Below are 56,275 nucleotides of genomic sequence, written 5' to 3' on the forward strand. Positions count from 1 at the left end.
ACCATGTATGGCCTGAGAAACGGCGCCATTATCTGTGTCGCGCCGACTGAGGAGATTGCAGAAGAATTTGCGGCTGCCTGCGCTTATTCCAACCGCGGCACCTGGTCAAACGGAACCCGCGGCGCAATGCAGACGCTGGCAGACATCATGTCTGATGACAATCTGCGCGACCGCTTTATCGCAGAGCAGGATTTCCACAAGGGAATCTTACAAAAGCGCGCTAAGGCATTCCTTGACGAGGCGGACAGAATTGGTTTAAAGCTTTGTAATTATTGTGATGGATTCTTTATCAGCATCCCATGTGAAGATCCAAAGGCTGTCAGCGATCTGCTGATGGAAAAAAATGTATTTATTGTCGCGCTGGCAAAGGGCTTACGTTTTGCACCATGTGCCGTATCCGAAGAAAAATGCCGCAAAGCGCCGCAGCTGATCTTAGACGCTATTAAGCAAGTAGCAGGATGCTAAAAATAAATAAACGGAGGTGTTATTTTGAAAGTAAAAATTGTTGATGTTGCAAAAGAAGCAAACGTATCGGTGGCAACAGTATCGCGTGTTGTAAACAACATTCCCTTGGTCAACGAAGAGACAAAGGAACGCGTGTTGGAAGCCATTAAAAAGACTGGGTACAAGCCCAACGCCATTGCGCGAAGCCTGAAAATCCAGAAGACCAACACTCTGGGAATCATGATCCCGGATATCACCAACCCTTTCTATACAGAAATGGTGCGTGGGGCAGAGGATGTCTGTGGTATTTACAATTACAACATTATCCTGAGTAATACAGACTTTGATCACGAAAAAGAACAGAACTCCCTGGGCGTTCTTGTTGAAAAACAGTGTGACGGGATCATCTATGTCGGCAAGCATCTGACCGATGAACTGAGAGACGACCTGATCGACGCCCCGAGCGAGATTGTTCTGGGCTGTGTGCCGGATGAATCTGGACAGCTGAGCGGCGTCTTGATTGACAATGAAGCCGCGGCCTATGACTTGACCATTGAGTGCCTGAAGATGGGCCACACCAAATTCGCGATTTTCTATGATGAATATAAAGAAGGCTATATTAACCAAAAGCGCCTTCAGGGGATCAAGAAAGCCCTTGGCGAATGGAATGTGGAGCTGGACGAAGACCTCGTCTATTTTGGAAGCCAGAGCACACTGGGCGGCTATCACATGATGGAAGAAGCCCTGGCCAGCGGAAGGGAATTCACCAATGTATTCTGCTTCAATGACCAGATCGCTTTAGGCGCAATGCGTGCAGCTGAGGATAACGGAAAGGTTATTCCGGACGATGTGAGCATCTGCGGCTTTAATAACTTCTGGATCGCAGAGTGGACCAGACCCCAGATCACAACTGTTGGCCAGCCAATGTATGATATTGGAGCGATTGCCACAAGAATGCTGATCAAAATGTGCGAAAAGGAAGAACGGGAAACAAAAACCGTCTTTGTTCCTTACGAAATGCTGATGCGCAATTCTGTTAAAAATCTGAAAAGTGAATAAAAAAAGCTATCGGCTGTCTTGATGGGCAGCCGATCCATGTATTTGAGGATATTAAAAATGATTTTTATTAATAATACTTACAGCACGGACCCGACGTTTAATTTGGCATTTGAAGAATATGTCTTCGAATCCATGGACCAGAATGAAACTTATTTTATGTTATGGCAGAATGACCATGCGATCATTGTCGGCAAGCATCAGAATACGATTGAGGAGATCAATCAGGATTTTGTCAAGGAACAGGGTATCAAGGTGGTTCGCCGTTTAACCGGCGGAGGCGCTGTTTACCATGATCTGGGCAATCTGAACTTTACCTTCATCGTGAACAATGATTCCGGTAAGCCTTTTGATTTCCAGTCCTTTACAAGGCCGGTTGTCAAAGCACTGCAGAGCTTAGGCGTCAACGCCGAGTTTAATGGGCGCAACGACATTACCATTGACGGAAAGAAATTTTCAGGCAATTCCCAGTATGCCAAGCGCGGCAGAGTTCTCCACCACGGAACGGTTCTTTTCAATTCAAAGCTGGATACTGTCCAAAACGCCTTAAAGGTGAAAAAGGATAAAATTGAGTCAAAGGGCGTAAAATCCGTCAAAAGCAGGGTGACCAATATTGCGGACTATCTGGAGCCGGGTTTTACGCTGGAAGATTTCAAGAAAGCCCTTGTCAGCTATATGTTTGAGGACGGCGAGCTTGAAGAGCGCAGTCTCACTGAAGCGGATATCACCGCCATCAAGAAGCTGCAGGAAGAAAAGTACGCCACCTGGGAATGGAATTACGGCCGATCACCGGAATACAACCTGAGAAGAGAAAGAAAATACCCTTGCGGTCTTGTAACTGTTTTAATGACCGTCGATAGGGGTATTATTAAAGATATACACTTCTACGGTGATTTCTTTGGCAATGGCGACATCACAAAGCTTGAAAAACAGCTGGTGGGGTCAAAGCCAGAGGAAGGTGTTCTGCGCCGCCTGCTCAAGGATAATGATCTGTCGGATTACATCAATGGCATGACAGATGATGAGTTTATCGATCTGATGCTTTATTAGGGAGTGGTGGACGATTGGAATCAGAAAATATAACGCGCCTGCAGGTAAATGACAAAGAGATCATTTTGATCGGCACTGCGCATGTATCCCCCACAAGTGTATCCGAGGTAAAGGACCTTATCGAGACGGAATGTCCCGATTCTGTCTGCATCGAGCTGGATGCAGGCAGATATGAGTCTATGAACCAAAAAGAGCAGTGGGCAGATACCGACATTGTAAAAGTAATAAAGGATGGCAAGGCAGGCTTTTTATTTGCCAATATCATCTTGTCAAATTACCAGAGAAAGCTTGCGGAGCAGTTTGACATCCGCTCTGGCCAGGAGATGATGCAGGGGATTGAATCCGCTGAAAAGTGCGGTGCCCAGCTTGTGCTGGCAGACCGCAGCATCCAGGTTACTTTTAACCGTATCTGGAAGGGCTGCAGCCTCTGGGAAAAGATGAAGCTGCTGACCACCATCATCATGAGCATCATTGATGATGAGGAGATTACCGAAGATGAGCTTGAGGAATTGAAAACCGAGGACATGCTGTCAGCCGCGCTGTCCGAGCTTGGAAATTCCTTCAAGGGTGTAAAAAAATATCTGGTCGACGAGCGGGATCAGTACCTGGCGTATAAGATCAAAAACGCTCCGGGTAAAAAGGTGGTCGCGGTGCTGGGGGCGGCGCATGTCCCGGGAATCAGGGAAGAGATTTACAAGGATCAGGATATTACAGAGCTTGAGTCCTTACCGCCAAAGTCAAAGGCTGGTAAGATCATCGGCTGGTCAATCCCGGTTTTGCTGGTTCTTCTGGTATTGGCTACCTTTACGGTCAACCCCGGTTCGGGCTGGGAGCAAACGCGTAACTGGCTTTTGTGGACTGCGTCGCTGGCTGGTGTTGGCGCGCTTTTGGCAGGAGGGCATATCCTGTCAATTCTGACCGCCATTGTTGCGGCTCCGATTTCCGCTTTAAGCCCTGTTTTGGCCGCCGGATGGTTTTCCGGCATCACAGAGGCGCATTTCAGAAAGCCCAAGGTGGAGGATTTTGAATCTCTGCCCAAAGATCTTGGCTCTCTAAAAGGCCTGTGGCATAATAAGGTGACCAAAATACTGTTGGTGGTCATTCTGACCAATGTCGGATGCGCCATTGGAAACATTACGGGCAGCCTCAACATTATCGGTATTTTTATACAAACATTCTCCTGACAATTCCGATATATCGCATAAATAATTGTATAAACATGCAAAAAAATGAAAAAACAAGGTGTTTTTATAAAAAATACTTGTGTATGTATACAATATGCGATATAATGCTTTTAATCAATTTTCGTAAACAAAAGGAGGAAATGATGAAAAAGAAATTTTTGGTGTTGTCTTTGGCATTTATGCTGGTGTTCTCTGTGACATTGGCTGGTTGTAGTGGTAACGGTAAAGGCGATTCTGCCTCAAACGACGATCCGATTGCAGACGGTACTCTTTCTGTTGCTGTTGATGATACCTATCTTCCGATGGAATTCAGGGATGATCAGAACAATCTGGTCGGCTTTGACGTGGATCTCGCAAAAGCTATTGGTGAAGACCTTGGTGTAAAGGTTGACTTTACAACCGTGGCCTGGGATGGTATCTTTAACGGCTTAAACGCAAAGCAGTACGACGCGATTATCTCCAGTACCAGTATTACCCCGGAACGACAGGAAGGTTTCAATCAGACAAATCCTTACGTATCCAACGGTATTGTCATCGTATCGCGCAAGGATGCTACCCCTGTAAAAACCTTTGAAGAGCTCGCCGGTAAAACTGTGGGCGTGCAGCTGGCTACCACCGCTGATAACGGCGCTCAGAAGCTGAAGGAACAGACAGGAACGAATGTACAAATCAAGCAGTATGACGGTATGTTAGACGCGTTCGCCGCTCTTGAAGGAAAACAGATTGATAATGTTATGACCGATGTAGGCGTAGCCATGTACTATGTGGCCCAGAAGCCAGAGCTGTTTGAGGTAACATCTGAAGTTTTAACCAATGAACCAATTGCGGTTACTGTACGTAAAGGTGAAGATGCATTTACCGAAAAATTAAATGAAACATTGAAAAAATTACAAGAAAATGGTACAATGACAGAGATTTCTATGAAATGGTTTGGAGAAGATATGACAGATAATATCAACTCTGAAATCAAAGTCATTGAATAATCCATAGAAAAAAACGGTGATAAGTTCGGCAAACCACTTTGCCGGACTTGTTACTTAAGAAGGAGCGATTAATTTGTTAAACCAAACCCAGTTGTGGGCGATTTTTGACGGAACGATTGTTACCCTTGAGATTGCGATTGTCGCGATTATCTTCGGTGCAATTTTTGGGGTGATCATAGCCCTGGGAAGAATCTCAAAGAATAAGATTCTGAATGGACTTTCATGGTTCTATATCTGGTTCTTCAGAGGAACACCACTCTTACTGCAATTATTCATTATCTTTTACGCGGTACCGATTGTTTATCTGGATATGACCGGCGCGACCTTTGAAATTGATCCGATGATCTGCGCGTTCATTACCTTTTCCCTGAATTCTACAGCTTATCTCGCAGAAATTATCCGTGCGGCCATTGAATCCATTGACCATGGACAAATGGAGGCTGCCAAAGCTTTGGGAATGAGCTATAAACAGGCGATGAGTAAGATCATTATTCCCCAGACTTTTAAACGTCTGGTAGCCCCAGTTGGTAACGAACTGATCATGCTCTTAAAGGATACCTCACTTGTCTCCACAATTGCTCTGTTCGATTTACTTAGGACAGTCAAAACAATGGCCAGTGCCACAGGTAGTTGGGTCTACTATATCTACGCGGCCGTCATTTATCTTTTCCTGACAACCATCCTTCAGGTGGTATTCGACAAATTGGAAAATAAGCTTGGCGTATATGAAAAGAGATAGGTGGTAACAACAATGAGTATGGTAAAATTAGTCAATGTAAAAAAATCCTTTGGCTCCCTTGAGGTTTTAAAGGGAATCGATTTTGAAGTAGCATCCGGTGAGGTAGTCTGTATCATCGGGCCCAGCGGCTCCGGCAAGAGTACAATGCTACGCTGCCTTAACCGCCTGGAACGCATTACAGAAGGCGAAATCTATATTGAAGACGAGCTGATGGAAAAGCGTAAAAACGGAAAAGATTTGGAAAAAATTGACCCTGAAAAACTACAGAATCTTTGCTGTGATTTAGGAATGGTCTTCCAGAACTTTAACTTGTTCCCACATCTATCCGTTTTAGATAATATCACGATTGCCCCCAGGATTGTGCGCAAGGCTGATTCAGCCGAGACACAGAAGCGGGCTTTAGAGCTGTTAGACATGGTTGGGCTTGCCGATAAACGGGATGAATACCCGGTGCGACTGTCCGGCGGACAGCAGCAGCGTGTTGCCATTGCGAGAGCGCTGGCGATGAACCCGAAGATCATGCTGTTTGATGAACCGACCTCAGCCCTTGACCCTGAGCTGGTAGGGGAAGTACTTTCCACCATGCAGGAGCTGGCCAATGATGGAATGACAATGCTCATCGTAACCCACGAAATCGGCTTTGCCCGTGAAGTGGCAGACCGTGTCATTTTTATGGACGAAGGTGTTATCTGTGAACAGGGAACACCCCAGGAAGTTATTCTTAACCCGCAGGAAGAACGTACACAGAGCTTCTTGAATAAGATTCTTTAGTGGTGTAATGTATTTCAAAAAATGCCCTTAGGGGCTTTTTTTTATACATCTTTTTATGCTACAATAATAAAGATGTCGCATTTCAGATATGTTTTCTAAAGGAGGCGCTATGGTACACTCAAATTATCATATTCATTCGAACTATTGTGATGGCAAAAATTCATTGGAAGAGATGGTGCAGGCAGCTATTCAGGCAGGGCTCACCAGTATTGGCTTTACTGGCCATGCGCCGCTGCCCTATGAGAACGACTGGACCATGAAAAAGGAAACCGTCCGCTGTTATATGGACGATGTCCGGACTCTGGCGGAAAAGTATCAGGAAGAAATCGACATTAGTCTGGGCATGGAAATTGACTATTTCATCAGCAATGAGGACATCAGCAGTGATTCAAAGGCGCTTATCCCAGAGCTGGATTTTTTCATTGGCTCGATCCACACCATTGGAAAGATGAAAAATGGCTTGATGGCAGATGTTGATTATACTCCCGAAATCTTTGAAACAGGGATAAAGGACTGTTTTGACGGCTCAGTCCAGGCCTTTGTCCAGCGTTATTATGAAGCACTGGGTAACATGGCCCTCAGGGTTCGGCCCGATATCATCGGTCATATGGATATTATTAAGAAAAACAATGTGGATAACCGTTTTTTTGACGACCGGGAGCCCTGGTACCAGGAAGCCGCAAAGGCATGCCTTGATAAGATTAAAGCTTCAGGCTCAATCATCGAGGTGAACACCGGCGGAATGATACGTTACGGAGACCGCTGCCTCTATCCAGAACAATGGCTGATGGAATCAATCTTAGAAAAGGAGATTCCAATCACGCTAAACGGCGATTCACATACGACAGCGGGAATCAGCTATGCTTATGAGGAAGTTTCAGCGCTGCTCAAAAAAGTCGGCTTTAAAGCCATTATGGTGCGAAAAAATGGCATCTGGGCTCAGGAAAGCATCTGAGCGTCATGGAAAAACATAAGAACCTGAAAAGATGGATATATGTCGGCGCCATGGCGGCAGCTTTGATTGTCTTTGTTCTGTGGCTCTTTTTTCAAGAGGACAGCCGGCAGAAAGCGGTATTAAAAGCCTCGGATACCGAAGCGGTTCAGACCGAAAACAGCCCGGGAGACACCGCGGAGATTTATGTGCATATCACCGGAGCTGTCAATAACCCTGGCGTCATCAGACTGGCCCCAGGATCAAGATTGATCGACGCCATCGAAAAGCTGGGCGGCCTAACAGAAAACGCGGATACCGACAGCGTTAACCTCGCATCAGTACTGGAGGATGAGGATAAAATCCACATTTACACCAGAGAGGAGACAGCAGAGACAGGCGCCGTGAGTGCGTCTGGTACAGGAAGGGTCAACATCAATACAGCCAGTCTGGAGGATTTGAAAACCCTGCCTGGAATCGGTGACGCTATCGGGAAGAGCATCATTGATTACCGCGAGAAAAATGGTGCCTTTAAATCCTTAGAAGATTTAAAGGAGGTTGACCGCATCGGTGACAAAGTTTTTGACAAGCTGAAGGATTCAATCACACTGTAAAATTATTTTTTTACGAGTTTGTGAAAAGGTTGACAAAGTTTTAACAAAATAATAAGATGAAATGACAGAAAAGTATCAGGATTAGTTATTTACTTTTTGGCCATATGTGTTATACTTTATAATATAAAAGTTACATGAATGGTAGGTGGTTGAATGGAGCTATCAGAAAGACAGAATCGAATTGTAGAAATTGTTAAGGCGCGCGAGCCAGTAAAAAGTGTCGAGATTGCAGAGCAGCTTGGGGTCAACCGGGCGACGATCCGGCCTGATTTAAAGGTGCTTACCATGATGGGCATCCTGGAGGCAAAGCGAAAAGTCGGGTATAATTATACGGGGCGTTCGCTGCTGCATGTTATGGGCAGCTACATTAAAACCATCAGTGTCATGGACATCCAGTCTGAGCCAACAATCGTTGAGGAAGACACAACCATTTATGACGGAATAATCACCATGTTTACGAAAGACGCCGGAACGCTCTATGTGGTGAATGGCAAATACCTGTCCGGCATTGTCTCGCGTAAGGATTTTATCAAGTCGATGATTGGCAGAAAGGATGTTGAGACCCTGCCGATTCCGATTATCATGACCCGAATGCCCAACATAGTCTATCTGGAGGAACACGAATCGGTTTATGACGCCGCGGTTAAGACCATGGAATACGAAGTCGAATCGCTGCCCATTGTAAAAAAAGAAATGGATGAAAAGAACAACCTGCGTTTAATCCTGCTCGGGAAGGTTTCCCGGACCAATATTACACGTTATGTTGTGAATTTAGGTAAAGACGATGATACGAATGAATGACAACAAGCCTTTAACTCTGTACGTTGTCTCCGATTCCCTTGGCGAACCGGGTGAAGTATTGGCAAAGGCGGGTAGAGGCCATTTTGAGAACTCGATTGAGGATGTTAGGGTTTTTTCCTTTGTCCATGAAAAGAGAGAGATTGATCAGATTTTAGCTGAGGCGAAGGGCAAAAACGCTCTGATCGTCTGTACGATCACAACGCCGGAGTTATTAAAGTGCGTTAAAGAGAGTGCAAAAGAAAAGAAGGTGCCGGTTTACGACGTGTTGGATCCATTTTTAGATGAACTGAGGATTTTAACAGGCGTTAAACCGAATCTTGACCCTTTCAGCAGAAGCAAGCTGGATGAGGATTATTTTAAAAAGGTGGAAGCCATCGAGTTTGCCGTCAAATATGACGATGGAAAACGCATGGATCATCTTAACAAGGCAGACATTATTCTGCTTGGAGTTTCACGAACCTCAAAGACGCCGATCAGTATTTATCTGGCAAACAATAATTTTAAGGTTGCCAACATACCGGTTATGCCTGAGGTAGAACCGCCAAGAGAACTTTTTGAGATATCTAATCAAAAGATCTTCGGATTGATTTTAAATCCCAATAAGCTTGTCAGCATCAGAGAAGAGCGTTTAAAAACCATGAAGCTTACCGGAGATTCAAATTATGCCAGTTTAAAAAGAGTGGAATATGAGCTTGACAAGGCTCAGGAGCTCTTTGATAAATTAGGGTGTACGGTTATCGACGTTACATCCAAAGCAATTGAAGAAATTGCGAATTTCATACTTGCAACCATTATGAGGAGGTAGTCAATATGGATAAAAAATGGGTTTATTTATTTAGTGATGGCAATGCGGACATGCGGAACCTATTAGGTGGAAAGGGTGCGAATCTGGCGGAAATGACGCGAATCGGCCTGCCAGTGCCACAGGGTTTTACCGTTTCGACTGAAGCGTGTATCGAGTATCTGAAGGAAAACAAGCTGACTTATGAAATGATCGGCCAGATCAACAGCCATATGTCTGTTCTGGAAGATATTACCAAGAAAAAATTCGGCAATAAAGACAATCCTTTGCTGGTATCCGTACGCTCCGGCGCGAGAATCTCAATGCCTGGTATGATGGACACCATCTTAAATCTTGGCCTTAATGATGAAACCGTTGTAGGTCTGGCTGAAAAGACAGCCAATGAACGTTTCGCCTATGACAGTTACCGTCGTTTTATCCAGATGTTCGGCGATGTTGTGCAGGAAATTGACAAAAACAAATTTGAAAACGTTCTGGATGAAATTAAAGAACGTGAAGGTTTCCAGATTGACACACAGCTGACAACCGATCACCTGCAGGAAGTTGTAGGGCGCTATAAAGAAATTGTTTTAGCCGAAACAGGTAAACCTTTTCCGCAGGACCCGAATGTACAGCTGTTGATGGCTGTTGAAGCAGTATTCAGATCCTGGAACAATCCACGCGCATTTGTCTATCGTGACATGAATGATATTCCGCACGATATCGGGACAGCTGTCAACGTGCAGTCAATGGTATTTGGCAACATGGGTGATGACTCAGGTACTGGCGTTGCTTTCACAAGAAATCCGGCAACAGGCGAAAATAAGCTCTTCGGCGAATTCCTGGTAAACGCCCAGGGCGAAGACGTTGTTGCAGGTATCCGTACCCCTCGTGAAATCGATGAACTCAGAAAAATTATGCCTTTAGTTTACAAGCAGTTTCACGATACTGCAGAACTCCTTGAAAAACACTACAAAGACATGCAGGATATGGAATTTACCGTTGAAAAGGGCCAGCTGTACATGCTCCAGACCCGTAATGGTAAAAGAACTGCCCCGGCTGCGCTCAGAATCGCAGTGGAAATGGAAGAAGAAGGCCTCATCACTAAAGAAGAAGCCGTTATGCGCATTGAGCCGTTATCCTTAGACCAGCTGCTCCACCCGACCTTTGACGAAGTCGCGCTGAAAGAAGCCGTCGTTCTGGCAAGCGGCCTGCCAGCCTCACCAGGCGCTGCCACCGGTAAGGTCTACTTTACAGCAGAAGAAGCAAAAGCCGCAGCAGAAAACGGTGAGGAAGTAATCCTGGTCAGAAAGGAAACCTCCCCCGAAGATATCGAAGGCATGTACGCTGCCAACGGCATCCTGACAGCCCGCGGTGGTATGACCTCACACGCGGCGGTTGTTGCGCGCGGCATGGGTAAGTGCTGTGTTGCAGGCTGTGAGGACGCAAAGGTCGATGAGGACGCCAAGCAGTTCCGTGTCGGTACAGAATATATTTACGAAGGCGATTATATCTCTTTAGACGGCTCCGCCGGTAAGGTTTATAAGGGAAGCATCGGAACAAAGGAACCTGAGCTTTCCGGACATTTTGGACAGCTCATGGAATGGGCAGATTCCTGCAGAACCATGAACGTGCGCACAAACGCCGACACCCCGAGAGACGCCGCTGTAGCGGTAGGCTTTGGTGCAGAAGGGATTGGGCTCTGCCGTACAGAGCACATGTTTTTCAACGAAGACAGAATCCCGAGCGTGCGCCGTATGATCCTGTCAAAGACCAAAGAACAGCGCGAAAAATATCTGGCCGAGTTGCTGCCAATGCAGAAGGAAGACTTTATGGGTATCTACAAAGCCATGAAGGATCTGCCGGTAACCGTCCGTCTGCTGGACCCGCCACTGCATGAATTCCTGCCAACTGAACCGGAAGATATCGAAGCTTTAGCGGGAGATATGGATATGAGTATGGATGAAATGATGAGCACGATCCATGGCCTCGAAGAATTTAACCCGATGCTCGGACACCGAGGCTGCCGTCTTGCAGTCACCTTCCCGGAAATTGCGGTGATGCAGACAAGAGCCATTATGGAAGCTGCCATTGAAGTGAAAAAAGAAGATGGCTACAACATCGTTCCAGAAATCATGATTCCGTTGATCGGCATGAAAGAAGAACTGGACTATGTCGAAAATGTTGTCAGAGAAACCGCAGAAAAGATCAAGGTAGAAAAGGGCTCCGACATTGACTATAAAGTAGGAACCATGATGGAAATCCCAAGAGCAACCCTGATCGCGGATGAAATTGCCGAAAGAGCAGAATTCTTCTCCTTTGGTACCAATGACTTAACTCAGATGACCTATGGCTTCTCCAGAGATGACGCAGGCAAATTCATTGGTGAATACAAAGAAAAGGGCATCCTGCCAAACGACCCGTTCCAGAGTATTGACGTTAATGGCGTTGGCAAGCTGGTAGAAATGGGCGTCAAGCTCGGTCGTTCAACAAAACCAGACCTCAAGATCGGTGTCTGCGGCGAACACGGCGGAGATCCCAAGTCCATTCACTTTTTCCAGCGCGCGGGACTTAACTATGTTTCATGCTCACCATACCGTGTGCCCATCGCGCGCTTAGCTGCTGCGCAGGCTGCACTTGAGATTAAAGAAAAATAAAATAACGAATTGATAAAAACGCTGGCCTGCTATTTATAACAGACCAGCGTTTTTAAAGGAGGAACCCATGGCTTATGGAAAACAGACAGAAAAGAATAAACCAACCTTAAAAGACTTTGAAGAACAAACTTCACCCCAGGAAAAAAAGCTGTGGAACGAGTATCTAAAAACTTATCCTGAGCCCTTTAAACGCAGCGCACTGCCGGGCTTTGACGGCTTTCTTTTCTTTTGCCCCTCCGCCAAACTGGTGGTGGAGCTGGAGAAATTTAAGCAGTTTGGGGACACCAGCAGCGGCTCACTGGGGAAAAAGGGCGACGCCCTCAGAGACTTAGGTTTAAAACGCATCGCCTATACCTACCGCGAAATTGATACCGATTTTGAGGGAACCTGCTCCGCCATCGACCGGGCCGTCAAACGGGAGATCAGCCAGATGAGCTTGGTAGAGATCAAAAAGCCTGTGCGCCTTTCCTTGGATGATGATGACGAGCCCGTGAAGAAAGGGTATAAGATTACCGTCTCCGGCGAGGATGACGAGTGATGGATAATCGGTAAGTAGTAGCGTTGGGGATTATTCCCTGAGGCAGAGTGGGTGGCGCGTTATGAAAGCCTTGCGTTTAAAACAAAGGTTTTATAGTTGGGCTTGGCCCATCCGTAGACCTGAAATCCTTCCTGGCTGAGAAGATCAATGATTTCAGATTTATGGTAGATGTGATGGTCACCGGAATTGCTGTGAGCCATAGCGCTGTTTAAAAAGCCAGTCAACACTTTAAAGGGGGCCGTTGGATCGCCCAGTATGAGGGTCCCGTCTTTTTTTAAAACACGCTGCATCTCACAGATGACCGCTTTTGGGTGGGGGTAGTGGTGAAAGGAAGCATTGCAGATAATCACGTCAAACTTATCGGCCACATAAGGCATTTTTTCGGCGTCACCCACCATAAAATGAACATCGTGCAGCCGTTTTTCGGCCTGAGTGATCATGGCCTCTGAAATGTCCAATCCATAATAATCGGCGTTCAGACGCTTTTGAAGGCGGGCAATGATATTGCCATTGCCACAGCCCAGGTCTAAAACTGTTTTTGGCTTTAAATCAAGGACGCGGTTCACGATATCCTCATACATACATTCGACAAATTTTCCATCATGACTTTGGTCATAATCCTTCGCGGTGCTGTTAAAATAGTCTATAGTGGTCTGCTTAGTGTTCTTGGTATTTTTCATAATAATTCCTCCATTGATTTAGATTCATTGACAAATATTCAATGAATGGTTATTTTTTAACCCGCCTGTAAAGGCGGGGTGTGGTTATGGTGCTATTTTAAGATTAAGGTGAGCATCTGCCGTATAAAAAGATTTTTTTCTTTGACAGAGCCGGCGGCATTGTTAGTGACGGCCATCTGACCGCCCCATATAAAGCGCGACAGCATATGTGCGTCCTGTTTTTCGATTTCTCCGCGCGTCATCAGGCTTTTAATATAGGCTTCAAGATGTGGAAAAATCTCTTTTGACATATATACTTCCAGCTGGGCATGAAAGAGTTCATTGCCGTCTTTATCGAAGAAGTCGCGGTATTTATAGTTTTCTGCTTCGTTTTCGGATGTTGTTTCCAGTATTTTGATACACTCAGCTAACGGCAGCCCGGTCTGTTTAAAAACATCTGCAAAGGGCTTGCTGCACGCCTTGGCGTATTGTGTGAGGGCTTCCTGGTACAGCGCATGCTTGTTTTGAAAATAGTGATAGCACAAGCCGGCTACAACACCTGCCTCTTTAGCAATATCCTTCATTGTTGTGGTCTCGTAGCCTTTTTCTGCGAAAACACGCATGGCAACATCCAGAATTTCCTGTTTTCGGATCTCCGGGTCCTTAGATACTCGCATTTCATCACCTCGCATATAGGATAGCACAGTAATTGAATAAGTGTCAATGATTAAAATTTAATAAAAGAGAAGCCTTAAAAATTTGTTGTGTTGACAAAGTGCAGATAATCTCAGAGATGAAGTCTTCGATAGTTTAAAGTGATGCAAAATATCTGAAAATGTATTTTAGATGTGCTTCCGATTAATAGCCGTAACTAATTAATGAACAATAATAGCATAAAATATAATACAAGACCAGTATTCTCTTGGTTTATACAGTATGATTAATTTGAAGGTAAAATAATAATGTGCAAAGGAGAAAAAGTGAATTCGACCTTAAAATCATCAGGAAAAAACTGGTATAAAGAAATATGGGGCCTGGACATCAAAAACCAGTCGTGGGTAGAAAATACCGTCGATGAAGTTGCGTTTATTATAAAAACCTTAAAATTGAATGGGAAAGAAAAAATCCTCGACATGGCCTGTGGCTTTGGAAGACATTCGTTGGAATTTGCCCGAAGAGGGTATGAGGTTGTCGGCGTGGACATCACTAAAGACTATGTAGATGATGCCATAAAAAGCGCTGATCATGAAAAATTGAAAGAGGAAAGCGCGTCGTAAGCACCTTTTCAGATTACTATGGAAAAGCGGCACTGACCGGCCTTAAAATTAATAATGGAACAAACGGAGTCCGGTCATGACCATAGCAATATTGTATTGATCACAGAATTCAATGACCATGTTATCCCGGACCGAGCCGCCGGATTGGCAATGCAGGTGACGCTGCTTTTGCACATGCGTTCAATGTTGTCGCCAAAGGGGAAAAGGCATCACGTCTTCTTAATCTGGTGTCAATGCTTTTGCAGCGGTAACAGGTATGAAAAGTTTTATGGAGATTGACAAAACAAAGCGTGAAAGCTATGATAAAGACAAGTCAGTCATTTTTTAATTTTGAAAATATGGGAAAAGCGGAGTTGCTAAGATGAAAAAATTGATTAATATGACAGTATTCAGCCATGATATGGATCGGTTTGAAGATCGGGGGGCCTTGAAGGATTTTTACAAATCCCGCGGTCTGGACGGCCTGGAGCTTCAGGTATTGTGGAATGAGCGTCTTCCCGAGAAGATACCTCAGGAGGATGTTGTGGGCGTGCATCTGAGAATGTTCCCTTATTGGCTGGATCTATGGCGTAGTGATGAAGATGCCTTGCTGCAGGAGTTTGATAAGCCGGAAAATTGGGAGGTATATTATGAGGGAAAGGATAAATCCAGTATCCTCAACCGCTTAGAAAAGGAACTGGACATAGCGCAGGCACTGAATGCCGAGTATGTGGTGTTCCATGTCTCGGACTGCCGTTTTACAGAAACTTATCACAATGTTTTTCATTATAGTGACGAGACAGTGATTGACGCAAGCTGTGAAGTGATCAACACGCTTTTGGACGGTAAAAATTACACATTTAAATTCCTGGTCGAAAATCTTTGGTGGCCAGGCCTGACCCTTACCCGACCGGAAATGACAGAACGGCTGCTGAGGGGAATACATACCGCTCAAAAGGGGATTATGTTGGATACCGGCCATTTACTGCATACCAATTTAGAGCTGAGGACAGAAAAGGAAGGCATTGACTACATCAATAAAATGCTCGACGCCCACGGACCGCTTTGCGATTATATCTGTGGGATGCACCTCCAGCAATCCCTCTCAGGGGCCTATGTCCAGAAAATTGCCCAGAATCCGCCGGATTTAAAAGAGTCGTTCTGGGATCGTTTTTGTCAGTGTTCAGAGCATATTTTTAATATTGACGCCCATCTGCCCTTCACACACCCAGAAGTAAATGCACTGATACAGAGAATATCGCCCGAATACCTGACGCTGGAGCTTGTGAGCGCCGACTCGGTTGAGCATGGGCAGAAGCTGGATAGGCAGCTCATGGCCTTAAAGTAGCATTCTCTGGCGCTTTTTCTTGACAAAAACGGCAGAAAGCGATATGATAAAGAAAATTTAATCGTGAAACTGTTCTGTGTAATGGGAAAAGGGTGTGACTCCCTTGCTGTAATCGCAGCTGTAATGCAAAATGCCTCTCAAATAACCACTGCCTGTGGGCGGGAAGGGAGAAGGATGATATTGCAGAGCCAGAAGACCGACTCAGAAGCAGGTTCTTAAAGCTCCGATTTAGAGTAATAGGACAAACCACAAGCAGTCTCGTGTCTTTTTACCTTCTCTGAATCAGAGAAGGTTTTTTTGTGGCCAAAGGAGCGGGAAAGGAAAACAATGACAAAATATGATTTAGTCCTCCAGCTTCAAGAGGAAGCCGAAATGTTTGATCTGGAGGTTTTGATGCAGCAGCGCGAGGAGGTACAGAAGATTAAGTATAAGCCGGGGACGCTGGCACACCAGACCATGCTCAATACCATTTACAATGTAACAGCGTTGATCAGCCTGAAGACAGAGGCTCTGGAAAACTGCGCCATAAAAAGCATCAGTGAAAAGCGGTTACTTGCCTTTGAACGCCTGATTGACCAATACCTGGAAGATTATGCCCTTGGAGGAGAGCTGCAGAGAAGCATGATCAAGCTCGCGTGTACTTATTTGGCTTTTATCGAAGAAAAACCTCTCCACCCTGTAGGAAGCCACTTTGACGGACAGTTTCTGGAGCAGCAGTTTGATCAGTATTACTGTCCTCAAAAGGCCAGAGAGCTACGCAATCCGGACGCACTCTGTCATTTCTGCAGTGCTCACTGCAAAGAGACGCCGGAGACTGGGGATTGTGCTACGGCAGAGAATCGCATCAGTGTGTAAAGCCGTTTTAGATTTGAGGTAACAATGGATAATTTGAGAACAGCATTTAATACGAATGAAAAAATCATGAATCATCCGAGTGTGTTTATGCACCCATCACCGCAGGAAATGGGTGTGAACGAATGCGCTTTTTCAACGACCGATCAGCTGCTTTTTTCAGACCAGACGCGGACTCTGTGCGAGCACAACAGCTGCGGACAATTTGACGCGACATGGGCGTGCCCTCCGGCTGTGGGAAGCTATGAAAGCTGTGTGCTGAAATGTCTCTCCTATAAAAATGTGCTGATTTTTTCTACCGTCGCGGATTTGAAAGGGCGCTATAACGCAAGGGGCTGGCAGGATGCCCGTATCAGACACGAGGCAGTCACGGCCAGAGTAGCTCAGCAGTTTCGGACACATCGGCCGAACAGTCTCGTATTGTCGACAGAAGGGTGTCTGGTCTGTGACGCGTGCACCTACCCACACGAGCCTTGCCGGTATCCAGATAAGCTCTTTCCCTCAGTGGAGGGGTATGGGATTATTGTAATGGATATTGTGATCAAAACTGGCCTGCGTTATACCCATGGCCCGGAAACCCTGACGTATTTCAGCTTTATTCTTTTTTAAGACAAGCACAAAATCCTTTTTGTTATCATTTAAGTCTTTATCAATTTAGAAAGATTTGATATAATGAATAACCATAAAAGGAGGTATGAAGCCTTTGGGTTTTATAAAATCGAGTTGACTAAAATACAAATGCGCAAGGACAGCAGGCCCGAAGGATATAAAACATAAATATGACAAAAAAGAAAGTGAAGAAAAAAAGAAGCGCTGTGCGTGTCGTTGGTGACATTGTCATCATTTTGATCATTCTCGCCCTTTTAGGGGCGGCAGGGTGGATGCTTTATAAAGAGTTCTTTCCAAACAACACACCGATTCTTAAAATGCAGGTCATAAACCGCGAGGATAACAGCATCGACTGGGCGGCATTGCGTGAGGTAAACCCGGAAACCGTTGGCTGGCTGAGTATTGAAGGGACAAATATCGATACCCCTGTAGTACAGACAACCGATAATGATAAATATTTGTATACCTCATTCAACGGCGAGTCGGATGAAAGAGGCGTTCCCTTTTTAGATATGAATTACAAGTGGCAGCCCAGAAGCCAGAATTCGCTGATTTATGGGCATAGCACCATGCGCAGCGGCGTGCATGTCATGTTTGACGATTTGCTTTATTACTATAAAGACCCAAATTTTATTACAGAGCACAATAAAATTGTTTACAGAAGACCGCCAGAACTGGGCGGTGACGGCGTTTGGGAGATCTTTGCCGTGCTGGTGGTTGAGCAGGACTATGATTACAGACAGCTGGAATTTGCCGACGATGAAAGTTTTCTGGCCTATTACCAAAACATAAAAAACCAGAGCATTGTCGCGACCGATGTGAATGTACAGCCAGGTGATGAGATCCTTACACTGTCCACCTGTATCTTTAATGTCGGACTGAACGATGGCCGTTTAGCCGTAATTGCCCGTCGTGTTTCATAAAAACAACGCCGGGTCAAAAAATGTTACAAAAGCCGTATCATTGTGAATACGGCTTTTTTTACTTTCTCAGTCCCATTTTTCAAAGGATTTTATCTTTTCGGTCAGGACCTTAATATATTTCTCGCCGATGGCGCTTAAGCTGTGCTCGTTTCTGAGAATATATCCGGCGTGGAGCCGCTGGTCGTTGTCTAAAAAACGGACAGCCCTTACTTCACTCATGTTGGAATGCATACGGTCAGCATCGCTGTTGGTCAGGTCAGGGCCGATGCTGAAGCAGTTTGTGCCGCGGACAAGGGCGATTTTGGAGCATCGGTCAATGACATGAATGTTTTTATCCCAGATTTCATTAAACAAGATTTCCTCAGAAAAATGCAGCATGTTGTCCTCGCCCTGGTCATAGGTTACGAAGGGGTATTCTTTGAGCATATCCAGCGTCAGGGAGGTGTTTCCGCTCAGGGGGTGCTTTTTCCGCAGGAAAACATAAATGGTGAGCTGCCCCAGCTCACAGAAGGTTAAATTACTGGAATCAAGGAGCTTCTGCATGGTGTTGAGATAGTGCTCGTTAATACATAAAATACCAAGCTCACTGCGCCTGGACGCCACATCGTGTATGACCTCATGGGTTGGGCACTCGCGGATGGCGATGTCATAATGCCTGAGTTCAAGGTCCTCGACAATCTGTATGAAGGACATGACCGAGAAGGGAAGGCGTTGAGTGGAAACAGAAAAACGCATGGGCAGGGTTTTTCGGTGCTTGTACCGCCTTTCAAGATATTCGCTCTGCTCCACAATATCCTTGGCGTGGTTTAGAAAGTCTTGTCCCTCAAAGGTGACCTCAATGCCACGGTTATTTCGTCTGAAAATTGAGATGCCAAGCTGCTGCTCCACCTCACGCACCGCTGTTGAAAGCGTTGACTGTGAGACAAAAAGAGACTTGGCGGCAGCGGAGATCGAGTGGTGCTTTGCGATCTCGACAATGTATTTCATGTTTTGCATAGAGATCATATTTATACTATTCCTTTCCTCTGTTTTAATTATACTATCAAAAAATACGATAGCTGGCAATCAAAAATTGAGTTAATTGCAGTGGTTGTGAATTATCAGATATCGTGATATAATATAGCAAAATTACATAGAAGACTTGTTGCATGAAAACCGGTGAGAATCCGGTACGGTGCCGCCACTGTAAGGGGGAGCCGCTGTAAGTTTTATCAACACTGGAGAGCATTCTCTGGGAAGTTGTTACAGCTGGCAATGAACCCAAGTCAGGATATTTCAACATTTCTTGTCTATACCTAACCTAACGGATCATTAGGAGAGGGTGTTGCTTATGTTGAGGAACTCTTCTGATGAATCGGTCAGAAGAGTTTTTTTTATGGGAGAAATTATGGAAAAGAGCAGTAAGAGAATCGCGTTTTATGGAAAGGGCGGTATTGGAAAGTCGACCATTGCGGCCAATGTTTCCGCCGCTTTCGCAAAAATGGGGAAAAGGGTGCTTCACATCGGCTGTGATCCTAAGTCGGATTCAACCCGGTGCCTGATGAGAAAGCGGATTCCCACAGTCATCCAAAAGCTGAATGAAAAAGGAGAACAGGTGACGGTACAGGATATCCTGTTTATGGGAGAGACGGGGGTGGCATGTGTAGAGGCTGGAGGACCGGAGGCAGGCATTGGCTGTGCGGGAATGGGGATCTCTACTACCCTGGAGACCCTTGAAAAGCTGGGAATATTTGAAGAGAGCTGGGATTTAATCCTCTATGATGTTTTAGGCGATGTGGTCTGCGGTGGATTTTCAATGCCTATGAGAAAAAAGTGTGTGGATCAGGTGTATATTGTCACCTCCTCTGAGCTGATGTCGCTTTACGCCGCCAATAATATCATGATGAGCATTGTGCGGTATTCTGCCCGGGCACAGCCCCTGCTTGGCGGACTGATCCATAACCGGGCCAGGCCTGGTACAGACCATCGGGCTGTCGAGCGCTTTGGTGAGCTGACAGGCAGCCTGATTGCGGCCTCTGTCAGCCAAAGTGATACGCTTCGGCTTGCCGACTATCAGAAGACAACTGTTTTTGAGCAGGACGAAGGTGAAGCACTGCAAAAAAGTTTTATGACACTGGCCAGAGCCATAGCCCGTCAGGAGGCCGGGACACTCCCGAAACCCCTTTCTGATGCAGAGATGGACAGTCTGGGCGAAATACTCTATCAGTTTGAGAAGGAGAACCATCATGAGCACAGCAACGGTTGAGAAAGCACAGCCAGGAATGGGAGATGAAGCGCTGTCCAGACTTCTTTTCCAAACTGAAGGTGTGCGCGTTCTGGCAGTGGGGCCGCCGGCCTGTCTCCGAATTCTTTATTTCAGGGCAATGGAGAAAGAAGCCCTCAGCCGCCTGAGACTCTGTCCAGTCTCCAGGCTAGAGTATACACTTGGCAGCTGCGCGCACAGAGTCCGCGGTATGCTCGAGGAGCTTGTTACGACCAGAGGGACAAAGGGGGTGGTGCTCTATGTTTCCTGTCCAGATATTCTTATACAGACCGATTTTGAGACGCTGGTATCAGAAGCGGATAATCCTTATAATGTGCCGGTCGCTGTTTTCAGACGGGGTCCTATGGAAAAACGGAAGAAAAAGTCTGTGGAACGGCTTGAAGAAATCATTCAGGGATTTGGACACGCTCAGGAAAACCACAAAGAAGGAAAAGAGGAGCGCCTCTGTCCGCTGCCGCCTCTGGCAGCAGATTACAGCGGCGCGCTGACTGCTTTTGAAGGGGACCGCTCGATCTGCGCCTGTCTGGTAACAGGCGCGGGCTGTGCCTCCTGTCCACGGTCCATTGATGATTTCAGAGAACAGCCTTTCTGGTATTCAAGAATGAACGACCTCCAGGTGACACTTGGCGCGGCTGAGAGCATCGAGAAGGGCATAGACGCCGTCATGCAGGAAGAAAACAGGCAGTCTGCGTTCATTGTGGGCACACCGCTAACTGTTATGACGGGTCTTGACGACAGCTCTTTTCCTTCGCTTAAGGAAAAAATATTCATCCAGACCAACGGCTTTCAAGACGCCCTTGAGGGAACACAGCAAGCGCTATCCAACGTTTCAAGAAAGCAGATGCGGCGTTGTAAGCGCACCGAAAAGCGAATCAATTTTGTGGGGTATACGCCCTTTGTTTTTGGAAACCAGCGGCAGTTTGCTGCGCTGGTACGTGAGCTTGCCCAACTGGGCTATGCTGTCTGCTGGCTGGGAGGCGGAAAGCTTGCTGAACTTAGAGAAGCGCCCAAAGCGAGTGTCAACTGGGTTATCTCAGAAGTGGGCCTTGAGCTGGCGAAGTGGATGGAAAAACAGTATGGTACGCCGTGGTTTTATCAGATGCCTGTTAGCGTGAGCGGTGTCAGGGCCGCTTATCAATATCTGGAAAGCATAACAGGAGACGCTGCGTTCCGGAGATGCCCCCAGGACACAGTGCCTTTTAAGCGGGAGCAGAGAAATGCAGTGATGATAGGGGATCATGAGCTGAACCGGCAGATGAGTACGGCCCTGAAAAATGAATTTTATGTTGAGTGCGCCATTGTCGAAAAGCTTCCTTCCCAGTGGGGTCTTGCCGGAGAAGTGGATTATGTTGTCGCGGATCCGCTGTATTTTCAGTATCTTCCTGAAAATACAGCGGTTAAGGTTCCCTTGCCCTTCCCAGCCCTCAGTGGAAACCGTTATATAAAGGGGGATTACTGTATTATCGGCCGAGAAGGCTGTCAGTATTTAAAACAGTTTTTTATGTAATTAAAAATAAAGGAGTTTAAAATGAAAAAAACATGGTTAAAAGCAGCAGGCCTGTGTCTGGCTGTCAGTTTGATTTTTGGAGGCTGCGCCAGCAGCGGAAAAACCGCGGAGAGTACCGACAAAGCCGAGGCGCGTGTTATAACCGATGAGGGCGGTAACCAGGTAGAGCTGCCGGAAAAGATTACAAAGGTAGCCATCACCCCGATTCCATGGGCATCGGCTGTGTGGACGGTTGACGGGGGAAGTGACAGGATTGTGTCCATTAACCCCAGCGCGATGGCCCAGTATAAAAAAAGCTTTATGACCAAACTTGCGCCGGAATTTGCAGAGATTTCCACTGGAGAAATCTCCCAGGATTTTTCCATTAATATCGAGGAACTGATGAAGCTTTCGCCAGAGGTGGCGTTTATCTGGAATGACCAGGAGGCCGAGGCCGAAAAGCTGAAAGCGGTTGGTATTACGCCTGTTATGTTAAACTATGCCGAAAACCTTGAGAACCTGAAAAAGGATTTAACACTGGTGGGAAAGGTTCTGGACAAGGAGGATTTTGCCCAGAAGCTCATCGATTACCACAATGATACCGAGACGTATTTTACCAATAAAAAGGATCAGGTTGCCGCGGCAGATCAAAAGAGCGTTCTCTACCTGCAGAATAAGAAACTGAGCGTAGCGGGGTCAAAAAACATTAATAACTATCTGCTTGAGCTGACAGGCGGCCGGAATGTTGCCGCTGGTTTAGAGAAAAAGTGGGCAGAGGTAAATATGGAGCAGATTATGGAATGGAACCCTGAGATTATCTACCTTTCAAATTTTGACGATACCATGCCAGAGGATTTGTATGAAAATAAAATCGAAGGACAGGACTGGAGCAATATCGACGCGGTCAAAAACCACCGCGTTTACAAAACACCAGTAGGGATTCTGCGCTGGGATGCCCCCTGTGTGGAGACGCCGCTGATGCTCAAGTGGATGGGTAGCATCCAGCAGCCGGAAATCTTTTCAGATTATGATATCCGGAGTGACATTAAGGATTTTTACAAAAAGTTTTTTGATTACAATTTAGCCGATGAAGAGATTGACGCCATTTATAATGTGAAAGTAAACCAGTAAAATTTGAAGGGGAGAGAATATGAATACAGCGGGACTTAAAAAGAAAATCAACCAGAAATACTATGCTGTTTTCGCTGGACTGATCCTCGTTTTGGTTTTATCCGGAATTCTGGCTTTGTGCTTGGGCCGTTACTGGATACCCTTTTTAGATGTGGTTAAGGTGATTCTGTCCAGGGTTTTTCCGATTTCAGGGAGCTGGGACGCCAACACAGAAAGTGTGGTTATGACCCTTCGGCTGCCGCGTGTAGCGGCAGCTGTCCTGGTCGGCGGCTCTCTGGCTCTTTCCGGTGCAGTTTATCAAGGTGTTTTTCAAAACCCTCTGGTGGCGCCGGATCTGCTGGGTGTATCCTCCGGGGCCTGCATTGGGGCGGCCCTCGCCATTCTTTTTAGCGTTGGCACCTTTGGTGTGCAGGTTGGCGCTTTTATCGGCGGCATTATCGCAGTCATGATCACAACTGCTATTCCCAAGGTTATCAAAAATAACTCCAATATGATGCTGGTGCTGGCAGGCATCATTGTCACAGGGCTTATGAACTCCATTATGGGGATCATTAAGTACATCGCCGACCCCGAGACACAGCTGGCGGAAATCACCTACTGGCAGATGGGCAGCATTGCAAAGGTGCTGCCAAACAGCCTTCTGATGATCTGTCCCGCGGTGCTTATCTCCACAGTGGTATTGATGGCCATGCGATGGCGAATTAACGTGCTGTCCCTCGGAGAGACAGAGGCAAAAAGCCTGGGGATCACCATCAAAACTACAAGGATGATCGTGATTGTCTGCGCGACACTGCTGACAGCCTGCTCTGTCTGTATCTGTGGGACCATTGGCTGGGTTGGGCTGGTTGTGCCGCATCTCGGCAGGCTTTTGGTGGGGCCGGATAACATGAAACTGCTGCCAGTCTCCTTTGTGGTCGGGGGGATCTTTTTGCTGGTGGTGGATACCATCGCCCGAACACTCACAAGCGCCGAGCTGCCCTTGAGCATCTTAACCGGACTGATTGGTGCGCCCTTCTATTTTTATCTGCTTAAAAAACAAAGGATGAACCTCTCATGAAGCTGGAAGTCAATAATCTTAGTTTTAAATATTTAAACAGCTGTGTTATTTTTGAACAAGTGAATTTTGAGCTTGAAAAAGGTCAGATACTGTCAATTTTAGGGCCGAACGGCGCAGGAAAATCGACATTGTTGAATTGTATTGGAAATTTGATCACGCCGCAGGAGGGGAAGATAAGGTTGAATGGGGAAGAGGTCGATAAAATGTCCCCCAAAAAGGTAGCTCAGAGAATTGGCTATGTGCCGCAGATTCATGTTCCCACCTACGAGTATACAGTCAGAGAGTTTGTGGTCATGGGGCGCACTCCCTATCTTGGAAAAATGCGTTCCCCGGGTGACGCCGATTATGAGCAGGTAGAGCGGGCGCTGGATATGGTCGGCATAAAGCATCTTGTTGAAAAGCCCTACACGCAGATCAGCGGTGGTGAAAGACAGCTGGTAACCATTGCCAGAGCCATCGTTCAGGAGCCGGACTTTATCCTTTTGGATGAGCCGACAGCTCACCTGGACTTTGGCAACCAGATTAAGACCATGCGCCTTGTCAAAAAGCTGGCTGAAAATGGATTTGGTATTATCATGACAACACATAATCCCGATCAGGTTTTTTACACCGGTGGGTTCGTTGCGCTCTTAGACCGGCAGGGAAGACTGCACTGCGGAGTGCCAGAGGATATTCTCACTGAGCCGTCTCTCACACAGCTCTACCAGGAAAGAGTCTGTGTGTTTTATTCGGATGAGCTGAAACGCAGGGTGTGTATATCGGGAATTTAATAGATGAAAGGGTTATAAAAAACGCAGCGGGTACTTAGCGACGTGTACCTACTGCGTTTTTATTTATTTAAACTGGCCCAAATATTCCTGGCTCATGGTTTCGGCCGCGGCAATTAAGGTGGCGGTGCTTTTTAAAGCGACATGATAGTGTGTCTGGACACCAACCTTTTCGCTCTCAATAATACCAGCTTCCTTCAATATTTTTAAATGCTGGGAAAGATTGGGCTGGCTGAACTCAAGGTTCTCTTTCAGCTCACAGACACAATGGGGCTTGTCCAATAAAAATTTGACAATTTTCAAACGGATCGGGTGGCCCATTGCTTTTAATATTTTGACGGATAACGCTCCAATATCCATATTAAGCCTCTTTTCTATAATAATATAATTGATCTATTATATTATGATTATATAGGAAGAACGGCTAAAAGACAAGAGACTTTGTGAATTAATAAAAAAGAGGTCGTTTTTCCCAAATAAAATACCTTGACTTTCTTCGGTAAAGGTAATATTATAAATATATAATTAAATAATTATATAAAGAGGTGCTAATATGAATGAAGACTTGCCAGGGTTTATAATGTGTGTATGTACAGGAAAATGTCCGGGATTTCAGGCAATGGATATTTGGGATTTTATTAATCAAGTGCGTGTGGAGTTGCCGGTAGAGTATGCCATCATTCATCCGCAGCTGTGTGAGGAGGATGGAGACCGTTTTTGGGCAGATTTTTTAAAAACGCACCAAAAGCTTGTGATTGGCGCCTGCGCGCCGAATATGCAGCGCAAGATGTTTAAAGAGGCCTTTAAGGAGGCTGGTCTCGATATTGAAAAAGACGTGCTTATGCTGGATATTCGGGATATGACAAATGAGCAGGCATTTGAAAAGGTTGAAAAAGCTCTGGATGCCGTGAGACTGGAGGTTTAAGGATGAGTGATACAACATTTATGGGAGTGGAACGAAACCGGATTGACTGGTCACCCCGCATTGACTACAGCAAATGTAACGACTGTATGGATTGCATGGATTTCTGTCCGCACCAGGTATTTGAAAAGCAGGTGGGCAGCGCGCATCAGCTGGCGGTAAAAAATCCGGATAACTGCGTTGTTTTTTGCCGCGCCTGCGGAAAGACCTGTGGACCTGGCGCCATCACATTTCCGGATAAAGCAGCGGCAACTCAGGCCATTAAAGCCATGCGCAGGGAGGACAAAGAATCATGAAAAAAGATTTTTGTGTGCTTCCCTGTAATGGGCTGGACAAATTTGCCGGCTTACTGACCCGCGAGGTGGCCCTCAAGCTTTTGGAGGATGGCGACCATGAGCTGATATGCCCGGTGCTGTACCACGCCGCAGAAAAACGTTACCAGAAGGCGCTGGCTGAAAAGCCCCTGCTGGTCATCGACGGCTGTAATACGAAATGTGCCAGTAAGCTGGCCGCCGAAGGGCATTTAAGAGTGGCGGAACGAATCAACGTGAGCGAGAGCGCAAGGGAAAGAGGCTTCTCGTTAACAGACTATCTGGAAATGGATGAATCCGTTGAGATTTTTATAAATACACTTATCGAGGGCTTTGAGGAAAAGCCTGACGAGGGTAAGGCCTCGTCCTTTGAAATGCCGGGTCTGGTCCATTACAAGAAGTTTTCTAAAGGAAAGTTTATTTTTAAAGTGCCTGAAAACTATTATTACTTTAATGAGAATGATTGCTGGGCGCTTGTTAAAAACGGGATCGCCCGGGTGGGCGTGACGGATTTTATTCAGCAGAACCTGTCCGATATTTTGTTCGTGGATTTTCCAGAGGTTGGGAGGAAGCTTGAACAGTTTGACGATGTGGGATCAGTGGAGTCTGGAAAATCAATTTTCGAGCTGGTTTCACCGGTCAGCGGTGTGGTTACAGCCATTAATACAGAACTGGAGCAAGCCCCTGAAATTGTCAACGAAAGCCCCTATGAAGGAGGATGGATTGCAGAAATAAGGCTGACTCACTGGGATGAGGACGCCGAAATGCTTATCCGTGATGAGGCGTATTATGAAATCATGAAAAGGAAGGTGGAGGAAATTGAACTCTAGAATAAAGGTTATTCCATGCAGCGGGATCGGAAAGGTGCTTGGGCTGATTGCCCGTGAAGCGGCCTTAAAGGTAACTGGTGAATTGCTGCCAGAGGAAACAGAAAGCCTGTGTCTGGCCCATATTGTTACTGGCGATGATGAGGTGGTTTCGAAGATAGAGGGACAGCCCTGTATTACCATTGACGGCTGCGCTAAATGCTGTGCGCAGAAAAGTGTAGAAGCTGCTGGAGGAAATATCTGTAATAAGCACCGTGTAGTTGATTTTATGAAATCGCATCGGGGAGAGGAACACGGCACCGGAACCCGTCTGACAGAGGACGGCTGGAGGTTTGCTGGTGAGCTGGCCGAAGTTATGGCAGAAGAAGCGAAAGCAGAATTGGAGGGATAACAGGCGATGGGTGAACAGAATATTGGAATAATTGCGTGCAGCGGCGAGGAATGTCTGGGCGGAACCCTTTCACGTTTGGCAGTCCGCAAAATGATGGAGGAACTGAGACCTGGAAAGGTCAGCACCTTGTGCCTGCCGTTGTTCATTGCAGGTGGCGAGCAGGAGCGGGCCTTTGCTCAAAACCATCCAACCATATCGGTGGATGGCTGCAGCAGGTGCTGTGCCAGACGCGCCATTGAAAAATACAGCGGAGCCGTAGCAGGAATGGTCGATGTAGAGACGCTCCTTGGAAAAAAGACGGCGCTGAATGACAGTGTCGTTTCGACAAAAGACTTAACTCCTGAACAGCTCGAGCTTGTGAACGAGATAACAAAAGAAATCATCCGGATTTTTGACACATTATGAGAATGGACAAACTATTTTGTAAAAAGGCTTTTCATGATTGGAACAGGATCATGAAAAGTCTTTTTTAATTGGTCTTTTAAAATAAATCTTAAGGAAAACTTAAAGGTGGAACACCCATAAATTCCCAATGGTTACCATTTGGAAACTACCCCACAATATTGTGCCTTCTTCACAGTAGCACAGTCTTGTTTTATGATATAGGCATGAAAAGAAATCAGCGAAAATGAATAATTATAAAACATGAAACGAGGTGAGCATATTGTTTTTCAGCAATAGGATGAGAAAAGAAAATGACGAAGCGCGAAAAATCTGCTGGCTGAGAAACGCCATTGAAACAGCGGACGCTGTGCTGATCGGCGCAGGAGCCGGTTTGTCGGCCTCTGCGGGGATAGCCTATTCAGGGGAGCGCTTTGAAAAGCTTTTCCCGGATTTTATAAAGGCTTATCATTTTCCGGATATGTATTCAGCAGGGTTTTATCCTTACGATACACCCGAAGAACATTGGGGATACTGGAGCCGGTATATTTACCATAATCGCTATGAAGAACATGATCGCGGGCCTTATGAAACTCTTCTTAAGCTTGTTGGACACAGAGATTATTTTGTGATTACAACAAATGTGGATCATCAGTTCCAACTGTCAGGCTTTGATAAGAAAAGGCTGTTTTATACCCAGGGGGACTATGGCCTATGGCAGTGTTCAAAACCCTGTTGTGATAAAACCTGGGACAACGAGGCCGCAGTTAAGAGAATGGTTGCCGAGCAGAGGAACCGCAGGGTTCCATCCTGGCTTGTGCCACGCTGTCCTGTGTGCGGCGCGCCAATAATGATGAATCTCCGCTGCGATAACACATTTGTCCAGGATAAGGGCTGGTACGCGGCTCACAGCCGATATGAGGATTTTATCCGGCGCCATAAAAACATGAAGCTCTTATTTTTAGAACTGGGGGTTGGTGGTAATACGCCAGTGATTATTAAGTATCCATTTTGGCGGATGGCTGCAGCAAACCCAAAAGCGTCCTACGCCTGTATCAATTTAGGCGAGGCTGTCTGTCCTCAGGATATCGCAAAGCAGTCTGTCTGTATCGATGGTGATATTGGAAAAGTGCTTATGGAAGTTAAAAACTGCAGTGGTATGGACATTGAGGCGGTATGAGCGCTAGCGTGTTAAAGAAAAAAAGTAAGGAGTAGACAATGAAAAAAATAACAGGATTATTTGTGTGCGTTTTGATTGCGGGTTTGGTTTTGGCCGGCTGTTTCGGTCGGGGAGGCGGAGATCAGGGGGGAGAAGCCCCGCTTAAGGTCGCCATGGATCTGAAGTTTCCACCTTTTACAGAAATGGACGAAAAGGGTAATCCCAAGGGGATAGAAGTGGATATCGCCAACGCCTTCGGCGATTACATCGGACGTGAGGTCGAGATTGTCAATACAGATTTTTCCATGCTTATTCCAGCATTGGAAACCGGAGAAGCGGATATTGTCATCTGCGATATGACTGTCAATGAGGAGCGCAAAGAAGTGGTTGATTTTTCAGAGCCTTATCTGTATGGCCGCACTCTGGCACTGATGCGCAAGGATTTTGCAAGACAGAACAATATTACAGATGAGATGAAACCAGAAGACTTCTTTTCCATCAAGGACGCCAGGTATGTTGGGCTGGCGGGGACGATCTCCGTATCAGTTCCCCAGAGCTATGGCGTACCAGTTGAAGAAATTACAGATGTGGCCAGCGGATTGATGGAGATAAATAACGGAACGGCTGATGTGATGGTGGGAGCAAATACAATCATTGGTAATCACTATGCTTATCCGGATACCACTCAAATTTACTGGGGCATTGAAGAATACAGCCAGTCTGCGATGGCGGTTAAAAAGGGCAACACCGAGCTGCTGAACCAGGCCAATGCATTTGTAAAAACCATGTACGAGGACAAAGGATTTTACAAAGCAGCCGGTGATAAATACGATGAGGAAATCCATCATTATTTAAAGGACGACAGCCTGGGCATTGATTTTATCATTTATCCGCCGCAGCAATAGGAAAGGATGTGCAGAATATGGTAAGAAAGTACAGCAGGCTGCTGCAATACCTGGCGGCAGGTGTTCTGTTCCTGCTTTTGATCCTCTATGTTCTGGGTAATACCACCGATCATCCGCGGTACTATCTGATTCTTGACCAGTGGCCCCTGCTTTTGAGTGGCATTGGCTATACGCTGCTGGTAAGTGCTGTTACCCTGGTTCTTAGCGCTGTGCTGGGCTTTGTGATTTATCTGATGATGAAAAGCCGTGTTCCGTTTATAAGGGGGATGGCGGTTGTTTTCAGAGAGATCATTATGGGGACGCCGCTTTTGGTTATGGTGTTTCTGGCTGTCTATGTGCTGGGGGAGGCTGTGCATATCAGCAGCAAATTTGTGTTGGGCATTGCAGCTTTAACGCTTTACACGGCCCCCTATGTGGCCAACTCCTACCAGAGCGCAGCGGAGGTGATTGATGAGGACCAGTATGTCGTCATGGAGCTCTACCATTTTACAGGCTTTCAGAAGTATTTCTATGTCATTCTGCCTCAGATGGTAAAGCCCTTATTGCCAGCGTTCATCAATCACCTCTCAGGGATCATCAAAGGCTCCGCCCTGCTAAAGGTCGTGTCCTTTCCGGAAATTGCCTATGTGATCACAGTGATCGCAGCGAAAAACTGGGCCTCGGTCGAGGGTTACCTGGTAATGTGGATAGCTTATCTGGCTGTCACGATTCCGTTGTCGCTTTTAGCGCAGCTTATTGGAAGGAGGCTTTCACGATGAGGATAGTGCTCGAACAGGTTACAAAAAAATATGACGCCAGTATCCTGAAAAATTTGAATCTTTTAATCGAGGATAAAAAGGCAGTTGGTGTTATGGGCGCTTCCGGCTGCGGCAAATCGACCTTGCTGCGTCAGCTGGCAGGCATCGAGTTTCCAGAGGAGGGAACCATAAAGGTGAATGACACAGTGGTATCCCCAAAAACTGTTCAGGCATACCAGCAAGAGATTGGTGTTGTGTTTCAAAAACACAACCTCTTTCCCCATCTTACGCTCAGAAAAAACATTCTGCTGATTCTTGAAAAGATTAGGGAGATAAGTCCAGAAGTGGCTAAGCTTAAGGCCAGCGCGCTCCTTGACCAGTTTCACCTCACTGAGCAGGCAGATAAACTGCCCCGTCAGGTGTCAGGAGGCCAGGCCCAGCGGGCAGCCATCGCCAGAGCGTTATGCACAGAGCCAGATCTGCTTTTTCTTGATGAACCGACAGCAGCCCTTGATCCTATCCTGACAGGTGAGGTTCTGGAGGCCGTCACAGAGCTCAAGAATCTTGGAAAAGACTGCATTTTTATCACACATGAGATTGATTTTCTCAAAAGGTTTGCAGACTATTTTGTGTTTATGAACCGAGGAGAAATCGTTGAGCATGGGCCGATAGGATTGCTCGAGTCGCCTGAAACAGACAAGCTGGCCACTTTTTTGAGAAGGGAGAGATAAGAAATGCTCGGTGTTTTATACGAGTCAGAGGAATGGTCAAGCTACAAGCTTCTTGAAGAAATTCAGGACTCTGGAATCGAAGCCTGTCTCATCAACCTTGAGGAAGATCAGGCCCTTGGAATGATCAGCCACTGTGATCTGCTTGTCAGCCGGATATTTGCCAGTGCGCAGTTCAGAGCGCATCAGAAATCGCTTGCGCGTATGCCGGAAATTATAAGACAGGCAGAGTGTGAAGGCATTCCAATGATCAATCCGCCACAGGCGCATTTTTATGAAACCAGTAAAGCCTTGAGTACAGCCTTTCTCAGACAAAAGGGCATCGCGGTGCCAGATGTTTACGGCGTGTTTTTTCCTGATGAGATTGATCCGGGGAGCCTCAGCTATCCCTGTATCATCAAACCAGACTGCGGGGGAAGGACCACCTACACGTCGATCATCAATGAGGCAGAGGCGTTATCACAGGCCATGGCAGAGATACCGGCGATCCGTATGATCGCAGAGGAATATATCCGTCCTGTCTATGGCTATATCACACGGGTCGAGGTGATCGGTGGAGAATGCCGCCTCATTTTAAAACGCAGTGTAACACCGGACGGCTTATCGGCCTATCACCTGGGTTCTGCTTATAGCCACTATACCGATTGTCCCGAAAAGCTCAGACAGACAGCGGTAAGGGCAATGGTGTTTCTAGACATTGAATTCGGGAGCCTTGATATTATTGAAACAGAAGAGGATTTTTATATTATTGATGTGAACGCTGTATCCAACGCGTCGGAGGACAATATCGGGATGTTTGACTTTGACCTAATGAAAGAAACAGCGGCTTATATCGCGAAACGTTACAGAGAAATGGAGAGATGAAATGATGACAATAAAGGAAATTTACGAAAATTTTAACCAGATTGGCTGTCTGACTTTCTCAACTCTGGCGGAGAATGGCTATGTGGAATCCCGCATCGCCCACTTTTTCGCTTTTGATGAGGACGGTCTGTATTTCAGAACCATGGACGTCAAGCCGTTTTACAGAGAGCTGAAGCAGACGGGTAAGGTCAGTGTGTGTGGTATGTACCCCAGCAGTCAGGTGAGCCATGATGAAAATAATCTGCCCTCCTTTGTGCCGGGCTATACCATGCGGATCACTGGTGACATACGGGAGCTCACAATGGACGAGGTGGCGGAAAAGGCAAAAAGCAACCGGGATTTTAACGTGGCGGCCTATGACATTAAAAAATATCCCCGGACACGTATTTTCGTGCTATGCCGGGCATGGGGAGAACGGTATGACTTTGATTATGCAAAAGAAAAGCGGGATCATAAGCTGGAGCGTGAGCGATTTGCCTATGGTGGAATGCCTTATGTGAATCCAGGCCTGGCCATAACAGATGCCTGCATCGAGTGTGGGAAATGTGCGGAGATATGTTCCTTTAACGCCATTGAGAAGGGTGATCCCTACCGGATCAACGGAAATCGGTGTGATGAGTGTGGCAACTGCTTTCATGACTGTCCAGTAAGCGCCATCATCTCAAAAGGATGAGGCTTGATAATTTATGTACAGCTTTTTAATAAAAATGGCCGTATGGATAGGGATTCCCATCCATGCGGCCATTGATTATTTTAAAAGCGGCATACTGCCAGTAAGCTTGTTCACTTTCTTTTTGGGGCCGCAGATAGCAACGCCCATATACTGAAGATCGGTCTCTGGTGAGTCTGCCATCAGATTGATAAATGCATCGTAATCATTGCATCCCTGCGCCAAATCTGAAAAATCCACAACAGTCATATCGTTAAAATCGGAGGTATAGAGCCTTTGGCGGATTTCCCGGATGCTGTCTTTATTTCCTTTCAAGACAGGAATGGGAAAGGCGATAATGCCAAGATGCGCATTTCCGTTTTGATCCGTTACATCACAGCCCACAATGTCCGGCCTTTTTTTGCCAAGGGTGATTCCCAGGATAGCGGCGGTATTAGCTATGATACCCAGAGGGAGTTCTTCATCAATAATCATAACACTTTTTTCATTTTCCAAGTTCATTTTCAGTCTCCTTTTTGGTTGCTGAAATTCATTTTACACGTTAAAATAAAAAAAGGCTTGAACGATATTCTTTTAATGAGTGGATTGTTTTTAAGGCTTAAGAAGCGAGTAATTCAGCAGGTTCTTCGAGACATCTTCATCTCTTATGGACTGCATTATAGTACTGCTCAAATTTTTCGATAAATGTTTCCTTTTTGTCGAAGAGAAAGGTCAAAATAGTATGATTATAACATAAGCGGGCTGTTTTGAAATCACAGGGTTCTATTTAGTGCTTTCTTTTACTCCTGAAAAAGGATAAAATAGTGGAATAAAAAGACATTATGGATAAGGGAGGAAAATATGCCCATTGTTATCACTGCACTGTTGTCCTTTGCGGGGACGAACATTGATGATATTTTAATTTTGACCCTGCTTTTTTCAAGGGCAGAGACAGCGGCGGATAAGAGAAGAATTGTCCTTGGCCAGTATCTGGCAGTTTTGACGCTGACCTTTTTCAGCCTTTTCTTTGGCTACAATATTTCCTTTGTTCCCCATGTGTATATCGGTCTGTTCGGCTTGATTCCAATTTTTCTTGGGCTGGGCGCAGTATGGCGGCTTAGAAATAAGAAAAATGATAAAACAGCGGGGAGGAAGGAAGCGCAAAAGGAACTCGTAAAGTTAATAGGGATGCTTGAAAAAATATTTCCGGCAGATATTCTGTACGTTTATTTTCTAACGCTGGCAAACGGGGCAGACAATGTGAGTGTTTATATCCCTCTGTTCACAAATCTGAGTGCTGTGGAAATCATAACTGTTATTGTGATTTTTGTGATGTTGATTGGTTTCTGGTGCTTTCTTGGAATGAAAATAGGCCAATATCCACTGATCAGGAAGTTTCTTGAAAAATATAAGGATGTGCTCATACCCGTTGTATTCATTGGGCTGGGGATTTACATCTTGTTGAAAAGCGGCACGCTTGGCTTGCTGATGGCGGGGTAAAAAACTCGGCGAAATAAATTGCCCCATCCTCGGACTTGAATTCTGGGGATGGAGCAGATTCTGTATCAAAAGAACATCTTAGAGAGCCGCAAGTCCTGCCTGGGCGACGCTCTCGTCTTCAGCAACACTACCGCCGCTGACACCAATGGCACCAATAATACGATCCCCGTCTATAATCGGAAATCCACCGCCAAATGTCACAATTCTACCTTCACAGCAATTGCCAAGACCAAAGAGTTCGCCGGCTTCCTTAGCAGCATCCCCTGCAACAGAGCTCGGCATTTTTAATGAAGCGGCTGTATAGGCCTTGTTTTGGGCAATGCTTATACTTGCTAGTAAAGAATCTTCCATACGGTGGACTAAAACAGTGTTTCCGCCCATATCGCACACCGCGATTACCATAGGTACATCAATTTCCACAGCCTTTTTTTCGGCTGCTGCGGCCATTTTTTTGGCCATTTCCAATAGTTTACCTGTCTGAGTCATTTTAATCTCCTTTTTTAATATAATCTACCAATTTGCCAAACAGATACTAACAATTATATTATACATGTTTTGCAATTCGATTACAATTAGTTTCGCCATAATTTTGTTCCTTCTAAAGTAAAATGCCCTGATCTTAAGAAAAATGGTTATGTGTTTGCAAAATAAAGTTTTGAAGGGACTATATGGAAGTTGCCAGCGGCTTTTTTATAAATCCTTTAGGGCTTCTTTCCGGAACAGCTTTGGATCTTTGTTGAACTGATCCTTCTTGCTCTTCAGAAAGCTTTTAAATTCGGCCCATGTGCCCTGGGTCATATCGCCCTCATGGATCACAAAGTTCTGGTGCTTTGTCTGCAGTGTGATGAGACTTTCTGCCATATCGCATTTAATGATTTCACCATAGGCAAAGATCATTTTTTTATCACGAAAGAGGATTTCAAGTTTTTTGGGTGTAAAAGTAAAGGCTCTTACTGAAAAGTACCGGTCTGGCCAAAAATGAGCCGAGAACTTTATGAGCAACGGGTTAAGCTTTCCAAAGAAGAACAGCGCGCCAAGCACACCGCTGATCAGGCGAAACGCAAACAGGCCAAGATAGACAAAATCCCCGCCGGCAAAAAGCTTTATCTGCAGATAGACCATAAAGAGGGTATAAACAGTAAAAATAAGAACAAAATAGCTTACAATGCGCAGCGGTTCGGAAGGCCCCATGCTGAAACGATTGTATTTTTTATTGAGCAGCAACAAATCCTGAAGGTCGGCTGTTACAGATGCTTTAAAAGACTTCATATAAAAGGCTCCTAATGATTTTTATTAAACTTCTCCACTATTTTAACATAGCTGATGATGAAATAACAGTAAAAATTAAGACATGCGGGGCGCCAATACGGGTTTAACTTTATTTTGAAGGCCATTTATACTATAATATAATCAGTATTTGAATTTTATGGGCACAATTGATGCCGGGGGTAAGGATATGACTGGTAAGACTGTTTTAATTGTCGATGAAAATCCTGCTGAAAACACTTTGCTGGACAATATTTTAAATAAAAGCTATAAGGTTATCATTTCAAAAGAAAACGATACCGCTTTGAAGTTTCTTCAGCAGAATAAGTCAATGGTGGCAGTGGTTATTTTTAGCTATGCTTTGTTTTATGGGATGCTGCCGGCGCTTCGGACTGTGCTGTGGGACATACAGGCTTCGCGGGGTACAGGTGTTTTAGTATTGACAGATGCGGACAACCCGATCATGGAGGAACAGGCCCTCAAGCTGGGCGCGACAGATATCCTGTCCAGACCCCTTGATCCACGGCTGATCAGACAGCGTGTCCGAAATACCTCGCTTCAAAGCAATTTAAAGTCCCTGGAGGAATACGATTCTCTGACAGGGCTGTTGAATAAAGATACCTTTTACAAAAATGTCCATGAAATTTTAACGGCTTACCCCGAAAAAGCTTATACCATCCTTTGTTTTGATATTGAACGTTTTAAGGTTATTAACGATTTATTCGGCGCAGAGGCGGGAGACCGCTTGCTTCAGTATATCGGTGATGAATTAAATGCCTGGTCAACGGAAAAGAATGGCTGTGCCGGGCGCATTGTAGCGGATGTTTTCGCAATTTTACTGCCAGATGTGCAGGGATCTGCGGACAGCATTGCACAGAGGCTGACCGATGGCCTCGAGCAATACCCGTTGGATATGGAAATATCCGTGGCCGCAGGCTTATATCATATTGATGATGCGAGTCTGCCAGTCAGCCGAATGTGTGACCGGGCGATCCTTGCGCTTAATTCCGTAAAGGGGAATTACCTGAAACGTGCCGCCGTTTATGACAATCATCTGAGAAGCTCTCTGATCGAGGAGCAGGAAATTGTCAATGAGATGGCACATGCTCTCGCAAACCGACAGTTTCAGGTGTATATGCAGCCAAAATGCGATATGCGCACCAATAAAATTATTGGCTGTGAAGCACTTGTCCGGTGGATTCACCCTGAAAAGGGAGTTATCAGCCCTGCTGCATTCATTCCGGTTTTTGAACGGAACGGCTTTATTTTAAAACTGGACGCCTATGTGTGGGAGGAAGTCTGCCGTTTGATAAAGAACTGGATTGACAACGGGCACAAACCTATACCGACCTCGGTAAACGTTTCGAGAGTTAATTTGTACCACCAGGGGCTGGGTGATCTGTTGGATAATCTGGTTAAAAAATATGATCTGCCGCCATATCTGCTGGAGCTGGAGATTACCGAAAGTGCCTACACCAAAAACCTTGATCAGCTGCTGAGTCTTGTGAACAGGCTTCGCGATCGGGGCTTTACTATTTTAATGGATGATTTTGGCAGCGGTTATTCTTCGCTCAATATTTTAAAGGATATCAATGTCGATGTGCTGAAGATAGACATGCGATTTCTCTCCGATATGGAGCATCTGAAAGGCCGCGCTGGAAATATTCTGGAATCAGTGGTCCGTATGGCGAAGTGGCTTGACCTCGGTGTGATCGCGGAAGGAGTAGAGACAAAGGAACAGGTTAATTTTCTTTTGGATATCGGCTGTCACTATGCCCAGGGCTATTATTATTACAAGCCCATGCCCATAGGTGAATTTGAAGCGTTGCTGTTGCGGGATGCCGCCAAACTTGATTTTTCGGGGATGGAACGTGAAAAGAACAACATGATCAGCTATGATGAGTTGATGCATTCGGACGGTATGACCCGGTCATTGTTAAATAATCTGATTGGCGGTGTGGCCTTTTATGAGTACTTTCAGGGAAATCTTGAGGTTTTAAGAGTCAGTGAGGGCTATTATCAGGTGACAGGCTGTGATGCGGAGACCTTAAAAATCAATGGACGCCATATCCTGGACCGTATACTCGACGAAGATAAGCCTGTTATCCTTGACGCGCTGCAAAGGGCGCCCCAAAGACCCGAAAAGGGAATAGATATTCAGTTCAGGCGGAAACGGCTGAACGGTGAGTACATGTGGATGTATATGCGTCTCTTTTTCCTGGCAAACCGGGGAGACCGCCAGCTCTTTTACGCTTCGATTATCGATGTGACAAAGCAGAAAGAATCTGAGGAGGCACTCCGTCTTTCAGAACAACGTTTTCGGATTGCCATGGAAGCGACCAATAACGTGATTTTTGATTTCGACATTGAGAAAAGAACAATCGATTACTCGGATTATTTTGCTCAAAAATACGGCTTGAAGACGCATTTAGTCAATGTACCAGACAGTTTAGTTGAAGAAGGAGTGATTCATCCCGATTCAAAAGAGCGCTTTCTAAAGATGTATCGTGAGATATTTGAAGGCGCTCCTAAGGCAGCCTGCGAGGTGCGGGTCAAGCTATACGACAGTAGCTATCTCTGGAACAGGATCACACTGACCAATATCTACGATTCAATGCGAAAACCAGTGAGGGCAGTCGGTCTGGTTGAAGATATTTCTAGGGAAAAGGAAATGGAAAATCAAATCCTGCAAAAAGAAAAGTCCCTTTCTAATTTAAAAAAAGAGAATCAGCAGGCCGTTTTGTCTTTGTTGGGAGAGTCATCGCCAAATGGTCTCATCGGTGGCTATTGTGAGCCGGGTTTTCCGCTTTATTTCATCAACAAGGAAATGCTCGAGATAATGGGGTATGAATCCTACGATGATTTTATGGAGGAGACCGGCGGCTTTGTCTATAATACGATTCATCCCGATGACCACGAGCATGTGACGCAGGTAGTCGGTCCAAAGGATAAGGAGGGCGATGAGTATACTGTCCGTTACCGCACGCTGCGCAAGGATGGCACCTACTTCTGGGTCATTGACCGGGGGAGGGTGGTGCGCGCGGAGGATGGCCGTCTGGCCATTGTGAGCGCCTGTATAGATATTACCGAGCAGGTCGAGCTTCAGAATGAATTTGAAACGGTGCTTAACAGTACGCCGGGTGATATTGTGGTCTTTAAAATCAAAGAGAAAAACATACAGACGCATTACATGAGCTTTGGACTCGCAAAGGTTCTGGGCTATGAAGAAAAAGAGTACCAGCGTATGCTGACCTGTGAGAACAGTCTTGATCTGATATACGCCAAAGACAGGGCGTTCTATTTTAATACAGTCTATAAAAGCGCGGCGGAGCGTCTGCCCATCAACATTGATTTCAGGTCAGTGAGCAAAAACGGCAGATTTGTCTGGATTAATTTATCGGCTGAATTCTATGGAACCGATGAAGGCAGTATGGTTTATCATGGTATTTTTACAGATATTTCTGAGCTTAAGCAGAAGGAAGAAAAGCTGAAGCTTTCTGAAGAGCGTTTTAAAGCCGCCATTGAGCATCTGGATATAAGCATTTGGGAATATGATATCAAGACAAAGAGATTGATGAAGGAAGCCAAATGGAATAAGGAAGGAAGCCGGCGTCTGGTATATCCTAATATGCCTGATGAGAGCATTGTGAAGGGCTATGTTTTTCACGAATCTGTCGGGGAGTATCTTCGTCTTTATGAGGATATCAGCGAAGGCAAGCTCAAAACCTCGGCTGAGGTTCAGATCCAGGAGCGTGATGGAAAGTACTGCTGGTACCGCATCACCTATACGGTGGTGCTGGACGAGGATGGGCAGCCCATGAAGGCCATCGGTACCTCTGAAAATATTGAGGAGGAGAAACAAAAACAAAAACGTATTGATAACCTTTTGCTCAAAGCGCAAAAGGATTTCCTGACAGGGCTTTACAACAGAGAAACCATTGAGGAGATGGTAAAGCAGGGCCTGAAGACCAGTTTTTCAAAAAAAGGTGTCTCTGCGGTGCTCATGGCCGATGTTGACAATTTTAAGCAGATTAATGATTTTTACGGACATGCAGAGGGAGACCGCGTTTTAAAGGAAATTGGCCGTATTGCCCCAGAGGTGTTTGGAGACAGGGCGCTTACAGGGCGCCTTGGCGGCGACGAGTTCCTGATTTTTGTGACTGGCAAAGATTATGAAAGCGATGTCTGCAGCTTGGCACAAAAGTTCTGTGACCGCCTGAGTGAGCTGGAGGTTCAGGATAAAAAAATCACTGTATCGGTTGGCATTTCGTTTGTGGAGGAAACGGTTAGAGATTTTAAAATGCTGTACCAAAACGCGGATGCCGCCCTCTATGTGGCGAAATGCAGAGGCAAAAACACTTATGCTGTCTACCATGCTTTACAGTTTCAAAGGCAGCGCGCCTATTTTAATATGGATACAGCCATCCTGGACGAGCTGGACAGCTTTGTTTATATCATCAACGCGAAAACCTATGACATCATCTATTGTAATACAGCCTTGTTGCGGGAGCTGGATGTAGATGAAGTTGAAGCGAAAAAGCATAAATGTCATGAGCTGCTGGCGCAGTGCAGTCAGCCCTGTACAGGCTGCGAGCAGCGGGAGCTGTTTTATGATCAGTTTATTTCCAGAGATATGTCCTTTTTCAATGGAAAGATGCCGGTAACACTGAGAGAAAAACTTTTTAAGTGGGGAAGTCTTACCCTGCGGCTTGGCCTTGCGCGTTTTAAAAGGGAAGGATAGAGCATTTTAAAATAACCCATCGGAGGGATGATCCGATGGGTTATTTTTGATGAGGTATTGCTGGAGAAAGAATGGTAAAAAAGGCTTTACATCAGAGCTTTATATAGTTCAACGATGTCTTCCAGGCTGGCGTCTCTTGGGTTGCCAGGTTTGCAGGCATCATCAAATGCAGACTGTGCCAGGAATGGAATATCCTCTTCCCTGACAATTTCTTTCAGATTCTGAGGAATGCCAACATCGATTGACAGCTGGCGAACCGCATCCACAGCCGCTTTACGGTATTCGTCCTGAGACATGCTTTCGGTGCCTTCAACGCCCATGGCCTGGGCGATATATCTGTATTTTTCGCCGGTTTCAGGCGCATTGTATTCCATGATGGTCGGTAAAAGGATCGCGTTGGCAACACCGTGGGGTGTGTCATAAACAGCGCCCAGTGCATGGGCCATGGAGTGAACAATACCAAGACCGACATTGGAGAAGCCCATTCCAGCGACATATTGGCCGAGCGCCATGTCTTCGCGTCCTTCAGGAGTATTTTCGACAGCACCTCTTAAGGAGCGTGCGATAATTTCAATGGCTTTTAAATGAAACATATCAGAAAGCTCCCAGGCACCCAGGGTGGTATAGCCTTCGATGGCGTGTGTGAGGGCATCCATACCTGTTGAGGCAGTCAGGCCCTTAGGCATACTGGACATCATATCCGGGTCGACAAAGGCGACGACCGGGATGTCATGCACATCAACACAGACAAATTTGCGTTTCTTTTCGACATCGGTAATAACATAGTTGATGGTAACCTCTGCTGCGGTACCGGCAGTGGTCGGGACGGCAAAGATCGGAACACTCGTGTTCTTTGTCGGGGCAACACCTTCCAGGCTGCGGACATCTTCAAATTCAGGGTTGGTAATGATAATACCAATGGCCTTTGCGGTGTCCATAGAGGAGCCGCCGCCGATGGCAATCAGGTAGTCTGCACCGGAAGCTTTAAAGGCCGCAACACCAGTTTGTACGTTTTCGATGGTGGGATTCGGCTTGATTTCTGAATATACTTCATAATCAAGTTCTGCTTCATCAAGAATATCCGTTACTTTTTTTGTCACATTAAATTTCACCAAATCAGGATCAGAACAAACAAAGGCCTTTTTAAAGCCGCGCGCCTTTGCTTCGGTTGCAATTTCATTGATTGCGCCGCTGCCGTGATATGATGTTTCATTTAGAACGAATCGATTTGCCATAATAGTAATCTCCCTTAACTAATAAAATTAATATCATTTTATTTAATTTTCGTAAAAATCTCAAGATAGATTAATGTTCATTAAATGCAAATATTTATTAACGTTTTCATCGATAAAAGAAAGGGGTTTTTACAAAGCTATATAAATGAAAATATTTTGCTCTGAAATGAAAGAAAAATTGAAAGAAAAATCAGAGTTATAAAAAAATGATAATTTACCAACCGTAAACGTGCACAAATTTAAACTGGAAGCATTAACCGCCCTTTGTTTATGCTATAATAATAAAGCGATTTATTATATAACAGGAGTAAAAATGACCACGACTTTTCCAGAAAATACGAAGAAGGAATCCTTATTCAAGCTGACATGGCCCATTTTTGTGGAGCTTTTTCTTCAGATGCTGGTGGGTAATACCGACCAGATGATGGTGGGACAGGTGTCGCAGACCGGTGTGGGCGCCATCGGCAATGCCAACCAGATCATCAATGTTCTGCTGATTTCTTTTAGCATCATATCACTGGCGACCACGATTCTGGTTTCTCAGAATATGGGCGCAAAGAATTATAAAAATGTATCGACAATCTACACGCTGGCATTGATCGTCAACCTGATTTTTTCTGTGATCATCAGCGTGGTTTTGCTGTTTTTTACAGAGTCGATCTATCATATACTGCAGGTGCCAGATACCATTATGCCCGAAACCGTTACCTATACGCGTATCATCGGGGCGGGACTCTTTCTTCAGGCTGTATTTCTGACCTTTTCGGCTATTTTCAGAAGTAACCGTCTGATGAAGGAAACCATGTTTGTCTCAATTATTATGAATGCACTCAACATCGGTGGGAATTACATTCTGATCAATGGCATTGGCCTGCCATCACCTCTTGGCGTAACGGGAGCAGCCATCTCCAGCAATATTGCCAAACTCATTGGCGTGATTATTGTCGTCTGCTTGTTTATTAAAAAAATTAGACCGGGAATGTCTTTGAAAACATTGAGGCCTTTTCCAACTGAGATGCTTAAAAGACTGCTGTTTATTGGGATACCTTCGGGCGGGGAGACGCTTTCTTGGACGCTGAGCCAGACAGTGACCATGGGCTTTGTGAATCTGTGCGGTACGGTGGTCATTACTACCCGCGTGTATGCGGTGATGTTTGCTATGATCACCTATCTTTACAGTAACGCGATTTCCCAGTCTTCTCAGGTTTTGGTGGGGTATATGATCGGCGCGAGGGAATATGACAGTGCGGACAGGCGGGTGAAGGCCACACTTAGATCTTCTGTGCTGGTGTCCTTCTGTGTGGCCCTTTTGATTTTTCTGTTCAGCGATCAAATCTTTGGCTTTTTCACCTCTGACCCGGCGGTCATCGCCCTTGGCAAGCAGGTTATGTTTATTGATGTTTTTCTGGAACTCGGACGTGCGGTAAACATGGTAATGGTCCGATCGCTTCAGGCGGCCAATGACATACTGTTTCCCATTGCCCTCGGCATCGGCTCACAATGGTTTGTGTCGGTGGTTTTATGCTATGTTTTAGGCATTGTGCTGGGCTGGGGATTGATTGGTATCTGGATCGCCATGGCCTGCGATGAAATTTTAAGGGCGGCTATGTTTTTAGTTCGCTGGAAACGCAGGAAGTGGATGGATTTAAGCATTAAAAACGCAGTGAAGGTTTGATAAAGAGTAAGGAGGTGCGCCGTTTCGGCGCACCTCCTGTTTATGTAAAGTTATGTATTTAAGCCATTTTACAGACCTTTTTGAAAATCTTCACAACACCTTTACAACAAAATAAGATATTTATAGAAGTTGGTTAACACTATTGTTAACTTCTGCCTGTGTGACATGCGTGTACACATTTTCCGTTATATCGGTTTTTGTGTGTCCCAACCATTTCGCCCTTAACTTAGCGTCAAATCCTTTTTGGCGCATACGGGTGCAAGCGGTAGGGCGCATGTCATATAGGCGCATAGGTTCTAGGCCATTATCTGTTAACATTTTGTTTAATTTCCGATGAAGCGAACTAGGTAAATAAGGCTTGCCATTTTTTTGTCTAAATACAAAGTCCTGTTCTTCTTTGTGGTAGCAGTTAGCATACAAGCGCTTATTTTCTTCCTGTTCTGTTTTTATCGCTTTAAAAATTTGTACAGTTTCGTCTAAAATTGGTAGCGTCCTGTTGCTATCTTCAGTTTTTGTTTTTTCGGCGCAATATAAACCGCTACTGGATTTCACCGCGGTGAAACAAATATGTATGGTTTTGTTTTTTAGGTCGATATCTTGCCAACGCAAGCCTAGAATCTCAGACGGTCTAAGCCCATAATAGAAGCCAATGTGCAGTATACTATAAAGGTAGGTACCTTTAGTAATTTCAAGCACTTTTGCCATTTCCTCTTCGTCTAGGCAATGCTTTTTAACGCGGTTTTCGTTAGATTCGGACGTTAATTTCCTGCGCTTTGGCACTGGGCTTTTTGTTATTAAGTCAAGGTCTTCGGCTAGATTGAAAATTAGTTTTAAAGTTTTTGTGATATGTTTTATCGAGTGGAGTTTTTTAACATCAAAGAGGTAGTCATAAAAATTATTTATGTTGGCTTTGCTAACTTCATTAAGCTTTAGGTTTTTATCTTTAAAATAAGGTCGAATGTTTGCATTAAGAACGCTTATATAGCCGTCTCGGGTTATCGGACGTATTTCGCCGCGCTCTACGCGTTTATTCTCGTGTTCTTCAAATTTGTCTAGAAAACTTAGAAACAACATAGCGCCGCTTGGAAAACGCTTTTCTTCCTCAAATACGCGCCACTGTTCCGCTAGGATATTGACATTATACTTATTTCGCTCTGTCTTGCTACCTGACTTATAAGGTATATTGTTGCCGTCTTTGTCTTTAAGATAGTGAGTTGTTTGGTTCCTTTTAAGTTTATTGTTTTTGGGGTTAATATCCGGGCCATACCAACTTAATACTACCTCATACACGCCGCGTTTGTTCCCTCTTATACTGGAAATTTTAACTTTTTGTGGGTTATTCATTTTTTACCTCCATTTTACAAACCCACAACCGTTTGGTTAATCATATCACTTTTGCGGGTAGAGGTAAAGGGCTTGACGCTTAAAATATTCGCTTGATTTTCATCTTTTAAAACGTAATCTGTTACTGCGCTTTTTGTTATAATATAATAACCGCTTTCATCTCTTTTTGATTTAATTTGTCCGGTTTTTAAAAGCCTATAAGTCTTGGTTTTTCCAACATGTAACATCTCCATAACTTGCGGAACTGTTACAACGTCGGGATAGTCTTTAAACATTTCTACTTTTTTGTTATTATTTTTGTTTTTCTTTAAAATTTGAATGCCTAACTCTAAAATATCTTTTTTATAATTTTTATTTAAATCCATTTCTCAAATCTCCTTTTAATTCCATAATTTTAGGGGCGGGGATACCGCCCCGGTCTAAGCTATTTCTTGTTCTTCCGCGCCAACAATAACAGGTTTTATTTGTTCTTTGGCGCTTTCTTCTGTTTCTATGCGTTGTAGTTCCAGAGCGGTATTTTTGGTATATGGGCTAGAATCTATAATAGTTTCCTTACTTATTGCGCCCATATCGTATTGTGTTTTTAGCTCGTTTATCTGGCTACTTGTATCAACTGGTCTAGCAACGTTAAAACTAACGTCTAATGTATCGAAAAGGTCGTCTGACCATTTATTGGCGCTTAGCTTTCTGAAGTATTCAAAACGTTTTGAAAAACCCTCTTTTAAAGTCTGTGCCGTTTGTGCCGCTTTGTAATCAGCCTGAGCGAACAACAGTTTCAAAGATACCTCCGAAACATTGGCGATATTACTTTGGCCTATAACCGCACTTGGTACAGCGGCAACGGTGTAGAGTTGTTGAAATAGGGTATCTAGCAAGAGCTTAATACTTGGTTCGTCCAACTCCGCATTAGAATACTTAAAGTCGCCTCCGTCTTCAAGGTTGAGTGTAGCGCCAATCAGGTCTTTTGGTACAGTTCCCTCGATTTTTTGTCCCATGCTTACCCCGATAGGATTCATGCTAAGGGTATATATAGCGTCGTCTAGGCGGCTTAGGAGCCGCTCTATTTGGTCTAAGATTGGGATTAAATCTAGTAATGGTGCGTCCCCGAAAAAATTATACTCGCTTTTATCTAGCGATACATAATGGATAGGCAAGCCGCTTAAATTGGGGTATTCCTCTGTTAACTGTTCGTCCTTATATACTTGGACAATCCCTGGATAGTACACAATATCGTATTTAACGACGTTTTGTAAGTCCTCCCAATGCTCTAAAAAGGCCACGTACTGTTCTTTTTCGTCATAAATCGGGTAAGAGTCTTCATTGGCAATAATTTTGCTTCTAATGGTACCGTTCTTATCTAAGTAAACATACTCGAACGCGTTTCCGTACTTGGTTAAGTCTTGCACTATCTCATAATCTACTTTATTGTAACCGCCCTTTTTATAGAGCTTATTTACATCACTAACTATCTGTTTATCTCCGGTAATACTTACCGGATTGCCTACAACATAAGAGGTATGAAAATTGATAATTGTTTTCAAGGTGTTGAAAATGATTTTGGCGCTTGTATATTCTTGGTCTTTAAACTTAAAATCCGGTCGGTTTAAGACCTTGTGGTGTCTAAGCAAGTATTCTTTAATATTAAGTATATTGCTTATTCGCGCCATGTGCTCAAACTCAAGCGGCACTTCAAAAATGTTTTTGTTATTTAAATAGTCTATTTTTTTCACTTCCTTTTTCTTTCGTGCTATGATTGTATTATAGCTTTTTATTATTTTACCGTAAAGTACCTACTAATTTTAGCAGAATAACAAATATTATTGTCAAAAAACACGCTAGACCCCATGTATTTTAGCCATTTTTTAAGGGTACCTATTTTTTATTATTTTTTATTTATTGGGTACTTGTATAAATTTGGAAATAGGATAAATAAAAAGCTTGCGTGCGATTTTTAAAAAACCATGTTTTAAAATTTTTGCCATAAAACTTTTTTTTATAGCAAAAATGCGTTAAGTTTTGTTTAAGAAAATAATTTTAACCAATAACCTTTTATCCTTTTTTTATGCTTTTAAAGTATTTTAATCTTTTATTTAGGTGGCACTTAATCGAAAAATAAGCGGCTTTTTTTAAATTTAGGTATAAGTTATAGGGCGGCTAAATTAAAACCGCTCTATAAAAAAGCTATACATAATTAACGCCGCTTTTTAAGCCAACAAGCGCCATAGCCATGCTCATAACTAGGTCGTCATGGCCGCCTGCGGCGGCTTCCATTTTCCCATCTTGGAAAGTGTATAGTTTCATCTCCCTTAACAGGTCTTTGGAATTAATAAGTAGTTGGTTCGTCTCAAATAGCTCTTGGAAGTCGGCAATCATTAGCGGCTTTGATTTGTTGTTAGTTACAAAACCAACTTTCTTTTTTGCTTTGCCCCTTGCGTCATACTCCTTGTATTTGAGCATGTTCATATATGCGTAGTCATGGCGCAATTTGTCCACCACACTGTGACCAGCGCTTGCTTTTTCCACTACCAAAAGTGCTTTGTTATAATAAAGTCCCAATTCGTTCACAATGCCTGCGAATACAAAAGGCTTAATTTTATTGCTTTTAAATTCTGCCACTTGCTTGCCATCTTGGTTAATTATTTCTACAGCGCTGTAGTCTTGGCCTAGTCCCTCGCCTGTGTCAACTCCCACATAATAGCGGGTAGCGCCAGTGGGTAAAGCCCATATAGTAAGTTCTTTTTTAAGATAGGGTTTAAGCGTGGCCGGTAGGCCAGTAGGATTTAAAAGCGGTTTTGCTTCGTCCACATACTGGAGCCGTTCGACAATTTTAATCGAATCAAAGACGTTTGAACCCGTAGAAATAAAAGCTTCTATGGGATTCGCGGGGAACTCCTGAGCGAATTGCTCTTCGTCTGAATTGGCTATCTTAAGCCTGCGCCATACCAATTGTTTTATAGTTGCCCCTTGCTTGTACAATTCTGCTTCGGTTTCGTCTAGCTCGTCCGGGGTAGGTAACGCGCCATGTAAATCTTTCCATCGGTCGTTAAATAGCGCGTATTCATCGGCAAACATTAGCTTATCGTCTATCCAGCTAAAGAAGAACGGCTTGTAAAGGCTGTTCTGTCTCTCTGCTTTGTTCCACATTTCGCTAAATCCATTTAAGCCGTTGGCCGTGGATTCTAGTATAATCTTGCCCTGCGGCGTTAGCGCCTGTTCGATTGCCAGAATCTGCTTGTTTACGGTGTCTTTCATAAAAGCCACCTCGCTAAGGTGGGCAAACGTGAGAGTCAGCCCCCGCGCCACGTCCTTATTTCCGCATGTGGCTACAATGATTCTGGAGCCGTTTGTGAATTTAAGCTCCTTTTTGTTATTCGCCACAAGCGGCACCTTAACGGCGTTTGGCAAATCGTTATAAAGTTGTTTTAGTTTTTCAAATATCCCTGTCGCGCTATCTATGGAATAGCTCATCAAAAGACAAGTAGTGTTAGGTTTATTTTGGGTTAAGTAAATACTATAGCCGCAACTAAGCGTTGTTACGCCTAATTGCCTACTTTTTAACACAATATTATATTTGTCTAATCCATCTAAAAGTTGGCGCTGTTGCGGATTTAACTTAAAGGGCACTAGCGCGCCGTTCTTATTTACTACTTTACTAAAGGTTTCTAGCCAAAGGCGGGGCGACTGCTTTATTTTTATTAATTTGTCTCTTACATTAATAGCGCCATCACCCCTAATCGTTTATATCCACGCCTTTTAGAATATCTATAAGCTCGTTCTGTTCCGCGCCAAAGAAATCTTTAGAAAATTCTAAAAACGCCCGAAAAGCATTTGTATCTTCCTGGGCGCGCTTGTAATACAAGTTATATAAGTCAAAAAGCTTGCTTTTGTGTAACCGCTCCAAAAGGTATTTAATCGCGTCTTGTTGCGTCGGCTCCGTCAATTTGGCTTCTAGTCCAGACTGGTTTCTGTTTTTGAAACAGGCGTACGCGGCCGCTAAATCTTCAAAAGTATTAAGTCCTTGTTTGGTTAGTAGTTGCGGGGCATATTTCCAAACAATATAATAGGCTAGGTGGTCACACCCCGTCATTTCTTTTATTTTATGCACTAAACCGCTTGTATCGCCTAAACCTTTAGGCCTTGGCATAGTTAACCGCCTCCTTAATTTCTTGTACTATATTTATAATATCTTTTCGCTTTGCTCTTTCGTATAAATTGTTTGCCACTATATAACTAATTAATCCACTTAAAATTACTGTTACTAAATCCATTTTAAAATCTCCTCTTAAATCTTATATATCTTCCGCGCCATAACCATAAAGCCCTTGGTAACTACACCTATGCTCTTCTGGCTAGATTGAGAGCCTTATTTAGTATTCTTTAAAATATACGCCTAAACTAGCGCCATAACTCTATATCTAAATTTAATATTTAGTATATATATAAAAATAGAAAACTTGTTTGCTTGGCTAACTAGGTTTAAAACTATAATTTTAATATACCTACAATTTATTACTAACTTATAATATTTAATGTAACTATAGTTACTAAACTAAAGTTACATATATACCTATAGTTTGGTACTAGTTTTTAATTATATATATACTTATAGTCTATTATTGGCGCGGTATTATTTTAATATACTTATAGTTTAGTACTAAAGTTTAATACTATATATACTTAAGGTTTAGTACTAACTTAATATATATCTATATTTTATATACTATAGTTATTAACTTATAATATTTAATATAATAAGTTATCTATTGGCGCTTTATTCTTTTTAATAATATATTCGGCCAAAGCTTTTATTATACTCTTTTTATAAGTATTATTATTTTTTTATTATTGTTTATTATTAGTACGTCAAATTTGTCATATCAAAGCGACAAATTTGTCATATCAATACGACATATTTGTCACATAGACACGTCAAATTTGTCATGTTAAAACGACATTTTTGTCACATACCTAGCAATACGACATATTTGTCACGTCAAATTTGTCGCATACCATTAACTAGGTACTTTTTAGTATCTAGTTAAAAGGGACAGTCTTCGCCGTCCATATCTTCAAAGTCATATTCTGGGTCAGTGTATTCTTTTTTCTTAGGCTTATAACTTCTTAGGCCTAAATTATAAGCAATTTCCATAATCTCTTCTTCCGAAAGCGCATAATCTAGCCATATTTGACACTGCTTAACATTTGTATCCTCTGGGGCGTTTTGGTTCCATTTTTCTTTAATAATTTCTTTTGCGCTCTTTTTAGGTTTGGTGGTTGGCGCTTGCTTTTCATCCAGTTCTAAACGCGTTATTTTAAAACTGTCCTGCTTGTCTAGGCGCTTTCTGGTTTGTTGGCTACTTGCTTCTTTTTTTTCTTCTATTGTTGGTTCGGCGTTTGAGCGCTCTTCTATTAGGCCGCTAAGAAAGCTATAGTTAACATATATTTTTCTTTGCGCTTTTCCTGTCCGTTTAATAAAGCCTGCTTTTTCTAGGGTTTCCAACATTCTTTGTACTTTTCTGTTGCTAGACGCGCTCTGCGGAAAATATAGATAATCCGCTAGCGCGGCGTTGCTCGCGCTACAATAATCTTTACCGTTTTTGGCGCGGTTGTTGTTTTGTAAAAACACTATATAGGTTAATAACACTATTTCGTCTGTGCCAATTTTGACACCGTTGTGCGTGCCACGCAGACGAAACATAGCCGGGTTAATATTTAGGTTGTCTTTTTTTAAATCCACTGTTAATATCTCCTTTTATTTTTTATTCTAGTAAAACCACTTGGCGCGCCATTCTTCCTTGGCTTTAGCCCAGTCTGCTAAAGCGCTCTCTAAAGCGGGCGTCTTGTCGAACAAGGTGTAAACCCGGTCTGCTTTTTTATCTGTTGCTTTTATAATATAGCTCAAGCCCCTTTTTTCTAGAAAATCTGCTAATGGCCTGCTAAAACAAAAGAAAAACCGTTCTTTTAACTCATCGTTTGAAATCTGCATTTTTAAATCTCCTTTAATTTCTCTTAAATATTTTTTTGTGCTTGACATGGTAATGGCGAAAGTGTATTATATATACATATAATAGTATTTTTAAAGCCATTTTTTTATAATTCTAAATTATATCACATTCTAAATGTTATGTCAATATTTTAGCCAGCGGGGTAACGCTGGCTCTTTTTTGTATAACAAATCTATCCTTGTAGGTTTCTACCGCGTTAAAAATCGTACTTTTTTCTATTATTTTTAACTGTTCCAATGTTACAAACTCTTTTTGATATTGCGAAAGCAACTCAAAATTATAATCATAGGGCACATTAAGCACGCTACTTAAATAGCCATCTTTAATGTTTATTTTTGCCTTTAAGTCATTCTGGGTTATATACTGCTCAAAATCGCTTTTTTGGTGCGCTTCTAGAAAATCTCCCAAATTTGGGTAGCCTAGAGCGATAAACCATTTTTTGTTAATGTGCTTAAACGCGCCATTTTTGTTATAGTATCCTAGGTAAGCGCTGTCTATACAAAGTAACCTTATTAACTCTTGTTCGCTTAGCGCGCTTAAGTCTTCGTTGTAAAGCGCCATTACCCATAGTAGGGTAGAACCTATATATTTCTGATTATAAGCTTGCGGGGCAATAACATTAGGGTTAAGCGCTAGTGGGTTAGATATTGGCGCTCTATGGTTCCCAAAACAGCGGCCGCGCGTTATATCCGCGTCGACGTAAACCCACTTTTTGCCCTTGGCGCGTTCTGGGTTTATATAAAGTTCGTCAAAATTAAAAAAGCCCCCGACCTGTAGGCCGGGGAACTTTGCTTGTAAAAATTGGCATGTTAACAGGCTATCCGCGTCGTCTGTTAAAATGAGCGCATAATCTTTGCCGTTTAAATCTTTATACCAGTTATTTAACTTTCTTTCTAAATCTTGTTGTACCACTACGATTTCTATAGATAGTTGCTTTTATAAAAACCGTAGTATTTGGATAACTAAACATATAGTAAAACCTCCACTTTTTAAATCTATTCTATAATTACTACATCAGCCCCTAGCCGGGGCAAGTGAAACTATTTTGCTTCGTTTTGGCGCGCCAAAATCGCCCTGTGTAAACCGTCAATTACCTTTTGGTAATTTTCTTTTGTTAATTGGCGTTCGCCGCGCTCAAGTTGGCCGATATTGGCCGCTGTAATCCCGGCATAATCTGCTACCGTCCTAAGGGTAAGCCCCTCGCGTTCCCGGTAGTCGCGCAATTGTTGTGGTGTTAACATAGTCAAACCCCCTTTTTAAAAATCTTTTAACTAACCAAAATGCACTTTTTATAAGTAATTCCTATATATTTTACAAAAACAGCTTTTTTATAGAGCGGTTTTAATTTTGTTAGCCTATAACTTATACCTAAAATAAAAAAAGTCCGCTTATTTTTCAAATAAGTATGCTCTAACTACAAGGTTTAAACAAATGCACTTTGGTTAGGGGCGGGGCAAGCCCGCCCGCCACCGCTTTTTTGATTATGGGTGTCAAAAAGCGTTTTATACATTAAGACAAACCCAATGTATAGTTTTAAGAAGAATTAGATGTTATTTTTGCGGTTCGTCCGCGAATACTAGTTTGCCGTTATCTTTTGGTTGCGCGCGCTTGGCGCGACTTATATATTAATTAGTAGTAAAAACTACCAATTATACGCTTAAGCAATTGTTTTACGGATTACTACCGCACCAGTACTATCAATTAATTTTGTGGCGTAAAGGCTACTTGCGATAATATCAGTGGCCAGAAGTAGGCCTTGACGGTCTTCTTCGATTTTTATATTTCTTTGGAAAACGTAGCCTAAAGCCCCGGTTTTAACAATATAAGTTTTACATTCGCTCTTGCCCGTCTCGTATGTCCCGTTATCGCAGACGATTACGGGAATACCCCTATATAGGCCAATAATCCCGTTGGTTACAATCCCGTTACCGTCCGTCTGATAAGTAAGTTGCGTAGAAGTAAACTCTGGCATGGCATAGAAGCTTGGTAACAGGCGGGAATTAATAATAATCCCGGCAAATCCTGCGGTGTCGATGTCGTCTCCGAACTTTGCGAACCCACTTTCTAACTCTTTCGCGGTAATCGCGTCACCAGCCGCCGCGGCCGCTTTGTAGGCGATGTCGGTGTCTAATGCGATTGTTAAATCACTGTCAATCTTCTTTGCCATGGCCTCCGCGACTTGAATTGCCATCTGGTCAATCACCGCCCCTTTAATCTGGGCGGCCTCTGAGTCAAAGACGCGAACCGCTGAGCCAATCCATTTAATGGGTGCTTGTGCGTCTGTCATATCTACTACTTTGGGGGTTAATTCGGTGCCTTTAGTCACACTTTCGGCCACCGCGACCCGGTTAAAGGTTGGAAAGTGGACAGTATTGCCCGCGACTAGAATATCTGGCACAAGGCTAGTAGCGTCAAAAGCGACTCGGCCAATACGGATTGTTGTATCAAGTTTCGCATTAATAGCGTCTGCGAACACTTCGGGAATTAAAATACTCATTTATAATTGCTCCTTTTTTTTATTTAAAATTTTTGCTTAACATTTTATAAGCGTTGGGGTTACGTTCATACAGGCTTGCGCGGTCTTGATAGTTTAAGGCCTTAAACTGTTCCGCGTTAAGGCCCTCATTGGCGGCGTGGCCTTGGGGAACATAACCGTTAGCCGCCATGCGGCTATTAACAAGCTGGTCTAAAACGTTTGTAAGTTCGTCCGGGTTTATGCCATCTCTAAGAAATGGTATTAAATCCTCGCTAATGCCCTTGTTTGTTAAAGCCGCTTGCCTTTCTTTGGCGCTTAGCTCAGCTTCTAATTCTGCAATTCGCGCCTGTTCCGGGGTCAACTCTTGCGGTTGGAGTTCTAAAAGTTTATCTTCGAGCGCCTTAATTTCCTTGGTTTTTTCGGTGCGAACCTTGTCGGCGGCGGATTGGATAGCCTTGTTAAACTCATCTTTCGTTAGTGTTAACTGTTCCGGCTGTTCTTGGTTTGTTTCCTGTACATTTGTTTCTTGGTTCTGGGTTTCCATTTAAAAACCTCCCTTATATGTATTAAAGCACCAACCCTAAATTATAGTTTTGGTGCTTTTGCCATCAAAAAAGCCGCTTTTTATTATTAAAAAGGCAAGCGGCCAGCCTAGACTTAGGAGAAAATAATAGTAATGCCGCTTTCCCCGTCAAGAAGCGGCATTACCTGAACAAAGATTAGGTTACTTTACAAGTAACCCATTTATATAAACGCCTATTGGCGGTTATATCCTTTCCTGCAATGAGGACAATATTTTGCGGCGTTGCATTTAGCCTCAAAAAAAGCGCCACATGTGGCACAGGTTTTATAAGTTTTAGTACCAATGGTAACCTTATAAATACGGCCTTTTCGAGCTATATTTGGCGTTAGTTGTAACCACATATAAAGCCCCCTTTCTTATAAATAGGAATTGTTTAAACGGCTTGATTAAGCCAATTTATGGTAAATAGAAATAAAAAAAATAATACTCTTCTATTATCTCCTTTTTTTGTGTAAGTGTAGAAAAACCTAGAAAATATTATGGTTTTTAACTTTGAAGCTTTCGCTATTTTTTGGCGCGCTGTCTCTTCATAATCTCCTTTTTTTTGCTAGCGTGAGAAAAAGATAGAAAAGACTAGGCTTTTTAAAAATGCCTAAACCGTTACACGTTTTGCGCGTGTTATTTTCATTATCTCCTTTTTTTTAGCACTACCAAAAAATGCTAGTAACAACTAGGGTTTTTAAAAGTTTCTAAATATCGACAATACTAGCGCGCTGTCTCTATCATATTCTCCTTTTTATTAACACCATCAAAAAATGCTAATTTTTACTAAGGTTTTTAAAAATCTCTAAAACTTCACATGCTAGCGCACTTTCTCTACTATAGTCTCCTTTTTTTTAGCACTATCAAAAAATGCTAGTTTTTACTAGGGTTTTTAAAATTGAAACTCTGCGACATTCTTAGCGCGTGTCTTCTTCATTATCTCCTTTTTTTAAAGGGAGTAGAAAACTATACTATTTTCTAGTATTTTTAATATGTATGTTTCCGTAACATTTGGCGCGTGTTCCTATCATTATTTCCTTTTTTTTATAAAATTCAAAAACCCTAGATTTCGCTAGGGTTTTTAGATACTATGTTTTACGACATTACCACGCGGTTAGCCATATTGTAATAGTTAGCTGGTGTCCATCATCACAAGTTGCAACTAACTTAAGTGGGGTATTGGTGCTATTTAAACACTCTATTTTTACTTGGTTGGGGTTTAACTTTGTTAGTTTATAATATTTTTCCGCCGGGCCGCTTGCGCTAAAATCCCACGCGCTAGGCAACTCTACAGAATCGCCCCACTTTTTAAAGGTGTAAATTTGTTCTTCACCAATGGCGATTTCTGTTATATCTTGGGGGTTAACAGTATATGTTATCTCGCTTGGCTCCGGCGGGGTAGGCGGGTTACAATCTAGGCCGTTCGCGATTTCGTTCTCTAGGTCGTCTTTTGGGTCTAAAGTATCCGCGTTCCCGGTTATGTAACATTTCCCATTCATAAAGATACGTGCCACGACTTTAAACGGATTGCCGCCACCGATTAAAAAGCGCTGGTTTGGTTCGATTTTCCGGGCTTCTGGGGTGTCTTCTATTGTTAGCATAATAGGCCCGTCTACGATTAAAACGCCGCTACCTTTAAAGGTCTGCGCGCCAGTATCAACTATGGCGGGTGTTTCTAGGATACTACAAGATAGATTCCATTTGACGGTATAATTACACCTTTCTAGCATATATTTATTATAAACTGTTGTTTCTAGCGGGTTATTCTCTTTGTTGACGCACATGTAATTTTCCGCGCCAAAAGATAGAATCGCCCCTTGCGGCACGTTGTTAGACTGTGCGGTATAAAACAAGGTATATCCGCTCTCGTTTTTGCCATCTGCTACGCGCCGGAAAAAGCCTGTTATTGTTTTATCGCCTATGTTAACCTCGCGGCCCTCTTTGGCTAGGGTTTCTGCAAATTTGCTTTCTAATATATTATACATGGCGCTTACCCCACAAACGGAAAGCACCAGTCTGAACGGCTTTCACCCGCGTCTGGAATGGCCGAAATCCTGTTTTTTACATCGTCTAAGCGGCGCTGTAGGTATTTATAGGCTTCACCAGTCGAGACAAACTCGGTTTCGGTTTTGCGGAAAAGGTCAATGTCGTTGGCTAGTGATTGCAATACGTCCAAAACAGCGCCATACAAACCCCTTTGCATAGTTTCCTTGTTATACTCGCCGTCTGGTGTAAGGTTATTTTCTTCTAAATACATTTTAAAAATCTCATCATCGTAGTAGGGCTTTTGGTTAAGCTCTACCTTAAGCCTTTCTAATGTGGTCATGGTAACCTCCTATTGTTTTTTTGCGCTTAAAGCGTTAGTTTTGGTTGTAAAAATAGCCGCGCTTGGCGGCTTGGGTTTATAAATATTTTTCTTGTTCCGCAATCCAATTACTTTCATCGAATGGCTCATAGGATAAAAAATCATCTATTTTCTTAACGGTAGGGGTATAAATACGTATTTTTTCTTCTCCTAATTTAAGAGAACAACATATTAATTCATTATTTATAATCCCTTGTTTTTCCATTTCAGGAGAGATAGGGGTGTATATTTTTTCTAATCTTTCTGAAAGCTGTTTTGTTTCATTATAAAAATCGTTAATATTTTTATACTGGGGTTTTTTTGCCATAAGTCTTTTTTGTGCAGCTTTT

At 43.9% G+C, this 56,275-nt stretch carries 60 protein-coding genes, 1 pseudogene and 2 riboswitches (2 of these 63 running past the window's edge); of the genes and pseudogenes, 37 read left to right on the forward strand and 24 right to left on the reverse strand.

What is annotated here, in order from left to right; genetic code table 11:
- The 13 genes from CPZ25_RS01685 to CPZ25_RS01745 all read left to right on the forward strand — a co-directional run.
- Positions 1-465 carry the 3' portion of a pyridoxal phosphate-dependent aminotransferase gene (locus tag CPZ25_RS01685; protein ID WP_096919471.1) on the forward strand. 786 nt of this gene lie to the left of the window's left edge, so only the last 465 of its 1,251 coding nucleotides appear in the window; its start codon lies beyond the left edge, outside the window; its stop codon occupies positions 463-465.
- A gap of 24 nt (positions 466-489) precedes the next feature.
- Positions 490-1,503, forward strand: a complete 1,014-nt coding sequence (locus tag CPZ25_RS01690) for a LacI family DNA-binding transcriptional regulator (RefSeq protein ID WP_058694908.1) — start codon at positions 490-492, stop codon at positions 1,501-1,503.
- Positions 1,504-1,560: 57 nt separating this feature from the next.
- Positions 1,561-2,550 carry a lipoate--protein ligase gene (gene lplA, locus CPZ25_RS01695; RefSeq protein WP_096919472.1) on the forward strand — a complete coding sequence of 330 codons (990 nt, stop codon included), beginning with the start codon at positions 1,561-1,563 and terminating at the stop codon, positions 2,548-2,550.
- A gap of 14 nt (positions 2,551-2,564) precedes the next feature.
- The gene (locus CPZ25_RS01700) at positions 2,565-3,734 is read left to right on the forward strand and encodes a TraB/GumN family protein (RefSeq protein WP_096919473.1); all 1,170 of its coding nucleotides are present in this window, start codon (positions 2,565-2,567) and stop codon (positions 3,732-3,734) included.
- Between the two features lie 143 nt (positions 3,735-3,877).
- The gene (locus CPZ25_RS01705) at positions 3,878-4,717 is read left to right on the forward strand and encodes a substrate-binding periplasmic protein (protein ID WP_096919474.1); all 840 of its coding nucleotides are present in this window, start codon (positions 3,878-3,880) and stop codon (positions 4,715-4,717) included.
- A gap of 73 nt (positions 4,718-4,790) precedes the next feature.
- Positions 4,791-5,456 carry an amino acid ABC transporter permease gene (locus CPZ25_RS01710; RefSeq protein ID WP_058694904.1) on the forward strand — a complete coding sequence of 222 codons (666 nt, stop codon included), beginning with the start codon at positions 4,791-4,793 and terminating at the stop codon, positions 5,454-5,456.
- A gap of 12 nt (positions 5,457-5,468) precedes the next feature.
- Entirely contained in the window at positions 5,469-6,227 is a 759-nt protein-coding gene (locus CPZ25_RS01715; RefSeq protein ID WP_082669311.1) for an amino acid ABC transporter ATP-binding protein, read from the forward strand.
- A 109-nt stretch (positions 6,228-6,336) separates the two neighbouring features.
- Positions 6,337-7,182 carry a histidinol-phosphatase HisJ gene (hisJ, locus tag CPZ25_RS01720; protein WP_167495135.1) on the forward strand — a complete coding sequence of 282 codons (846 nt, stop codon included), beginning with the start codon at positions 6,337-6,339 and terminating at the stop codon, positions 7,180-7,182.
- Positions 7,183-7,187: 5 nt separating this feature from the next.
- Entirely contained in the window at positions 7,188-7,772 is a 585-nt protein-coding gene (locus CPZ25_RS01725; RefSeq protein WP_058694902.1) for a helix-hairpin-helix domain-containing protein, read from the forward strand.
- A 153-nt stretch (positions 7,773-7,925) separates the two neighbouring features.
- Positions 7,926-8,573, forward strand: a complete 648-nt coding sequence (locus CPZ25_RS01730) for a helix-turn-helix transcriptional regulator (RefSeq protein WP_058694901.1) — start codon at positions 7,926-7,928, stop codon at positions 8,571-8,573.
- Positions 8,557-9,378 carry a pyruvate, water dikinase regulatory protein gene (locus CPZ25_RS01735; protein ID WP_058694900.1) on the forward strand — a complete coding sequence of 274 codons (822 nt, stop codon included), beginning with the start codon at positions 8,557-8,559 and terminating at the stop codon, positions 9,376-9,378. The genes CPZ25_RS01730 and CPZ25_RS01735 overlap by 17 nt, the downstream gene beginning before the upstream one ends.
- A gap of 5 nt (positions 9,379-9,383) precedes the next feature.
- Positions 9,384-12,011, forward strand: coding sequence for a pyruvate, phosphate dikinase (ppdK, locus tag CPZ25_RS01740; RefSeq protein WP_096919476.1), 2,628 nt, complete (start codon positions 9,384-9,386; stop codon positions 12,009-12,011).
- Between the two features lie 67 nt (positions 12,012-12,078).
- Positions 12,079-12,549 (forward strand): PDDEXK family nuclease, encoded by a 471-nt coding sequence (locus CPZ25_RS01745; RefSeq protein WP_058694898.1) that lies wholly within the window; start codon positions 12,079-12,081, stop codon positions 12,547-12,549.
- A gap of 59 nt (positions 12,550-12,608) precedes the next feature.
- Here CPZ25_RS01745 and CPZ25_RS01750 read toward each other — a convergent pair whose 3' ends face one another.
- Both CPZ25_RS01750 and CPZ25_RS01755 read right to left on the reverse strand, forming a co-directional pair.
- Positions 12,609-13,229, reverse strand: coding sequence for a class I SAM-dependent methyltransferase (locus CPZ25_RS01750; protein WP_096919477.1), 621 nt, complete (start codon positions 13,227-13,229; stop codon positions 12,609-12,611).
- Positions 13,230-13,321: 92 nt separating this feature from the next.
- Positions 13,322-13,885, reverse strand: coding sequence for a TetR/AcrR family transcriptional regulator (locus CPZ25_RS01755; protein WP_074616046.1), 564 nt, complete (start codon positions 13,883-13,885; stop codon positions 13,322-13,324).
- 303 nt (positions 13,886-14,188) lie between these two features.
- Between CPZ25_RS01755 and CPZ25_RS01760 the strand changes: the two genes are divergently transcribed.
- The gene (locus CPZ25_RS01760) at positions 14,189-14,485 is read left to right on the forward strand and encodes a class I SAM-dependent methyltransferase (RefSeq protein ID WP_243129332.1); all 297 of its coding nucleotides are present in this window, start codon (positions 14,189-14,191) and stop codon (positions 14,483-14,485) included.
- 48 nt (positions 14,486-14,533) lie between these two features.
- Here CPZ25_RS01760 and CPZ25_RS20735 read toward each other — a convergent pair.
- A pseudogene (locus CPZ25_RS20735) lies at positions 14,534-14,688 on the reverse strand (phosphoribosylaminoimidazolecarboxamide formyltransferase); the annotation flags it as partial.
- A gap of 158 nt (positions 14,689-14,846) precedes the next feature.
- Between CPZ25_RS20735 and CPZ25_RS01770 the strand changes: the two are divergent.
- The 4 genes from CPZ25_RS01770 (at position 14,847) to CPZ25_RS01785 (ending at position 18,196) form a co-directional block, all read left to right on the forward strand.
- A complete protein-coding gene (locus CPZ25_RS01770; protein WP_096919479.1) occupies positions 14,847-15,812 on the forward strand; it encodes a TIM barrel protein in 966 nt (321 codons plus the stop codon).
- Positions 15,813-15,871: 59 nt separating this feature from the next.
- Positions 15,872-16,031: riboswitch (cobalamin riboswitch) on the forward strand.
- Between the two features lie 108 nt (positions 16,032-16,139).
- Positions 16,140-16,667: a DUF2115 family protein gene (locus CPZ25_RS01775; protein WP_133067073.1), complete on the forward strand. Its 528-nt coding sequence runs from the start codon at positions 16,140-16,142 to the stop codon at positions 16,665-16,667.
- 24 nt (positions 16,668-16,691) lie between these two features.
- Positions 16,692-17,273, forward strand: a complete 582-nt coding sequence (locus CPZ25_RS01780; RefSeq protein WP_096919481.1) for a DUF2284 domain-containing protein — start codon at positions 16,692-16,694, stop codon at positions 17,271-17,273.
- A gap of 170 nt (positions 17,274-17,443) precedes the next feature.
- Entirely contained in the window at positions 17,444-18,196 is a 753-nt protein-coding gene (locus CPZ25_RS01785) for a class B sortase (RefSeq protein ID WP_058694893.1), read from the forward strand.
- A gap of 66 nt (positions 18,197-18,262) precedes the next feature.
- Here CPZ25_RS01785 and CPZ25_RS01790 read toward each other — a convergent pair whose 3' ends face one another.
- Positions 18,263-19,201, reverse strand: a complete 939-nt coding sequence (locus CPZ25_RS01790) for a LysR family transcriptional regulator (RefSeq protein WP_096919482.1) — start codon at positions 19,199-19,201, stop codon at positions 18,263-18,265.
- 147 nt (positions 19,202-19,348) lie between these two features.
- Positions 19,349-19,469, forward strand: a riboswitch (cobalamin riboswitch).
- Positions 19,470-19,583: 114 nt separating this feature from the next.
- On the opposite strand from CPZ25_RS01790, the gene CPZ25_RS01795 reads away from it, so the two are divergent.
- The 5 genes from CPZ25_RS01795 to CPZ25_RS01815 are packed head-to-tail and all read left to right on the forward strand — an operon-like array spanning position 19,584 to position 24,903.
- Positions 19,584-20,441, forward strand: a complete 858-nt coding sequence (locus CPZ25_RS01795; RefSeq protein WP_242867473.1) for a nitrogenase iron protein NifH — start codon at positions 19,584-19,586, stop codon at positions 20,439-20,441.
- Positions 20,422-21,966 (forward strand): nitrogenase component 1, encoded by a 1,545-nt coding sequence (locus CPZ25_RS01800; protein WP_167495136.1) that lies wholly within the window; start codon positions 20,422-20,424, stop codon positions 21,964-21,966. The genes CPZ25_RS01795 and CPZ25_RS01800 overlap by 20 nt, the downstream gene beginning before the upstream one ends.
- 21 nt (positions 21,967-21,987) lie before the next feature.
- Positions 21,988-23,076, forward strand: coding sequence for an ABC transporter substrate-binding protein (locus CPZ25_RS01805; protein WP_096919484.1), 1,089 nt, complete (start codon positions 21,988-21,990; stop codon positions 23,074-23,076).
- A gap of 19 nt (positions 23,077-23,095) precedes the next feature.
- Positions 23,096-24,133, forward strand: a complete 1,038-nt coding sequence (locus CPZ25_RS01810) for a FecCD family ABC transporter permease (protein ID WP_058694889.1) — start codon at positions 23,096-23,098, stop codon at positions 24,131-24,133.
- Positions 24,130-24,903 carry an ABC transporter ATP-binding protein gene (locus CPZ25_RS01815; protein WP_058694888.1) on the forward strand — a complete coding sequence of 258 codons (774 nt, stop codon included), beginning with the start codon at positions 24,130-24,132 and terminating at the stop codon, positions 24,901-24,903. The genes CPZ25_RS01810 and CPZ25_RS01815 overlap by 4 nt, the downstream gene beginning before the upstream one ends.
- Positions 24,904-24,966: 63 nt before the next feature.
- Here CPZ25_RS01815 and CPZ25_RS01820 read toward each other — a convergent pair whose 3' ends face one another.
- Entirely contained in the window at positions 24,967-25,260 is a 294-nt protein-coding gene (locus CPZ25_RS01820; protein ID WP_058694887.1) for an ArsR/SmtB family transcription factor, read from the reverse strand.
- 193 nt (positions 25,261-25,453) lie between these two features.
- On the opposite strand from CPZ25_RS01820, the gene CPZ25_RS01825 reads away from it, so the two are divergent.
- The 11 genes from CPZ25_RS01825 (at position 25,454) to CPZ25_RS01875 (ending at position 32,798) form a co-directional block, all read left to right on the forward strand.
- The gene (locus tag CPZ25_RS01825; RefSeq protein ID WP_096919485.1) at positions 25,454-25,825 is read left to right on the forward strand and encodes a hypothetical protein; all 372 of its coding nucleotides are present in this window, start codon (positions 25,454-25,456) and stop codon (positions 25,823-25,825) included.
- 2 nt (positions 25,826-25,827) lie between these two features.
- The gene (locus tag CPZ25_RS01830) at positions 25,828-26,118 is read left to right on the forward strand and encodes a 4Fe-4S dicluster domain-containing protein (protein ID WP_096919486.1); all 291 of its coding nucleotides are present in this window, start codon (positions 25,828-25,830) and stop codon (positions 26,116-26,118) included.
- Positions 26,115-26,963 (forward strand): glycine cleavage system protein GcvH, encoded by an 849-nt coding sequence (gcvH, locus tag CPZ25_RS01835; RefSeq protein ID WP_096919487.1) that lies wholly within the window; start codon positions 26,115-26,117, stop codon positions 26,961-26,963. The genes CPZ25_RS01830 and gcvH overlap by 4 nt, the downstream gene beginning before the upstream one ends.
- The gene (locus CPZ25_RS01840) at positions 26,953-27,351 is read left to right on the forward strand and encodes a putative zinc-binding protein (RefSeq protein ID WP_096919488.1); all 399 of its coding nucleotides are present in this window, start codon (positions 26,953-26,955) and stop codon (positions 27,349-27,351) included. Before gcvH ends, CPZ25_RS01840 begins: the two co-directional genes overlap by 11 nt.
- Positions 27,352-27,357: 6 nt before the next feature.
- On the forward strand, positions 27,358-27,756 hold the full coding sequence (locus CPZ25_RS01845) for a putative zinc-binding protein (protein ID WP_096919489.1): 399 nt from the start codon (positions 27,358-27,360) through the stop codon (positions 27,754-27,756).
- 277 nt (positions 27,757-28,033) lie between these two features.
- Complete coding sequence (locus tag CPZ25_RS01850; protein WP_096919490.1) at positions 28,034-28,912, forward strand: SIR2 family NAD-dependent protein deacylase; 879 nt, start codon at positions 28,034-28,036, stop codon at positions 28,910-28,912.
- Positions 28,913-28,950: 38 nt separating this feature from the next.
- Complete coding sequence (locus tag CPZ25_RS01855; protein ID WP_058694881.1) at positions 28,951-29,796, forward strand: transporter substrate-binding domain-containing protein; 846 nt, start codon at positions 28,951-28,953, stop codon at positions 29,794-29,796.
- A 17-nt stretch (positions 29,797-29,813) separates the two neighbouring features.
- Positions 29,814-30,554, forward strand: a complete 741-nt coding sequence (locus CPZ25_RS01860; protein ID WP_096919491.1) for an amino acid ABC transporter permease — start codon at positions 29,814-29,816, stop codon at positions 30,552-30,554.
- Positions 30,551-31,264 carry an ATP-binding cassette domain-containing protein gene (locus CPZ25_RS01865; RefSeq protein WP_096919492.1) on the forward strand — a complete coding sequence of 238 codons (714 nt, stop codon included), beginning with the start codon at positions 30,551-30,553 and terminating at the stop codon, positions 31,262-31,264. The genes CPZ25_RS01860 and CPZ25_RS01865 overlap by 4 nt, the downstream gene beginning before the upstream one ends.
- Before the next feature lie 3 nt (positions 31,265-31,267).
- Positions 31,268-32,125 carry an ATP-grasp domain-containing protein gene (locus CPZ25_RS01870; RefSeq protein WP_074616031.1) on the forward strand — a complete coding sequence of 286 codons (858 nt, stop codon included), beginning with the start codon at positions 31,268-31,270 and terminating at the stop codon, positions 32,123-32,125.
- 1 nt (position 32,126) lies between these two features.
- Positions 32,127-32,798 carry a 4Fe-4S binding protein gene (locus CPZ25_RS01875; RefSeq protein WP_096919493.1) on the forward strand — a complete coding sequence of 224 codons (672 nt, stop codon included), beginning with the start codon at positions 32,127-32,129 and terminating at the stop codon, positions 32,796-32,798.
- A gap of 75 nt (positions 32,799-32,873) precedes the next feature.
- Here CPZ25_RS01875 and CPZ25_RS01880 read toward each other — a convergent pair whose 3' ends face one another.
- On the reverse strand, positions 32,874-33,296 hold the full coding sequence (locus tag CPZ25_RS01880; protein ID WP_074616029.1) for a DUF2000 domain-containing protein: 423 nt from the start codon (positions 33,294-33,296) through the stop codon (positions 32,874-32,876).
- A 339-nt stretch (positions 33,297-33,635) separates the two neighbouring features.
- Here CPZ25_RS01880 and CPZ25_RS01885 point away from each other — a divergent pair, with 339 nt between their 5' ends.
- Positions 33,636-34,274: a cadmium resistance transporter gene (locus CPZ25_RS01885; protein ID WP_096919494.1), complete on the forward strand. Its 639-nt coding sequence runs from the start codon at positions 33,636-33,638 to the stop codon at positions 34,272-34,274.
- Positions 34,275-34,352: 78 nt separating this feature from the next.
- Here CPZ25_RS01885 and CPZ25_RS01890 read toward each other — a convergent pair whose 3' ends face one another.
- Together CPZ25_RS01890 and CPZ25_RS01895 are read right to left on the reverse strand one after the other, a co-directional pair.
- Positions 34,353-34,760 (reverse strand): GlcG/HbpS family heme-binding protein, encoded by a 408-nt coding sequence (locus tag CPZ25_RS01890; RefSeq protein ID WP_058694873.1) that lies wholly within the window; start codon positions 34,758-34,760, stop codon positions 34,353-34,355.
- A gap of 204 nt (positions 34,761-34,964) precedes the next feature.
- Complete coding sequence (locus tag CPZ25_RS01895) at positions 34,965-35,543, reverse strand: hypothetical protein (RefSeq protein WP_058694872.1); 579 nt, start codon at positions 35,541-35,543, stop codon at positions 34,965-34,967.
- 187 nt (positions 35,544-35,730) lie between these two features.
- On the opposite strand from CPZ25_RS01895, the gene CPZ25_RS01900 reads away from it, so the two are divergent.
- Positions 35,731-40,281 (forward strand): EAL domain-containing protein, encoded by a 4,551-nt coding sequence (locus CPZ25_RS01900; protein ID WP_167495137.1) that lies wholly within the window; start codon positions 35,731-35,733, stop codon positions 40,279-40,281.
- A gap of 86 nt (positions 40,282-40,367) precedes the next feature.
- Here CPZ25_RS01900 and fucO read toward each other — a convergent pair whose 3' ends face one another.
- Positions 40,368-41,516: a lactaldehyde reductase gene (fucO, locus tag CPZ25_RS01905; RefSeq protein ID WP_096919496.1), complete on the reverse strand. Its 1,149-nt coding sequence runs from the start codon at positions 41,514-41,516 to the stop codon at positions 40,368-40,370.
- Positions 41,517-41,829: 313 nt separating this feature from the next.
- Here fucO and CPZ25_RS01910 point away from each other — a divergent pair, with 313 nt between their 5' ends.
- The gene (locus CPZ25_RS01910) at positions 41,830-43,191 is read left to right on the forward strand and encodes an MATE family efflux transporter (RefSeq protein WP_058694869.1); all 1,362 of its coding nucleotides are present in this window, start codon (positions 41,830-41,832) and stop codon (positions 43,189-43,191) included.
- 120 nt (positions 43,192-43,311) lie between these two features.
- Here the strand turns inward: CPZ25_RS01910 and CPZ25_RS01915 are convergent, their stop codons facing one another.
- From CPZ25_RS01915 to CPZ25_RS01980, 15 genes are all read right to left on the reverse strand, one after another.
- Positions 43,312-44,535 carry a tyrosine-type recombinase/integrase gene (locus tag CPZ25_RS01915; RefSeq protein ID WP_096919497.1) on the reverse strand — a complete coding sequence of 408 codons (1,224 nt, stop codon included), beginning with the start codon at positions 44,533-44,535 and terminating at the stop codon, positions 43,312-43,314.
- 14 nt (positions 44,536-44,549) lie between these two features.
- Complete coding sequence (locus CPZ25_RS01920) at positions 44,550-44,900, reverse strand: helix-turn-helix domain-containing protein (protein WP_096919498.1); 351 nt, start codon at positions 44,898-44,900, stop codon at positions 44,550-44,552.
- Positions 44,901-44,954: 54 nt separating this feature from the next.
- Entirely contained in the window at positions 44,955-46,265 is a 1,311-nt protein-coding gene (locus CPZ25_RS01925) for a phage portal protein (protein ID WP_096919499.1), read from the reverse strand.
- Between the two features lie 451 nt (positions 46,266-46,716).
- On the reverse strand, positions 46,717-48,159 hold the full coding sequence (locus CPZ25_RS01930; protein ID WP_167495138.1) for a phage terminase large subunit family protein: 1,443 nt from the start codon (positions 48,157-48,159) through the stop codon (positions 46,717-46,719).
- Positions 48,160-48,265: 106 nt separating this feature from the next.
- Positions 48,266-48,679 (reverse strand): hypothetical protein, encoded by a 414-nt coding sequence (locus CPZ25_RS01935; RefSeq protein WP_096919501.1) that lies wholly within the window; start codon positions 48,677-48,679, stop codon positions 48,266-48,268.
- Positions 48,666-48,803 carry a hypothetical protein gene (locus CPZ25_RS20310; protein ID WP_167495139.1) on the reverse strand — a complete coding sequence of 46 codons (138 nt, stop codon included), beginning with the start codon at positions 48,801-48,803 and terminating at the stop codon, positions 48,666-48,668. Before CPZ25_RS20310 ends, CPZ25_RS01935 begins: the two co-directional genes overlap by 14 nt.
- Positions 48,804-49,573: 770 nt before the next feature.
- Positions 49,574-50,272: a hypothetical protein gene (locus CPZ25_RS01940; RefSeq protein ID WP_096919502.1), complete on the reverse strand. Its 699-nt coding sequence runs from the start codon at positions 50,270-50,272 to the stop codon at positions 49,574-49,576.
- 27 nt (positions 50,273-50,299) lie between these two features.
- Entirely contained in the window at positions 50,300-50,521 is a 222-nt protein-coding gene (locus tag CPZ25_RS01945; protein WP_096919503.1) for a hypothetical protein, read from the reverse strand.
- 136 nt (positions 50,522-50,657) lie between these two features.
- The gene (locus CPZ25_RS01950; RefSeq protein WP_096919504.1) at positions 50,658-51,452 is read right to left on the reverse strand and encodes a hypothetical protein; all 795 of its coding nucleotides are present in this window, start codon (positions 51,450-51,452) and stop codon (positions 50,658-50,660) included.
- A 128-nt stretch (positions 51,453-51,580) separates the two neighbouring features.
- On the reverse strand, positions 51,581-51,781 hold the full coding sequence (locus CPZ25_RS01955) for a helix-turn-helix domain-containing protein (RefSeq protein WP_096919505.1): 201 nt from the start codon (positions 51,779-51,781) through the stop codon (positions 51,581-51,583).
- A gap of 416 nt (positions 51,782-52,197) precedes the next feature.
- A complete protein-coding gene (locus tag CPZ25_RS01960) occupies positions 52,198-53,037 on the reverse strand; it encodes a phage major capsid protein (protein ID WP_096919506.1) in 840 nt (279 codons plus the stop codon).
- Between the two features lie 19 nt (positions 53,038-53,056).
- Complete coding sequence (locus CPZ25_RS01965; RefSeq protein ID WP_096919507.1) at positions 53,057-53,560, reverse strand: hypothetical protein; 504 nt, start codon at positions 53,558-53,560, stop codon at positions 53,057-53,059.
- A gap of 1,124 nt (positions 53,561-54,684) precedes the next feature.
- Positions 54,685-55,566: a hypothetical protein gene (locus CPZ25_RS01970; RefSeq protein WP_096919508.1), complete on the reverse strand. Its 882-nt coding sequence runs from the start codon at positions 55,564-55,566 to the stop codon at positions 54,685-54,687.
- A 5-nt stretch (positions 55,567-55,571) separates the two neighbouring features.
- Positions 55,572-55,907 (reverse strand): hypothetical protein, encoded by a 336-nt coding sequence (locus CPZ25_RS01975; RefSeq protein WP_096919509.1) that lies wholly within the window; start codon positions 55,905-55,907, stop codon positions 55,572-55,574.
- 76 nt (positions 55,908-55,983) lie between these two features.
- Positions 55,984-56,275: the 3' end of a hypothetical protein gene (locus tag CPZ25_RS01980; RefSeq protein WP_096919510.1), read on the reverse strand. 329 nt of this gene lie beyond the right edge of the window; only the last 292 of its 621 coding nucleotides appear in the window; its start codon lies beyond the right edge, outside the window; the stop codon is at positions 55,984-55,986.

Source organism: Eubacterium maltosivorans (assembly GCF_002441855.2).
GTDB lineage: Bacteria > Bacillota > Clostridia > Eubacteriales > Eubacteriaceae > Eubacterium > Eubacterium maltosivorans.

What these genes read in the sequence shown, in the direction of transcription:
- CPZ25_RS01845 (WP_096919489.1), top strand. Translation starts at nt 27,358, where the DNA reads ATGGGTGAACAGAATATTGGAATAATTGCGTGCAGCGGCGAGGAATGT.
- CPZ25_RS01805 (WP_096919484.1), top strand. Translation starts at nt 21,988, where the DNA reads ATGAAAAAAACATGGTTAAAAGCAGCAGGCCTGTGTCTGGCTGTCAGT.
- CPZ25_RS01775 (WP_133067073.1), top strand. Translation starts at nt 16,140, where the DNA reads ATGACAAAATATGATTTAGTCCTCCAGCTTCAAGAGGAAGCCGAAATG.
- CPZ25_RS01955 (WP_096919505.1), bottom strand. Translation starts at nt 51,781, where the DNA reads ATGTTAACACCACAACAATTGCGCGACTACCGGGAACGCGAGGGGCTT.
- CPZ25_RS01885 (WP_096919494.1), top strand. Translation starts at nt 33,636, where the DNA reads ATGCCCATTGTTATCACTGCACTGTTGTCCTTTGCGGGGACGAACATT.
- CPZ25_RS01895 (WP_058694872.1), bottom strand. Translation starts at nt 35,543, where the DNA reads ATGAAGTCTTTTAAAGCATCTGTAACAGCCGACCTTCAGGATTTGTTG.
- CPZ25_RS01965 (WP_096919507.1), bottom strand. Translation starts at nt 53,560, where the DNA reads ATGGAAACCCAGAACCAAGAAACAAATGTACAGGAAACAAACCAAGAA.
- CPZ25_RS01800 (WP_167495136.1), top strand. Translation starts at nt 20,422, where the DNA reads ATGAGCACAGCAACGGTTGAGAAAGCACAGCCAGGAATGGGAGATGAA.
- CPZ25_RS01815 (WP_058694888.1), top strand. Translation starts at nt 24,130, where the DNA reads ATGAAGCTGGAAGTCAATAATCTTAGTTTTAAATATTTAAACAGCTGT.
- CPZ25_RS01790 (WP_096919482.1), bottom strand. Translation starts at nt 19,201, where the DNA reads ATGATCTCTATGCAAAACATGAAATACATTGTCGAGATCGCAAAGCAC.
- CPZ25_RS01890 (WP_058694873.1), bottom strand. Translation starts at nt 34,760, where the DNA reads ATGACTCAGACAGGTAAACTATTGGAAATGGCCAAAAAAATGGCCGCA.
- fucO (WP_096919496.1), bottom strand. Translation starts at nt 41,516, where the DNA reads ATGGCAAATCGATTCGTTCTAAATGAAACATCATATCACGGCAGCGGC.
- CPZ25_RS01935 (WP_096919501.1), bottom strand. Translation starts at nt 48,679, where the DNA reads ATGCCAAGGCCTAAAGGTTTAGGCGATACAAGCGGTTTAGTGCATAAA.
- CPZ25_RS01915 (WP_096919497.1), bottom strand. Translation starts at nt 44,535, where the DNA reads ATGAATAACCCACAAAAAGTTAAAATTTCCAGTATAAGAGGGAACAAA.
- CPZ25_RS01865 (WP_096919492.1), top strand. Translation starts at nt 30,551, where the DNA reads ATGAGGATAGTGCTCGAACAGGTTACAAAAAAATATGACGCCAGTATC.
- CPZ25_RS01820 (WP_058694887.1), bottom strand. Translation starts at nt 25,260, where the DNA reads ATGGATATTGGAGCGTTATCCGTCAAAATATTAAAAGCAATGGGCCAC.
- CPZ25_RS01975 (WP_096919509.1), bottom strand. Translation starts at nt 55,907, where the DNA reads ATGACCACATTAGAAAGGCTTAAGGTAGAGCTTAACCAAAAGCCCTAC.
- CPZ25_RS01705 (WP_096919474.1), top strand. Translation starts at nt 3,878, where the DNA reads ATGAAAAAGAAATTTTTGGTGTTGTCTTTGGCATTTATGCTGGTGTTC.
- ppdK (WP_096919476.1), top strand. Translation starts at nt 9,384, where the DNA reads ATGGATAAAAAATGGGTTTATTTATTTAGTGATGGCAATGCGGACATG.
- CPZ25_RS01945 (WP_096919503.1), bottom strand. Translation starts at nt 50,521, where the DNA reads ATGCAGATTTCAAACGATGAGTTAAAAGAACGGTTTTTCTTTTGTTTT.
- CPZ25_RS01730 (WP_058694901.1), top strand. Translation starts at nt 7,926, where the DNA reads ATGGAGCTATCAGAAAGACAGAATCGAATTGTAGAAATTGTTAAGGCG.
- lplA (WP_096919472.1), top strand. Translation starts at nt 1,561, where the DNA reads ATGATTTTTATTAATAATACTTACAGCACGGACCCGACGTTTAATTTG.
- CPZ25_RS01825 (WP_096919485.1), top strand. Translation starts at nt 25,454, where the DNA reads ATGAATGAAGACTTGCCAGGGTTTATAATGTGTGTATGTACAGGAAAA.
- CPZ25_RS01810 (WP_058694889.1), top strand. Translation starts at nt 23,096, where the DNA reads ATGAATACAGCGGGACTTAAAAAGAAAATCAACCAGAAATACTATGCT.
- CPZ25_RS01770 (WP_096919479.1), top strand. Translation starts at nt 14,847, where the DNA reads ATGAAAAAATTGATTAATATGACAGTATTCAGCCATGATATGGATCGG.
- CPZ25_RS01855 (WP_058694881.1), top strand. Translation starts at nt 28,951, where the DNA reads ATGAAAAAAATAACAGGATTATTTGTGTGCGTTTTGATTGCGGGTTTG.
- CPZ25_RS01900 (WP_167495137.1), top strand. Translation starts at nt 35,731, where the DNA reads ATGACTGGTAAGACTGTTTTAATTGTCGATGAAAATCCTGCTGAAAAC.
- hisJ (WP_167495135.1), top strand. Translation starts at nt 6,337, where the DNA reads ATGGTACACTCAAATTATCATATTCATTCGAACTATTGTGATGGCAAA.
- CPZ25_RS01850 (WP_096919490.1), top strand. Translation starts at nt 28,034, where the DNA reads ATGAGAAAAGAAAATGACGAAGCGCGAAAAATCTGCTGGCTGAGAAAC.
- CPZ25_RS01830 (WP_096919486.1), top strand. Translation starts at nt 25,828, where the DNA reads ATGAGTGATACAACATTTATGGGAGTGGAACGAAACCGGATTGACTGG.
- CPZ25_RS01875 (WP_096919493.1), top strand. Translation starts at nt 32,127, where the DNA reads ATGATGACAATAAAGGAAATTTACGAAAATTTTAACCAGATTGGCTGT.
- CPZ25_RS01785 (WP_058694893.1), top strand. Translation starts at nt 17,444, where the DNA reads ATGACAAAAAAGAAAGTGAAGAAAAAAAGAAGCGCTGTGCGTGTCGTT.
- CPZ25_RS01880 (WP_074616029.1), bottom strand. Translation starts at nt 33,296, where the DNA reads ATGAACTTGGAAAATGAAAAAAGTGTTATGATTATTGATGAAGAACTC.
- CPZ25_RS01960 (WP_096919506.1), bottom strand. Translation starts at nt 53,037, where the DNA reads ATGAGTATTTTAATTCCCGAAGTGTTCGCAGACGCTATTAATGCGAAA.
- CPZ25_RS01870 (WP_074616031.1), top strand. Translation starts at nt 31,268, where the DNA reads ATGCTCGGTGTTTTATACGAGTCAGAGGAATGGTCAAGCTACAAGCTT.
- CPZ25_RS01725 (WP_058694902.1), top strand. Translation starts at nt 7,188, where the DNA reads ATGGAAAAACATAAGAACCTGAAAAGATGGATATATGTCGGCGCCATG.
- CPZ25_RS01750 (WP_096919477.1), bottom strand. Translation starts at nt 13,229, where the DNA reads ATGAAAAATACCAAGAACACTAAGCAGACCACTATAGACTATTTTAAC.
- CPZ25_RS01795 (WP_242867473.1), top strand. Translation starts at nt 19,584, where the DNA reads ATGGAAAAGAGCAGTAAGAGAATCGCGTTTTATGGAAAGGGCGGTATT.
- CPZ25_RS01910 (WP_058694869.1), top strand. Translation starts at nt 41,830, where the DNA reads ATGACCACGACTTTTCCAGAAAATACGAAGAAGGAATCCTTATTCAAG.
- CPZ25_RS01780 (WP_096919481.1), top strand. Translation starts at nt 16,692, where the DNA reads ATGGATAATTTGAGAACAGCATTTAATACGAATGAAAAAATCATGAAT.
- CPZ25_RS01745 (WP_058694898.1), top strand. Translation starts at nt 12,079, where the DNA reads ATGGCTTATGGAAAACAGACAGAAAAGAATAAACCAACCTTAAAAGAC.
- CPZ25_RS01715 (WP_082669311.1), top strand. Translation starts at nt 5,469, where the DNA reads ATGAGTATGGTAAAATTAGTCAATGTAAAAAAATCCTTTGGCTCCCTT.
- CPZ25_RS01920 (WP_096919498.1), bottom strand. Translation starts at nt 44,900, where the DNA reads ATGGATTTAAATAAAAATTATAAAAAAGATATTTTAGAGTTAGGCATT.
- CPZ25_RS01755 (WP_074616046.1), bottom strand. Translation starts at nt 13,885, where the DNA reads ATGCGAGTATCTAAGGACCCGGAGATCCGAAAACAGGAAATTCTGGAT.
- CPZ25_RS20310 (WP_167495139.1), bottom strand. Translation starts at nt 48,803, where the DNA reads ATGGATTTAGTAACAGTAATTTTAAGTGGATTAATTAGTTATATAGTG.
- CPZ25_RS01735 (WP_058694900.1), top strand. Translation starts at nt 8,557, where the DNA reads ATGATACGAATGAATGACAACAAGCCTTTAACTCTGTACGTTGTCTCC.
- CPZ25_RS01970 (WP_096919508.1), bottom strand. Translation starts at nt 55,566, where the DNA reads ATGTATAATATATTAGAAAGCAAATTTGCAGAAACCCTAGCCAAAGAG.
- CPZ25_RS01860 (WP_096919491.1), top strand. Translation starts at nt 29,814, where the DNA reads ATGGTAAGAAAGTACAGCAGGCTGCTGCAATACCTGGCGGCAGGTGTT.
- gcvH (WP_096919487.1), top strand. Translation starts at nt 26,115, where the DNA reads ATGAAAAAAGATTTTTGTGTGCTTCCCTGTAATGGGCTGGACAAATTT.